A 56,593-nucleotide genomic window follows, 5' to 3' on the forward strand; every position below is an offset into this window, starting at 1 on the left:
TTCGTGCGTCAGCCGCGTCTGCGGCGCCGCGTCAGGAGCAGCGCGCCGATGCCGGCACCGACCAGCGTGGCGGGTCCGTGGATGTCCTTCGTCGCCGTGGTGACGACGGCGACCGCCGCGACCGCCGCCACGCCGACGACGGCGGCGACGGTACGGCGGACCGGGCGCGACAGCTTCACGGGGAGCACCGCGCTGCCCTGTTCGGACAGCAGGTACACGACGAGGGCGCCGAGCAGGCCGCAGTCGGCGACGGAGTTTCCCGCGCCGTGCGGTTGCAGCGCGTAGCCGAAGGCCTCGCCGGCCAGGCCCGAGCCCACGTACACGGCGAGCATCCCGAAACCGCCGTAGAAACGTTCGACGTTGACGCCGAGGATCGCGATGGCCGGCACCGTGGCCACCGCCTGCCACGGCGGGTCCTGCACGAGGAGCGGGGTGAAGGCCCGCCACCACTCCCCCGACGTGACCAGGTCGGGGTCGCGTCGCAGCTGGTCGAGGAGGTGCGGGTCGAGGAACTGCCAGACGGTGAACGCGCCGGTGACGAGCAGCACGGCGAGGGTGGCCGGGGGTATGCGGCCGGTCCTCTCGCGGCCGGGAACGGCAACTTCCGCACGGTGGGGGGTGGTTGAGTCGCGCATGAGCATCACTGTCGCACAGCGTCGGGGCGGCGGCCGATCAACGCACTGAGCGGCAGTCCCGGCCTGCTGTGGTGGTCGGCCTCCGTCAGGCCGGCGCGGGCCAGCATGGCGCGGTAGCCGGCGGTGGAGTGCATCTCGCCGCCGTCCGTCCACGACAGCATCAACAGGCCGAGCAGATGGGCGTGTTCCTGCTCGACGGCGGGGGCGTCGCCCGCGGTGAAGCCGACCACGGCGAGCCTGCCGCCGGGCGCGAGCAGCCCGGCGAGCCGCTCGACGAGCCGGGCGGCGCGCTCCGCGTCGAGGTGGAAGAGGAGGTTGGCGACGACGATGACGTCGTAGGGTCCGCCGAGGTCGACGGTCTCCACGTCACCGGGAAGGTAGTCGACCCGGTCGCGGACGCCCTGCCGCTTCGCGTGGCCCTCGGCCACGGCGAGGACCTCGGGCCAGTCCTGGGAGACGATGTGCGCCGCGGGGTGACGGGCGGCGATCTCGTACCCGAACAGGCCGTGCCCGCAGGCCGCGTCGAGCACGCGGGGGGCCTCGCGGTCCGCCAGGTACGGGTCCAGGGCGTCCGCGAGCATCTGGGCGCCGCGGGTGGTGCCGAACGTGGTGTGGGTCGCGAAGTCCACCCAGTAGTCGAAGCCGGGGCCGAGCGCGTCCTTGTCGGGCAGCGGCCCGCCCTCGCGGACCGTGCGGGCGAGCACGCCGAGCGCGGTCCACTCGCCGGTGCTGCACGCCACGTCCGCGATGCCGCCGCAGTACTTCGGGCTGCTGGTCACGAGCAGTTCGGCTCCGCCGGGCGGCAGTCCGTAGCGGCCCTCGCCGACCTCGGCGAGCAGCCCGGCCCCGGCGAGCGCGCCGGTCAGCGCACGGGCGCCGCGCGGGTCCAGGCCGAGCCGGACGGCGAGTTCGGCAGCCGTCAGCGGCCGGTCGGCGACGGCGTCGAACACGCCGAGTGCGACCCCGGCGCGCAGCACGGCGGTGGCCTTGAACCCGGCCATCATGTGGAACAGCCGTTGTGGGGTCAGGGAGTTGAGCTCTGCTGGGGCGGACTCGGCCATGGGGGCCTCCTCGGAGCGGGCGGTCGGGGTGCGGTGGGCTGTCGCGGAGCCCGGTCGATCCTTCCCGGTACGGCTGGAGGACCGCTCGAGGCTCCAGAGGGGTTCTAGGCCGCGGGGGCACGCTCGACGGGTCCGGCCGACAGGGTCCGGGCCGGTTCGTTCCGGGGTTCGGATTCGGGAGGATTCCTTGAGAGTGCTGTTCACGGTCTCGGCGTGGCCGGGCCACTACTACCCGCTGGTGCCGCTCGGCTGGGGGCTGCAGGCGGCCGGACACGAGGTGCGGTTCGCCTGCGCGCCGTCGCAGCGGGACACCCTGTCCGGGGCCGGGCTGACGCCTGCGCCGGTGCTCGCGGAGATCGACATGGCGTTCCTCGCCCGGCTGCAGAACGTGCGCAAGGCGGCCGAGGGCGACTGGCCCTACCCCGGCCCGCCGCCGCACCCGGTGACCGGGCAGCCGCTGACCGACCCGGCCGACTTCTCCTTCGAGCGCGAGATCGTGCCGCGCTACGTGAAGCCGCTGAAGCAGAGCTACGCCGCGGCCGTCGAACTGGCCGAGGAGTGGCGGCCGCAGCTGGTGGTGCACGAGCCGCTCAGCATGGAAGGACTGCTCGCGGCCCGGGTCACCGGGGTGCCGTCGGCGCTGCATCTGTGGGGGCCGGTCGGCACCGTGGAGGATCCCGGACTCGGCTTGGTTCCGCAGGACTTCACCGGGTCCTTCCGGGAGTACGGGGTCGGGGAGCTGGGCCCGGACCTGATCGACCGGGCCGTCGACCCGTGCCCGGCGCCGCTGCGCGGACTGCTGCCCGACTCCACCGAGCGGCTGCCGATGCGCTACGTCCCCTACAACGGGCCCGGCGCCGTGCCCGACTGGCTGCTCGACGCCCCGGACCGCCCGCGCGTCTGCGTCGTCTGGGGGAACTCGCCGCGCCGCATGGTGGGCGCCGACGCGTTCGCGCTGCCGCGGATCGTGCGGGCCCTCGACGGGCTCGGCGTGGAGGTGGTGCTCGCCGCCGGCCGGGATGACCTGGCGCAGCTGGGCGAAGTCCCCTCATACGTCAGGGTGTTGGAGAACTTTCCGTTGCAGCAGCTGCTGCCGTCCTGCGTCGCCGTCGTGCACCACGGTGGCGCGGGCGCCGTCATGACGGCGGTGGCGCACGGGGTGCCGCAGCTGGTGATCCCGCACGCGATGGACCAGTTCACCAACGCCGACCGGGTCGCGGCGAGCGGCGCGGGCCTGGTGGTGCGCGGCTACGAGATCACGGAGGACGGCGTGCGGGACGCGCTTGCGCGGCTCTTCGACGAGCCGTCGTTCATCGCCACGGCGGCCGAACTCCAGGAGCAGATGAGCGACTTGGCGTCGCCGCTGGAGATGGCGGGCACGCTGGAGGAGCTGGCCGCGGCCGGCTGACGTACCGCATGCGTGGGCCCCGCGCCGGGAGATCCCGGCGCGGGGCCCACGTGCGTGCGGGGCGTCGTACGGCGTCAGACGCGGACCTCGTCGCGGCGGTAGAGCCAGGCCGCGCCCGCCACCGACACCAGCAGGTAGCCGCCGAGCACCGCCAGGTCCGAGCCGGCGGGCCAGTTGCCCTCCTGCGCGAAGTGACCGAGCTGGGCCAGGTGGTACGTGGGTGTCGCCTCGGCCACCAGCTTCATCCAGTGCGGCATTCCGTCCACCGGCCAGAACAGGCCGCCCAGCATGGAGAAGCCCATGTTCACGACCATCAGGCCGACCGTGATCGAGGAGCTGGTGAACAGGTAGCCGAGGACCACGCTGAGCACGCAGAACACCCAGCTGCCGCCCCACACCAGGCCCGCCGACATCAGCCACTCGCCCGGCGACATCCGCACGTCGTTGGCGAAGGCCCCGAGCGCGAGGACGGCGACGATCGAGATCAGCGTGACCACGGCCGCGGCCAGCAGCTTGACCACGACGTACTGCACGCCCGACATGGCGGTCAGCCGCAGCTGACGGGTCCAGCCGATCTCCCGCTCGGTGGCCACCCGCGGGCCGCCGATGGACAGCGCGGCGCCGATCGCGCCGAAGACGGCCATGGAGACCAGCAGATAGCGGGCCACCGGGGTGCCGTCGATCGGCTCGTCGAACTGCGAGGCGGTGGCCATGTAGATCACCAGTGGCATGCCGATGGTGAAGATGATCAGCCGCCAGTCGCCGAAGGCCCGCTTCAGTTCGAGTTCCAGCATGACGTTCATCGGACGGCCGCCTCCTGCTCGTACAGGTTCTCGTGGATCTGCTCCGTGTCGCCCGCCTCGGTGATACTGAGGTAGGCCTCTTCCAGGCCGAGGCCGGTGATCTCCAGATGGCGCGGCCGCAGGCCGCTGCGGAACAGCGCCCCGGCCGTCGCGTCGGAGTCGGTCGAGCGCAGCCGGACCAGGCGGCCGCGCTCCACGACGACGTCCACGGCGCCCGGCAGGGCGCGCAGCACGTCCGGGTCGGGGGCGTCGAGTTCGAAGACCAGGCGGCGGGCGCCGGCCCGGGCCTTCATGCCCTCCGGTGTGGTGTCGGCGAGGAGGGTGCCGCGGTGCATCACCAGGACACGGTCGGCGGCGCTGTCCGCCTCCTCCATGTAGTGGGTGGCGAACAGGACCGTGCGGCCCTCGTCGGTCAGGCCGCGCATGTTCTCCCAGAACCGGGCGCGCGCCTTGACGTCCATACCGGCGGTCGGCTCGTCGAGGACGATCAGCTCGGGGTCCTCGGTGATGGCGAGCGCGAACCGCACCCGCTGCACCTGGCCGCCGGACAGCTTGTCGACGGTCCGCGCGGCGATCTCCTCGATGTCGGCGCGCCGCATGATCTCCGCCACCGGCAGCGGGTGCCGGGCCACCCGGTGGGCGAGGCGCACCAGGTCGCGCACCGACACCCCGGGCATCAGGCCGCCGCGCTGCAGCATGGCTCCGGCGCGGCCGCCGCGGATGGCCGCGGAGGGGCTCTCGCCGAACAGCCGGACCGTCCCCTGGTCGGGCCGCAGCAGGCCGAGCAGCATGTCGAGGGTGGTCGACTTGCCGGCCCCGTTGGGTCCGAGCAGGGCGACGGTCTCGCCCGGACGGATCGCGAAGTCCAGGCCGTCTACCGCGCGTACGTCGCCGTAGGTCTTGTGCACCTTGGTGAAGGCGACGGCTGCTGGTGGGGTCATGAGCTGGTGGTCCTTTCGTCACTGTGGGGGGCGGTGGCCGGCCGGGGCGGCCGCAGGATGTCGACGACGGCGCTGGACCAGCTGAATCCGGCGCCGACACCCATCAGCAGGACCCGGTCCCCGGCCCCCAGGCGTCCGGTCCTGACGAGCCGGTCCAGGCCCGCCAGTTGGTCGCCCGCGCCGAGGTGGCCGACGGTGCGGGCCCAGTCCCAGGTGGTCCGCGCCTCGTCGACGCGGAGCTTGGTCAGGAAGTTGGCGGCGAGCCTGCGGTGCCCGAAGTGGGGCAGCACGAAGTGGTCGATCTCACCGAGTTCGGCCTCCGCGTCGGCCAACGCCTGCTTCAGGGCGCGCTGTTGGCCGGCCTGGCTGCGGGCGATCGTCGACGCCATGCCGGTGCGGGAGAGGAACGCCCGCTGTCCCGCGCGGAGTTCGACGGTGGGGCGCAGTGCGCCCGGCGCGTCGCCGAACGGGTCGTCGCCGCGGTGCATCCCCTCCAGTTCGGGGTCGCTCACCACGCTCACCGGGTGCAGCCTGGCGAAGCCGTCCTGGTTGTCGAGGACCCAGGCGGCGGCCCCGTCGGCGAAGACGGTGCCGGGGTCGCTGTGCCAGCGGTCGAACGCGGGCGCGGCGAACCGGTCCCCGGCCGCGACGACGGCGGCGGCGCGCGAGGACGCCGCCCTGAGCCGGTCGCTCGCCAGGGCCAGGGCCGCCATGCCGCCGTTGGACAACTGGCGTATCTCGACGGCGGGGCAGTCGTTGCCGAGCGCGACGCGCTGCACGTACGAGGCCGGGGCCCACATGTCGTGGCCCTGGTACCAGACGTTCGCGTACAGCAGCAGGTCGATCTCGTGGGGCAGCGCCCCGGAGTGCCGCATCGCCTCGGCCACGGCGCGCGCGGCCATCTCGGGTGCGGGCACGTCGTCGGAGACGGTGGCGGACTCGATCTTCGTCGGGGCCAGTTCGGCGACCCCGCACAGTCCGCGCCGGGCCGCCTCGGCCGTGGTGAGCCTGGGCGGCAGCCAGCTTCCGGTGCCGCTGAGGTAGATGCCGTCGGATCCCATGGGGTCAGCGTGCGGGCGGCCGCTCGAATCCGGCTCGACCGGCGGGCGGCGCTCCCGGCGGTCCACCGGGGCTCCAGTCGGCCGGGGCAGGGTGCCGCGCGACCCGAACTGTCCGTGCGCGTAGACGCGAGTGAAGAGGTACGCCGTGACCAGCACCGTCAACCGAGCCGGGCCCCGCCTGCTGCTGTGGGCCGCCCCCGACGACATCGCCGAGAAGGACCTGCGCGAGGAGCTGGCAGCGCTGCTGCGCGCGGCGCCGGAGGACGGCGGCCTCGCCGCGGTCGCCGACACCTGGCCGCCGGCCGCGGGCGAGGGCCCGGTGCGCGGGGCGCTGGTCGCCGCCGGGCGGGACGAGGCGCTCGCCGCGCTCGGCGGGACAGGGCCGGGGCTGTACGCGCCCCGGCATCCGGACGCGGCGCGGCCGGTGACGCTGCTGCTCGCGGGACAGGGCGCGCAGCAGCCGGGGATGGCGAGCGGCCTGTACGGGGTCGAGCCGGCGTTCACCGAGGCGATGGACGCCTACTTCGAGGTGCACGGCGGGGACGGCGCGTCGCTCCGCGACACGTGGCTGGCCGCGCGGCCGGGACCCGGGCTCGACGACATCGCGCTGGCCCAGCCGCTCCTGTTCGCCGTCGGGCACGCGGTGGGGCGGATGCTGCTCGGCTGGGGTGTGCGGCCGGGGGCGCTGCTCGGGCACAGCGTCGGGGAGGTCGCGGCGGCGACGCTCGCCGGGGTGTTCCGGCTCGACGAGGCGGCGCGGGTGATGGCCGAGCGGATCGAGCAGCTCGGGGCGACACCGCCCGGCGGGATGCTGGCGGTGGCCGCCTCCGCGGACCAGGTGCGGCCGTACGTGTCGGGGCCGCTCGCCATCGGCGCGGTGAACGGGCCGCGGCAGTCGATGCTGGCCGGCCCCGATCCCGAACTGCTGCTGGCGGAGCGGGCGTTGCGGCGGGACGGGTTCACGGTGCGGCGGGCCAGGGCGACCACGGCGTTCCACAGCCCGGCCGTGGCCGACGCGGCGGCGCTGGCCGAGCCGACGCTGCGGCGGATCGGGCCGCGGGCGCCCGCGCTGCGCATCGTCTCCGCGTACACCGCCGGTGAACTCGGGGCCGAGCAGGCCCGGTCGGCGCGGTTCTGGGCGATGCAGCCCGCTGAGCCGGTGCTGTTCGGGCCCGCGCTGGACGCGCTGCTGGGCTCGGGTGACCAGTTGCTGATCGACGGGGGGCCCGCGCAGAGTCTCGCCGCGATCGCCCGTCGGCATCGGGCCGTCACGGAGGGCGGCAGCTCGGTGGGGGCGCTGTTGCCTGCCCGGCGCAAGGGGGGCGGCGACGATGTCCGGGCCGCGCTCTCGGGCGCGGCCCGCCTGTGGTCCGAGGGCCAGGCCCTCGACCCCGCGGCGGTGCATCACCTGGGCTGACGGAGGCGCGTCGTCGTCTGCGGGTGGGTGGTGGCTGGTCGCGCAGTTCCCCGCGCCCCTGAAAGATCCGCATCTGCCCCATTGCTGCTTCGTCGCTATCCGACGGCCGGTGGGGGCTGGTCGCGCAGTTCCCCGCGCCCCTGAGGCATGCGCTGCGCGCAGCCTCCCTGAGCGAGCGGAGCTCGCTTCAGGGGCGCGGGGAACTGCGCGGCCCGCCCCCACCGGGCCCGCGGACGAACACGAAGAAGCCCGGCCCCGTCTCGACAGGGGGCCGGGCTTCAACCGGGCTCAGGCGGCAGCCACGTTGCGGCGAACCTTGTTCAGGTGGTCGAGACCGGCGACCAGCCGGTCACGGTCACCCACGAAATCGACCAGGCACGCGATCTCGTCCGCACCCGCGTCCCGCACCTTCGTGGCCACGTCCGTGCACTCGTCCACCGACCCGATGAGCGACGTCCCGGCGAGATACCGGTTGATGCCGAGTTCGGCGACCCGGCGCCGCCCGTCCTCGCTCGCCATCAGCGGATTCCCGGTGCGGCCACCGCTCATCGAGCCGCCCGCGTCGACCGCGCGGGTCTCCAGGTCGAGGGCGGTGAGGAGGTACCGCTTCAGCCAGGGCACCGCCACCTCACGGGCCTCCTCGGTGGTGGGCGCCACGTACGTGTGCATCATGACGGTGACCTTGCCGGTGCCACCGACGCCGTTCGCCTCGAACTCCTCGCGGTAGGCGCGGATGTTCTCGCGCAGCACCCCGAGGTCCTGGTTCTCCAGGTGGGTCAGGACGTGTGTGCCGAGCCGTCCGGCCTGCCGGAACGTGGCCTCGCTGCGGGACGCGGTCAGCCAGATCGGCAGGTCGTTCTGGACGGGGCGCGGGAACAGGTCGAGGGTGACCTCGGTGCCGCGCGGGTTCTCGCCGGTCCAGGTGCCCTCGCGCCAGGCCCGCCGGATGGCCTGGACGTCGTCGGTGACCCGCTGCCTGCGGGTCTCGTAGGCGTCCTTGGCGAGCACGAAGTCGTTGACGTTCCAGCCGGAGCCGATCGAGATGCCCGCGCGTCCGCCGGACATGCTGTCGACCATCGCGAAGTCCTCGACGACGCGCGCCGGGTGGTGCAGCGGCGTGACGACGCTGCCGGCCCGGATCTGGATGTTCTCGGTGACGGCGGCGACGGCCGCGGAGCTGACCGCCGGGTTGGGGAAGGCGCCGCCGAAGCGGTGGAAGTGCCGCTCGGGCGTGGAGACGAAGGCGAAGCCGAGCTCGTCGGCGCGGCGGGAGGCGTCCAGCATCATCCGGTACGTGTCGGCGGCCTCGTCGCCCACGGCCGCGAAGAAGAAGATCCCGAAGTCGAACGCGCCTGCCGCGTCGCCTGCGTTGTCCGTCATGTCCATCATCTGGTCCTCATTTCTGGGCTGCGAGGCCCGCGTGCGCGGCGGGCAGGACGTAGCGGTCGAGGACCGCGCGGTAGTAGTCGGGGCCGAAGCCGAGCAGGTCCGCCTCGGGGACGAGGCGGCGCAGGCGGCCGGTGTCCACGGTGTGCGCCCCGCGCACCTGGACGTAGGAGCGTTCGGCGGGCAGGCCGAGCCGCGCCTGGAGGTGGTCGACGATGCGCTCGACGGGGACGGCGGCGCCGGAGGCCACGTTCACCGTCGTGCGCGGTCCGCACCGCGGCAGCAGCAGGTCGACCAGGTGCACGAGGTCGTCGATGCCGATGAGGTCGCGGGCGGCGCCCCGGTGCAACGTGACATGTCCCGTGGCGAGTTGGGCGATCAGCGTCGGCAGCAACTGGTGCGCGGGCTGGCCGGGGCCGACGACATGGCTCAGGCGCAGGATCACGTGGTCCGCGCCGGACGCGGCGAGTTCCTCCTCCAGATCCCGCTTGTGCCGGCCGTACGGGGTCTGCGGCACGACGGCCTCGTCCTCGCGTCCCGCGCCGCCGGACCCCGCGTACATCCCGGAGGAGGCGGTGGAGAAGAAGACGAGCCGGCGGCCCGCCTCCCGGCAGCGTGCCGCCGTCTCCCGCAGCAGGTCGGCCTCCCTGCGGAACTGGGCGACCGAGGTGTCGGAGGCGCAGGACACCCCGGCGGCCAGCACCGTCGTACGCGGATGCCGGTCCCGCTCGATCGACCGCAGGTGGGCGGCGAGGAAGCCGCGCCCGATGATCTCCATCGGTCAGTACGTCCCTTCGGGCAGGCGGAGGTCGGCGCCGGTGCCCGCGCGGGCGCGGTCCCGGATGTCGTCGAGCAGCCGGGCCTGGCGCACGATCGCCGGGTCCGGAACCGCCCCGCCCTGACGTACGGCTTCCGCGAACGACCGTACGGACAGGGCGAACTGGACCGCGGGGGCGACGGTGCGCTCGGTCGTCGTGCCGTCGCCGTGCTCGATCAGGACCACGGCGGGCCGGTCCTCGGGCGGGGTGAAGGCGCGGTCCAGGCGGATGCGGCCCCGGCTGCCGACGACCTCGTAGCGGCTGCGGTAGGCGTCGGCCATGCCGAAGGACAGCTGCGCGGTGACCCCTTCGGGGGTGGCGAGGAGCGCGGCGCCGCCGGTGTCGACGTCGTGCTCCGCGTCGTGGCGGAGCACCGAGCCGACGACCCGCAGCGCGTCGCCGAGGTGGAGCTGGGCGGCGCGCAGCGGGTACACGCCGAGGTCGAGCAGGGCGCCGCCGCCGAGGCCCGGCCGGTAGCGGATGTCGTCGGGCGCGAACGGCGGCACGCGGAACTCCGCGGTGAACGAGCGCGGTTCACCGATGACGCCGTCCGCGAGCAGTTCGCTCACCAGGGCGTGCTGCGGATGGTGCAGGAACATGAAGTTCTCGGCGAGGTGCAGCCCGGCCCGCCGTGCCTGCGCGCTGAGCGCGGCCGCCTGTGCGGCGGTGGTGGCCAGCGGCTTCTCGGCGAGGACGTGCTTGCCCGCGGCGAGCGCGCGGCCGATCCACTCGGCGTGCAGTGCGGTGGGCAGCGGTATGTAGACGGCGTCGATGTCGTCGCGGGCGAGGAGACGCTCGTACCCCTCGACGGCCTCGATGCCGAAGCGGCCCGCGAACTCCTCGGCCCGCGCCAGGTCCCGGCTCGCCACCGCGACCGGGACCGCCTCGGCGACCTGCCGCATCGCGGGCAGCATCCGCCGCCCGGCGATGGCGGCGCAGCCGAGGATCCCGAACCGGACCGGCGTCATGACAGGCTCCGCAGGCAGGCGATGAGCGTCCGGGCCTCCACGTCGAGGAAGTTGCCGTAGCCGAGGAGTTCGTGGAGCTGGTGCGCGGCGACCCACTGGAAGCCGTCGGGGACGTCGACGGGGTGGTCGTCGGCGGCGATCAGGGCGTACCGGTTCTCCGCGTGGTGGAAGCGGCCGCCCTCCTCGGAGTGCACGACGTCGTACAGGACCCGGGCGCGGTCCCCCGCGAGGGCCTGCTGCACCTCGCGCAGGTACGGCGGCGGCACCACGTAGTTGACGGGATCGCACTGCACGGTGGGGGCCAGTTCGGCGACGCTGTGCGCGCCCGCCTCGACGCGGGCCCGGGCGAGGACGTGCCGGACGCCCGCGATCTCCTTGACCAGGAAGGCGGCGAGACCGCGGCGGGCGGGGGCGAGCAGGGGCTGCGTCCAGGACGCCACCTCGCGGCCCGTGGCCCGTACGTCGACGGCGACGACACGGAAGTAGCGGCCGTCGTCGTGGGCGATCTCGGTGTCGGTGCGGTGCCAGCCGCCCTCGTACGCCGCCGTCAACGGGACGAGGCGGCGCACCAGTTCGCGTCGGGCGCGGGTCTCGGTGAGGGCGCTGAGCACCTCGGCCGTGGAGTGCAGGGCGAAGGCGCCGCGGGCCGGTTCGGTGGGGACGACCGACAGGACGGTGCGGGAGTCCATGTTGATCAGGTTGTCCTCGGCGAGCAGCCGGTGCAGCTGGCCGAGGGTGAGCCAGACGAAGTCCTCGTGCGGCTCGATGTCGTCGTGGGTCTCGACGACCATGTTGCGGTTGCGCTTGGCCAGGAACCACGATCCCTGCTCGGACTGGAGGCCGTCGGCGAGGACCCGGGTGGTGCGGCCGGGGCCGAAGTGCTCCAGGTAGCGGATCGCCGAACCCTTGTGCACGCCCGTGTAGTTGGAGCGGGTGGCCTGCACGGTGGGCGACAGCTGGAGCGAGTTGATGTTGCCCGGCTCCATCTTGGCCTGCATCAGGAAGTGCAGGACGCCGTCGAACTCCCGGGCCAGCAGGCCGAGCAGGCCGATCTCCGGCTGGTTGATGACGGGCTGGACCCAGCTGCCGCCGTGCTCCGCGTCGGTGCGGACCGCGAGGCCCTCGACGGAGAAGAAGCGGCCGCTGTCGTGCACGAGGTTCCCGGTGTCCCGCGCGAACCCCCAGCCGGCGAGCTCGGCGAACGGGATCTCCGTCACCGAGAAGCGGTGCGCCGCGGAGCGCCCCGCGAACCAGGCGCGGACGTCGTCCACGGAGCCCGCCACCCCTTCGGTGGCCGCGGCGGACACCGCGAACCGCTGTGCGGTGTCCGCGGTCCTGGCGAGCCGGGCGGTGGGGACGTCGAGCATGTTCTCCTCCTGAATCTGGTGCCGGAAGGTGCGGGGAGGTGCGGGGAAGGTGCCGGAGAGCGCGGGACGCGGGGCGGCGCCGGCCTGCTCAGCCGACGAGTTGTTCGAGCAGCGGGACGACCGCGGCGGGTGTCGCCTGCGCGGCGATCCGTTCGGCCAGGGCGGTGGCGCTCTTGGCCCACACCGGCTCGTCGAGCAGGTCCCGGACGGCCCGGACCACGTCGTCCGTGCCGGATTCGCCGGGCAGCAGCCGCTGTCCCGCGTCCTGGGCGACGAGCCACTCCGCGTTGGCGAACTGGTCGGCGGTCTGCGGCAGCACGAGCTGCGGCACCCCGTGGACGGCGGTGGTCAGGGTCGAGCCCATGCCGGCGTGGCTGATCACCACGTCGCAGGCGGGGGCGACGAGTTCGAGCGGCAGCCAGCCGGCCGCGCGCACCCCTGGCGGCAGCGGGTCCCAGCGCCGGGCCACCGCCTCGTCGACGGCGACCACGACCTCCAGGCCCTCGCCGGTGAGCGCGTCCATGAGGCCCGCCAGACGCCCGGGGAAGTCGAGGCGGCCGATGGTGGGCAGCATGCTGCCGAGGGTGAGGCAGACCCGGGGGCGGGTGCGCGGGCCGAGCGCCCAGTCGGGCTGAACGGCGCGGCCGGTGTAGGGGACGTAGCGCAGGGCGGTGGCGTCCTGCGCGGGGTCGGGGCGCAGGGTGAGCGTGCGCGTGGGCCGGGGCAGTTCGCCGCCGAGACCCAACTCGGCGAGTTCCGGTGCGAGTTCGGTTCGGGCGCCGATGCGGTACTCGGGCATCGGGGACAGCCAGTCGACGCGTACGGAGGGCAGCCCGCGGGCGGCCGCGGCCAGCTGTCCCGCGTACTCGGTCGCCTCGCTGACCACCAGGTCGGGGCGCCAGTCGTCGATCAGCGCGAGCGTGCCGGGCAGGGTGGCGGCGGCGAGCCGTCCCCAGCCGTGGCCGCTGTGCACCAGGCGCTCGGTGCGGGTCGCGGTGTCCGGCGGCGGCGGGATCCTCGCGCCCGTCCGGTCGTGGAACATGAAGCGGCCGAAGGGGAGTTCACCGGCGGTGGGGGCCACCGGCAGGCCGGCCGCGGTGACGGTGGGCGCGAAGTCGGCGGGTGCCGCGATCCGCACCTCGTGCCCGGCGGCGCGCAGCGCCCAGGCGAGCGGCACCAGCGGGAAGAAGTGGCCGCACAGCGGCCCGGTCCCGATCAGGACGCGCATCACGCACCGTCCTTGAGCGGCTTCCACCACTGCGGGTTGTCCCGGTACCACTGCACGGTCGCGGCGAGCCCGGTCGCGAAGTCGGTCCGCGGCTCGTAGCCGAGCTCGGCGCGGATCTTGCTGTCGTCGAGCGCGTACCGCAGGTCGTGTCCCTTGCGGTCGGCGACCTTGCGGATCATCGAGCGGTCGGCGCCCAGCAGGTCGAGGAGCCGGTCGGTGATCTCGGTGTTGCTGCGTCCGTCGCCGCCGCCGACGTTGTAGATCTCGCCGCCGCGGCCCTTGGTGAGGGCCAGGTGCAGGGCGTGGCAGTGGTCGTCGACGTGCAGCCACTCGCGGATGTTGGCGCCGTCGCCGTACAGCGGCACCGGCACACCGGTGAGCAGGTTCGTGGTGAACAGCGGGATCAGCTTCTCGACGTGCTGGTAGGGCCCGTAGTTGTTGGAGCAGCGGGTGACGGACACGTCCAGGCCGTGGGTGCGGGCGTAGGAGCGGGCGATCAGGTCGCTGGCCGCCTTGGACGCGGCGTAGGGCGAGTTGGGCAGCAGCGGCCACTCCTCGGTCCACGCGCCCTCGCTGATCGACCCGTACACCTCGTCGGTGGAGACGTGCAGGACGCGGGCGACGCCCGAGCGGTGGGCGGCCTCCAGGACGGCCTGGGTGCCGCCGACGTTGGTGCGCACGAACTCGGCGGCGCCCTCCAGGGAGCGGTCGACGTGCGACTCGGCGGCGAAGTGCACCACCGCGTCGTGGCCGGGCAGCAGGTCGAGCAGGAGCGGCAGGTCGCAGATGTCGCCCTGGACGAAGTCGAGCCGGTCGTGGGCGGCGGGCAGGTTGTCGCGGTTTCCCGCGTACGTGAGCTTGTCGAGGACGGTGACGTGCGCGTCCTCGGCGCCCGCGTACCCGCCGGCCAGGAGCGTGCGGACGTAGTGCGATCCGATGAAGCCGGCCCCGCCGGTGACGAGGATTCTCATGCCGTCCTGCCTTCGTGAGTGCGGACCGGAAGTGCGCGTGACGCCGGCATCAGGCCGCCACCTCCACGCTGGTGTGGTCGCCGATGACCAGCCGGTGCCGGATGCTGTCCACGCCGTCGAAACCGGCGCTGGTGACGTTCGCCGCGCGGCCGATGAGCGAGCCGTGGATGCCGTGCACCCCGCGCACCGACACCCCGTCGAGAGCGATCGAGTACTCCAGGCCCGCCCCGGCCAGCAGGCAGTCCCGGCCGACGGAGGTGTGCGGCCCGATCCGGGAGTCGCTCACCACACTGCCCGCCCCGACGATCAGCGGTCCGGTCAGCTGCGAGCGCACGACCTGGGCGCCGGGTTCGATGACGACGGGGCCCACCAGGACGGAGGCGTCGTCGACCTCGCCCTGCACTCGCGGGGTCAGCCCGTCGAGGTACTCGCGGTTGCACTCGAGTACGTCCTCGAAGCGGCCGGTGTCCTTCCAGTAGCCGTGGTAGCGCTCGGCGTCCACGGTGTGCCCCTGTTCCAGGAGCCACTGGAGCGCGTCGGTGATCTCCAGCTCGCCGCGGGCGCTCGGCTCGATGGCGGCCACGGCCTCGTGCACGGCCGGCGTGAAGAAGTACACGCCGATGAGCGCGAGGTCGCTGCGCGGTTCCTTGGGCTTCTCGACCAGGCGGGAGACCCGCCCGTCGGCGTCCAGCTCCACCACGCCGAACGCGCTGGGGTCGGGCACCTTGACGGTGACGACCTGGGCGGCGGGGCGGCGGGTACGGAACCGGTCGGCCTGATCGCGCAGGCCGCCGAGCAGCATGTTGTCGCCGAGGTACATGAGGAAGTCGTCGTCGCCGAGGAAGCCGGCGGCCACGGTCACGGTGTGGGCGAGGCCGAGCGGCCGTTCCTGCGGGATGTAGGTGATCCGCAGGCCGAGCGCGCTGCCGTCGCCGACGATGGCGCGGATCTCGTCGCTGCGGTCGCCGACGATGATGCCGACCTCCGTGACGCCGGCGTCCTTGATGTTGTCGAGGCAGTGCAGCAGCACCGGCCGGTTGGCGATCGGTATGAGCTGTTTGGGCATCGAATAGCTGAAGGGGCGCAGGCGCGTGCCCGTCCCTCCGGCCAGCACCAGGGCCTTCATGGTCCCTCCTCGGTCCGCGAACGGTTCGGGCCTTGACCCTGGGCCCCGGTGGTGGAACCTGCCTCGATCCGCGCCTGACGAGGACCCGGGCCCGACGAACCGGGCGGGCGTCAGTCGCTCAGCACCAGGGGGACACCCGCGCCGGGCCGCTCCAGGGCCGGGTCGGCGTCGAGGATGGCCTGCTGGACCTGTTGCAGGCGGCGCGACGGCTCCAGGCCGAACTCGTCGATGAGGGTGTCGCGCAGCTTGCGGTACACGTCGAGGGCCTGCCACTGCCGCCCGGTGCGGTACAGGGCGACCATGAAGTGCGCGTGCAGGTTCTCGTGCCAGGGGTGCTGGGTGGCGAGGACCGACAGTTCGCCGAGGACCGAGTAGTGCCGGCCGAGCAGCAGGTCCGCCTCGATGCGGGACTCCAGGACGACGAGCCGGCTCTCTTCGAGGCGGGTCTGCTCGACGGCGAGCCGCGGCCCCGCGGCGACGTCGGCGAGTGCGGGGCCGCGCCACACGTCGAGCGCCTCGCTCAGCAGGGCGGCGGCCTTCTCCGGGGCGCCGCCGTCCAGCGCCTGCCGGCCGCGCGCGGCGAGCCTCTCGTAGGCGTGCACGTCGACGTCCTCGGGCCGGGCGTCGATCAGATAGCCGTTGTAGCGGCTGCGCAGCACGTCCTTGGCGGTGCGGCCGCGGTCCCCGTCGAGGGCGCCCTCCAGCTGCCTGCGCAGCTGCAGGATGTAGGTCTGCAGGGTGGTGGAGGCGCTGCGCGGCGGGGCCTCGCCCCACAGCTCCTCCATCAGTACGGGCACGGACACCACTTGTCCTACGTTCAGCGCCATCATGGCGAACACCTGGCGCGGCTTGCTCGCGGTGGGCACGACGCAGACGTCGCGCACCCGCCCGTCCAGCGGTCCCAGAACCTTGATCTCCACGGTGCGTCTCCCCGTCGTTGAAGCGTGGATCAGGATGCGCCTCAGCGTGGGCCGGTCGACGGCGCCGGACCAGTGACGTCGACCCGGGCCGCGTATGAACTCCACCGGGCCCGGGATGTGTTCCTTTCATGTGCGACCCGTGAAGCCAGCACTGGTGGCCAGGCCGGGAACGGAAAGAGACTGTGACCACAGCGACACCAGCACAGCCGGCACCGCCAGCAGGACCCAGCCGAATCACGGCGACTCAAGACTTCTCATGACAGCGGAGTGAACCGATGAATCTCGACAGCACCGCCGTTGCCCCTGCCGCCCTGGCCACCCAGCCCCAGGACCTGATCCTCATCGACGAGCTGGACCAGTGGACGGTGCCCGCGTCCGCTCAGCAGGCACAGACCTGGATCTGCCTCCGGGAGGACCGCAGCGCATGACCGTCGCAGGGGGGACGACATCTTCGACGGAACCGACGGAGCGTCATGTGCTCGGTTTCGTACGGCACATGAGACCTGAGGTGGTCCCGGGAGTGGCCACCTTCCTGTTCTCGGAACGAGGGGTGACGGCGCTGCAGGCGCCGGCCCTGGAGCGGCTCGCGCCGCTGCTCGCCGACGGCGCCGACCTGGCGACGCTGCACCGGCACAGCGCGGCGGGCGACGCCCCGGCCGACCAGGTCGTGGGGCAGCTGGCGCGGCGCGGCCTGGTGCGGCACCGCGACGCCGGCCCCGCCGGGGACCGGCCGGAGCTCGCGTACTGGGAGTCGGCGGGCCTGGACGCCGCGCAGGTGGTGGACCGGATCGCGCACGCCCAGGTCAGGCTGGTGAGCGCGGGGGCCGCCGACGGGACGGCGGTCCGCGCGGCCCTGCTCGGCGCGGGTCTGAGCGTGGCCGGCGCGGGCAGCGACCCGGCGTCCGCCGATCTGACGGTCGTGGTCTGCGACGACTACCTGGCCGACGACCTGGCCCGGATCGACGCGGCGCAACGCGCCGCGGGCGCCCCGTGGTTGCTCGCCAAGCCGGGCGGCTCGATGCTCTGGATCGGCCCGGTGCTGCAGCCCGGCACGGGGGGCTGCTGGCACTGTCTCGCGCACCGTCTGTGGGGGCACCGCGGCGCGGAGGCGTATGTGCAGGAGCGGCTCGGCCGGCGCGGCCCGGTACCGCGCCCCGCGGCGTCGCTGCCCGGACTCGGGGGTGCGGGTGCCCAGTTGGTGGCGCATGCGGCGGCCCGCTGGATCGGCGGCCACCGGGCGCCCGACCAGTCGGCGGTGTGGACGCTCGACACGCTCACCATGGCGGGCCGCCACCACGAACTGCGCGCCCGGCCGCAGTGCCCGCACTGCGGCGACCCGGGACTGATGGCCCGACAGGCCGACAGGCCCGTCGAGTTCACCTCCCGGCGCAAGGCCATGGACGGCGGCAGCGGGCACCGCTCGCGGACCCCGCAGGAGGTGCTCACCGCGTACGGGCATCTGGTCAGCCCGGTGACCGGGGTGGTCAAGGAGATACGCCGGGTCCGCCAGGGCCCCGCCTCCCTCAACTCCTTTGTCGCGGGCTCGAACTCGGCGGCGGGCAGCAACAGTCTGCAGTCCCTGCGGGCCGGGCTGCGCTGCGCCAACGGCGGCAAGGGCACCACCCCGCTGCACGCCGAGGTGAGCGCGCTGTGCGAGGCCCTGGAGCGGCACTCAGGCCACTTCCACGGTGACGAGCGCGTCGTGCGGGCCACCCTGCGCGCGCTCGGTGACGCGGCCGTGCACCCGGACACGTGCCAGCTCTACGACCCGCGGCAGTTCGCGGGGCGCGCGGACTGGAACGCCGGGCACTCCCTCTTCCAGCAGGTGCCCGAGGTGTTCGACGAGGGCGCCGAGGTCGACTGGACGCCGGTGTGGTCGGTGACCGGGAACCGGCACCGCTATGTGCCGACGTCGATGCTCTACTACAACACCCCTGATTCCACCGCCGGTTCGGCGTTCTTCCGCGCCGACTCCAACGGGGCCGCGGCCGGAACCAGCCTGGAGGACGCCGTGCTGCAGGGCTTCCTCGAGCTGGTCGAGCGGGACGCCGTGGCGCTGTGGTGGTACAACCGCAGCCGGCTGCCGGGCATCGACCTGGAGTCCTGCGAGGACCCGTTCACCGCCGAGTTCCGCTCGGTGCACGCCTCCCTGAACCGGGAGACATGGGCCCTCGACCTCACCTCCGACCTGGGCATCCCGGTCGTGGCGGCCTTCTCCCGGCGCACCGACAAGGCGGCCGAGGACATCACGTTCGGCTTCGGCGCGCACTTCGACCCGCGGATCGCGCTGCGCCGCGCGCTGACCGAGGTGAACCAGCTGCTCCCCGCGGTCGTCGAGGCCCGCCCCGACGGCACCGGCTACACCTGCGACGACCCGGAGGCGATGCGCTGGTGGACGACGGCCACGACCGCCGACCAGCCCTATCTGCTGCCGGATCCGGACGTACCCGCCCGTCGTGGCGCCGACGTGCCCTACACGCCGTACGACGATCTCGCCCAGGACCTGGACGCCGTACGGCAGTTGTGCGACCGGCACGGCCTGGAGCTTCTGGTCCTCGACCAGACGCGGCCGGACATCGGGCTGCCCGTGGTCAAGGTGATCGTCCCCGGGCTGCGGCACTTCTGGGCCCGGTTCGCGCCGGGGCGGCTGTACGACGTCCCGGTCGCGCTGGGCCGCAGGGCTGAGCCGGTCCCCTATGAACTGCTGAACCCGGTACCGCTGTTCGTCTGAGATCACCTACGGTCATCGCAGCTTCACGACTACCCCATTCCTCACACAAGTTGGCTAGTATCGCTCGCCGGGGCGGCTTGACCTTCGCCCGGAATCACTGAGTTGAGCGTGTCGGCGAGGGGGGCCTGTGACCGCACAGACGGTGGATGCTTCAGGGGATCCGGCGGTACGACACTTCGGCCCGGGGAACGACGCGAGTCAGCTCGCGCCGCGGCTGGCGAAGACCGTCGTCAGCGTCGTGATCTGCGGCCTGTGCCTGATCGCCTTCCTGAACACGATCGCGGCCCGGCCGGGAATCGGCTGGGCCGCACTGAGCCTGCTGTGCATGGCGGTGCTGCTCTCTCTGCACCTGGCGCACTTCACCCGGTACGCGCCGCTGCTCAACTCCCGCTGGCGGATACCGATCTTCCTGCTCAAGGCGGTCAGCGCGTTCGCGCCACTGCTGGCCTTCCGGCAGACCTGGGTCGGCATGCCGGGCTTCATCGCGGGGGACGCGCTCCTGATCATCGGTGACACCTGGTGCTGGGTCGTGTTCGGCGGCGTGGTCGCCACCATGGGCGGCATCCAGTGGATGTTCACCCCGGACCTGGCCGACACCGCGTACACGGCGGTCTCCACCGGCCTGACCGGGCTCATCGTCTACGGCCTGTTCCGGCTCACCGACATGGTCGCGGAGGTGCACCGGGCCCGCATGGTCATGGCCGAGATGGCCGTCGCCGAGGAGCGGCTGCGCTTCGCCCGCGACCTGCACGACCTGCTCGGGTACAGCCTGTCCGCCATCTCCCTCAAGAGCGAGCTGACCCGGCGGCTGATCGGCCACGACGCCGAGCGGGCCGCGGCCGAGCTCACCGACATCGTCGACATCTCCCGGCAGGCCCTGACCGACGTACGCGAAGTGGCCAGCCAGTACCGGGACCTGTCGCTCGACGCCGAGACCCGCTCGGCCCGCTCGGTGCTGGCCGCGGCCGGTATCGAGGTCACCATGGCGGTGGTGCACGGCTCGCTGCCCGACCGGGTGGGCACGGTCCTCGCGACGGTGCTGCGCGAGGGCGTGACGAACGTGCTCGGGCACAGCAAGGCCGAGCACTGCTCGATCACCATCCGGCAGGAGGCCGGTGCCGTGTCGATCACCATCGTCAACGACGGCATCCAGCCCGAGCCCGCCGGAGTGCCCACCCGGCACGGTCTGGGCCTGGCGAGCCTGACCTCGCGCGTCGAGGCCCAGGGCGGCCTGCTGACCTCCGGCACCCTGGACCCCACGCACTTCCGCATCCACGCGGAGATCCCGCTCGGGAAGGCGGCGCTCACCCCGCGCGAGGCGGAGGCCCCCGCCCTGACCGACGATCAAGCCCTTGAGGCGCGCTGACCGCCCCCTCCGTACGCCGTCGTTCGCGCCGCCTCACTCGTAGCCGAACATCCGGCACACCGCCTCGTCCAGGACCGCCCGCCGGGGCTCCATCACACCTCCCGTCCCCGAGTCGTACAGCGCGACCGCCGCGATGTGCCGGCCCCGCACCCAGTGCGTGGCGAAGCTCCACTCCTCCCCCGCGCCCGCAGCCCGGGGCACGCCGTCCGCGCTCAGCAGCCGGGGCAGTCCGTCCTCGGCGCCGAAGCAGAACCCGTTGAAGGCGAACCGGAGGCCCTGCCCGATCGCCTTGGTGTACGCCTCCTTCAGCGTCCAGAACCGCACCAGCGCCTCGCCCCGCTCCGCCTCCGGCAGCGACAGCAGGTACTCCTGCTCCCACGGGGTGCAGATGTGCGGCGGCGCCTGACCGCTGACCAGGGTCCGGTCGGCCTGTTCCACGTCGACCCCCATCACGCCCCGGGTGGTGATCCCGACCAGCAGGATCTCCTCGGTGTGGCTGAGGGTGATGTCGACCTGCCCGTACCCGCGCAGATAGGGCCGCCCGCTGGGGGTGACGCTCAGCTCCAGGAGTTCGGCGGGGGTGCCGAGGACCGCGCCGGCCGCCTCCTTCAGCAGGATCCGCGACGCCACGAACCGGCGGCGGATCGCCTCGTTCGTCAGCGCCGCGTACCGGGGCCACTCGCCGCCGAGCAGCCGCCGCAGCCGCGGGCCGTTGCGGCCCGTGTCCGTGCTCCACCCGTCGTCGTCGGCCCGGCCGTCGATGCCGGGCCGGCCGCCGCCGCCCGGCCATTCGTCGAGCATGGCGACCAGCAGCGCGCTTCCACTGCGGACCACCTCGTCGCGCACCTGGGTCCACGGCCCCCGCGGCCCCTCGATGTACAGCGGCCGCCGCAGCGCCGCCGACGCGGACCTGGACTCCATCGAACCTCCTGGTGATGCGGGGAATGCGGGAAACGCGAGGGACGCGGGGAGCCCGGCGGGCTCGCTCACCCCGCGAGCTCCATGCCGTACAGGTCGTAGCTGCGCGCCTGTTCGCCGCGGTCGAGGGCCTGGGTCTCGACGGGCTCCCGGTGGTCCCGGCCCACGGCGGGCACTTTGATCCCGAGCCGTCGGCAGATCCGCGCGAGCGTGACCACCAGCCATCCCGGTCCCGACAGGAACGGGTCGTCGCCGCGTCCGTGCCGCCACGCCCCGACCACGGCGCCCGCCGCGAGCACCAGCATGTAGCGGTCGGCCAGCGCGAAGGCCCGCGGATCGGCGGAGTCGGCCCGCCCGTCCAGGCACGCGGCCCGCAGGTCCCGCAGCTCCTGGGCCAGCACCCCGACGAGCGGCCGCGCCTCGTCCGGTACGTCGTCGGCGGCGGCCGTGAGTTCGGCGGTGAGGCGGTCGCCGGCCCGCCCGGTGACCGGCAGCGGGGCGAGCGGCGGCAGGTCGTCGTCCGGCCGGAACAGGGCGGCCGGGGCCGGGTCCTCCCGCAGCCAGACCCGTGCGGCGAGCGCGGGCAGGCGCGGCACGACGATGGAGTGGAACACCGAGGCTCCGGCGTGCCCGCCGGACAGGGCGGGCAGATCGCGCAGGTGCTTCTCGAACAGGCCGTGCCCCGAGTCCCGTTCGAAGAGCCGGCCGCCGAACACCACCGACAGGTCGTTCAGCGTCTCGCCGAGGATGCGGGGCACGAGCGTGGCCGCGGCGGCGGTGTACAGCGCGGCCTCCTCGGGGAGCAGATGGACCGCCCGGGTCGCGGCGAGCGCCAGGCAGTCGCAGAGCAGCAGGTCGGCGAAGGCGTCGGCGAACCGGCCGCGGACCCGCCGGGTGCCCGCCCCGCTGTACGCCACCTGCCCCTCGGCGAAGGCGTACCGGACCGCCATGCGCAGCGCCGCGTCCGCCGTGCCGAGCGCCATCGACGCCCGTACGCCGTGGATGAGCGGGATCACCGAGAGCGCCTGGGTCAGTCCGCTGCCCGCCGCGCCGATCAGGGCCGTCGCGGGTGCCCGCAGCCCCTCGAACACGGCGCCGTCGACGGTCAACGCCCTCAGTCCGGCGGCGGGTTGGCGTCCCACGAGCAGCAGTTCGCCGCGCTTGCGGGCGGTCCCGGCGTCCAGGAGGGCCGCGGACCAGTCGGGGCGCGCCTCGCCCGAGTCGGCGCAGACCACGAGGGCGTCGGCGAGGGCCACGCAGGGGATGACCGCCTTCCGCCCGGACACCGCGAGGCCGCCGCCGGCCGGGTCCCTGCGGATCCGGATCCGGTTCTGGGTGAGGCCGTTGGCCTGGGCGAACTCCGGCGGCGCCATCGCGATGCGACCGCCGCGCAGCAGCAGCGCGGCGAGTTCGTCCCGCTGCCGCCGCTCCCCCGCGAACCAGATGTGCGCCGCCGCCGCGAACTGGCCGATGCCCAGGCCGAGTCCGAGGGCGGCGTCCCTGCGGGCGACGGAGCGCAGGATGCGCGCGAGGACGTCCGTACGCGCGAAGCGTCCGCCGTGCTCGACCGGCACCAGTTCGGCGCCGAGTCCCGCGGCGTCGAGCAGTTCCGCCGCTCCCGGCGGCAGTCGGGCCTCGCGGTCGGCGGCCACGACCGCGGGCCGGGCGAGCGGGCCCGCCGGGTCCGCGGGATCGCCGAGCGCCGCCTCGAACGCGGCGACCCTCCGCCCGGTCTCCGCCCTCGGGCCGGCCGCGACCGTCGGCGCCGCGCCCATCAGCGCTCCACCCGGCCGACATCGGCCAACTGCCGGTTCAGCGCCAACTCGACCTCGGACAGCGGGACTTCGGGGCAGAGCCGCTCGGGGTGCCCGGCCGGCGGGCTGGACGGGGCGCGCGGCGCGTCCTCCCGTCCGAAGGGGGCCATCCACAGGGCGCCCATCGCCATGAAGCTGCGTCCGGTGCCGCGCGCCGCCGCCCAGGCGGCGCGCCGGACCATCTCCCACAAAGTGACCTGCATACCAGCCTCCAGTCGGCACCACGGTTGCTCGGGTCCCGACAGGCTGGGCAGGGGTACTCGATCCCCGCTCCAGCCGCGCTAAGACGGCAGGGCGGAGCCCCGGAGAAAGCCCTGGTCCCCCGGTTTTCCATTTCGCACACGCGTGTGGACTTTGCGGCTACTCTTCGGACAACGGATTCCGGACATCACGGGGGGACATGGTGATACGGATTCTCCTGGCCGAAGACATGCACATGGTGCGGGGCGCCCTGGTGGCGCTGCTCGGTATGGAGGACGACATCGAGGTCGTGGCCGAGGTCGACAACGGCTCGGCGGTGCTGCCCGAGGCGCTCGAGCACAAACCCGATGTGGCGGTTCTGGACATCGACCTGCCCGGTCTCGACGGGCTGTCCGCCGCGCAGTCGCTCCACGAGCGGCTGCCCGGCTGTCGCACTCTGATCCTGACCAGTCTCGGCAAGCCCGGCATGCTGCGCCGGGCGCTGAAGGCCAAGGTCAGCGGCTTCATCCTGAAGGACGCGCCGCCCACGCAGCTGGCCCAGGCCATCCGCCGCGTCGCCGCGGGCGAGCGGGTCGTGGACCCGGATCTCGCCGTCGCCGCCTGGGAGGAGGCCGAATCGCCGCTCACCGAGCGCGAGTTGGACGTCCTGCGGATGGCTGCCAAGGGGGCCGAGGCGCCGGAGATCGCCCGCGAGCTGTTCCTGTCCGTCGGCACGGTGCGCAACTACCTGACGACGATCGCCACCAAGCTGAACGCCCGCAATCGGGTGGACGCCATCCGCATAGCGGACGACCGCGGTCTGCTCCTGTGAGCACGAACCAGCCATGAGGTGACGTACGTTCACGCGGACTCGGCCTCCTCGTCCGCGGCGACGCCGACGACGGTGGCCGCGACCGTGGACTCGATCCGCCAGTCCAGGCCGAGCAGCCGCGCGTCGGCGTCGATGTCCAGCATCGTGAGCGGCGCGATCGCGAGCCCCAGCGTCGCCGCGACCAGGCCCATGGTCTGCACGGCGGCGCCGGCGGACCGCAGCACGAGCGCGTAGCCCGGCCCGGCCAGCTTGGTGTCGACCTGGTCGAAGCGGGCGGTGAGGGTGACGAGGACCGCGGGCGTGCGGGTCAGCCGCGCGCCGACGGCGGCGTGCTCCAGGACCTCGTGCAGGGCGTCGTCGTCGCTGGTGACGAGGACGAGGCTGTGGTCGTCCCGGTCGTAGCGGTAGATGCCGGGCGTCAGGTCCGCGCACTGGGTCACGCTCAGGTACAGCTCCAGCGGGCAGCAGCTGCCGGAGTCGGCGCGGGCCGCGTGGAAGAGCAGCTCGGCGAGCTGGCTCCTGCTGGGTCCGCGGGCCCCGAACTCCCTTCGCTCCCTGGCCCGTTCGAGGAGATCCGCGAGGGCGGGCCCTGCGCCGGTGCGCTGGGGCGGGCGGGGCAGCGCGACCCGGTGCTGTCCGGTCTCGTCGGGGCGGGCGCGGGCGTGGTCACGGCCGGTGCGGTGCCGTACCGCCCCGAAGTCGTGGTCGTGCCGACCGAGGGTGCTGCGGGTGTGGAACAGCAGGTCCACGGGGACCCAGGCGGTCAGCGCGTCGTCCAGCTCCTCGCCGAACGGCTCGTGCGCGGAGCGCGCCACGTCGATGAGCCCGGCGGCGACGAGCAGTCCGAGGACGCGCCGTACCGCGTCGAGGCCGAGGCCGGTGGCGCCGGCCGCCGCCTCCGCGGTCGTGGCCCGGCCCACGGCGCCGATCAGGGCCACCGCCCGTCCGTCGTCGAGGCGCGCGCGGTACAGGGACAGCGGCGACTCCATGACGAATCCGTCGTCGGTGGAGCGCAGTGAGGTGAACCGCGAGAGCCGCACCGGGGTCTGCGGGCCGAGCATCCCGGCCGCGCCTTCCACGGGCAGCGATTCGGCGCGCGGGGACATCGCCACCAGGCCGAGCAGCGGCGTCGTGCCGTCCTCGAACTGCAGGCCGCACTCCAGGAGCGGCCGGATCCGGTCGACCAGGACGGTCAGTTCGTCCGTGTCCGCGGCCCCGGGCACGTTGGCCAGCTGCACCGGTCCGAAGCTCATCCGGCGCAGCGCCTCGCGCACCACCCGGCCGGGCCGCTCGATCCGCTCCACGCCCCACCGGTGGTGCAGCAGCACGTCGTCGCCGCTGTCCCCGGACTCCAGGTGGGTGCCCGGCCGCAGCGACCACAGCGTCAGCAGGCGACCGTGGTCACTTGTGCGGCTGGCTGGCGTCGTCATGAGGTCTCCACGGGCAGGGGTGCTGACCTGTCGAGTCTGTGGTCGGCGGACGCCGCGTGACAGTGCCCCGGTCACCGGCCCGGAGTGAAGAACTCATATGCGGGACGGGAGAAATCAACACCCGCCCCGGACATCACAGCCTGCCGATGAGGACCCCGCGCCACGTCCATCCGGCGTCGAGAACGGCCTGCCGCACGGGGTCCTTCATGTCGGCGCTGTCGAAGCGGAAGGTCTCCGTCGCCGCGAGGCGGCCCTCCTCGTTCCGGCCGAGCGTCCACTGCCTGGAGACGGTCCTGCCCGGGCCGCGGCCGACCTCGGCCGAGACGGACAGGGTGGGCACGCCCCGTACCCAGGTGACCTCCAACTGCTCCTCCACGGCCCGCACTTCGTGCTTCTCGGGGACCAGGCGCAGCCGGATCCGCAGGACGCGGCTGACGTCGGTGCGGGCGAAGAAGCCGTGCCAGGTCGGCTCGGCCACCCGCCATTCGGCGACCAGCTCGGCGTTCTCGTCGCCCCGCCCCGTGCGCACGACGTACGGCACGTCGGGCCCGCCCACGCCGAGCAGCGCCGCGCGGACCTCGCCGGCGGGGCGGGCGGAGAGGCCGGCGTCGGGGTGCCTGGTGCCGGTCAGCCTGTCGAGGAGTCCCATGGGGCCAACCTAGGGGCTCGACCCGATGGGCTCACGGCTGGATGGTGGAGATCTGGGCCACCCCTCACAGCGCCCATCGAGGAGGCCGTCATGGCCGATCAGGCAAACCCGTATCTGCGGGGGCTGTTCGCACCCGTCCGCGAGGAGGTCACCGCCCACGACCTGCCGGTGAGCGGCAGGATCCCGGCGGATCTGGAGGGGAGGTTCCTGCGCAACGGGCCCAATCCGCTGAACCTCGACGACCCGGCCGCCCACCACTGGTTCAGCGGGCCCGGCATGGTGCACGGGGTGCGGCTGCGCGGCGGGCGGGCCGAGTGGTACCGGAACCGGTGGGTGCGCAACGACGCGATGGCGGCGGCGCTCGGCGACAAGCCGGTGCACGGGCCGCGCCACCTCGACATGGACCTGGCGCCGAACACGCACATCCTGAACTTCGCGGGGCGCTACCTCGCCACGGTCGAGGGCGGCGCGCTGCCGTACGAGCTGGACGGCGATCTCGACACCCTCGGCCCGTACGACTTCCAGGGCACGCTGCCGGGCGGCTTCGCGGCGCACACCACGCTCGACCCGGTCAGCGGGGAGCTGCACGCGGTGGCGTACTGCTGGGCGTACCCGTATGTGCAGTACGTGGTGGTGGGCACCGACGGGCGGGTGCGGCGCACCGTGGACATCCCCGTCGACGGGCGGCCGATGATGCACGACTTCTCGCTGACCTCGTCGTACGTGCTGCTGTACGACCTGCCCGTGGTCTTCAACCCGGACGTCGCGACGTCCCCCTCGTCCCTGCCGTACATCTGGGACCCGGAGCACAGGCCCCGGCTCGGGGTGCTGCCGCGCGAGGGGCGGGCCGAGGACGTGCGGTGGCTGGAGGTCGAGCCGTGCTTCGTCTTCCATCCGATGAACGCGTACGAGGACGGGGCCGGGCTCATCACGGTCCATCTGGTGCGCTACGACCGGCTGTTCGCGGGCCGGGACAGCCGCGGGCCCGACGAGACGCCGCCGCGGCTCGTGCGCTGGACCGTGGACCTGGAGGCGGGGACCGTGCGGGAGGACGGGATCGACGAGCGGGCCGTGGAGTTCCCGCGGATCGATCCGCGCCGGGAGACGGGCGCGCACCGGTACGGGTACGGGATCCTCGAACCCGACGACGGGTACGCCGCCGACCTGACCCGCCGCCACCTCCTCTCCCCACCGATCCGGCACCCGAACTCGCCCAGGTGGGCGTCGGCATCGTCAAGTTCGACCTGGAGCGGGGCGGCAGCGAGGTGCACCGCTTCCCTCCGCACGGGGATGTGGGCGAGGGAGTGTTCGTGCCGTCGTCCGCGGGGTCGGCGGAGGACGACGGCTGGGTCCTCTCGTACGTGTTCGACGCCGAGCGGGGCGCCACCGATCTCGTGGTGCTGGCCGCGCAGGACCTGGCGGGCGGACCGGTCGCGCGGGTGCATCTGCCGGCCCGGGTACCGGTGGGATTCCACGGCAACTGGATTGCTGATTAGGGCAGTTGGGCGTCGCTCTTCGCGCGGCGGCGCCGCACCAGCCGGGGCAGGAGCAGCCCGGCCAGGACCAGCAGCACGCCCAGGACACGGACCGGGGTGGGCCAGGTGCCGTGCGCGACGCAGTCGAGGGCGACGGCCGACAGGACCTGCCCGCCGATCACCAGGAGGGAGGCGCGCCGAAGACGCCGCCGAGATACGCGGCGGGCGGGGCGTCGCCCGGTCCCGGCCAGGTGCCGGGCAGCAGCAGGGCGGCGAGCAGGAAGAGGGTCAGGAGCCCGAAGCCGACGACGTGGTTCCACACGGAGGCGCGGAACGCGCCGACCCTGGTGGCGAGTTGACCGTTGACGGCGCGGCTGACGCCGATCAGGACGCCGTTGAGCAGGGCGAGCAGGACGTAGGGCAGCACGCTCACGCACCGCCCGTCACGATCAGGACGCTGCCGCCGAGGACACAGAGGGCGGAGACGACGTCGGCGGCCGTGATGCGGCGGCGCGGGACGCGCGGCAGCCCCCAGGCGTCGGAGGCGATGCCGAAGAGGATCTGGCCGGTGAGCATCAGGGCGGTGGTGCCGGCGAGCGCGAGGTCGCTGTTGACGGCGATCGCGGAGAGGGTCACGACGAGCGCGCCGGGGATGCCGCCCAGCCGGAACCAGAGCGGGGTCCGGCCGGGCAACGGGTCCGGCGGGGTCAGGGTGCGGCGGGCGGCGAGGCCGACCAGGGCGAGCGCGACGACGGCGCCGAGCGCGTGGGCGATCCAGGAGGCGTAGGCGGCGGTGGAGTGTGCGGCCAGCTCCGCGTTGAACCGGGTCATGAGGGTCAGCAGCACCCCGCCCGCGAGCGCGAGCCGCACGACCTCGTGGTGCCATGTGGCACCGCGCGGTGTCACATGGCACCACGAGGTGCCACGAGATGCCATTCCAGAGCTACAGGCAGGCCGATGCCACCCTGACGCCACTGAATTTCAGACCGACGCCGCGACATTTCCCCAGCTCAGAGGCGTCACACCCACATCCGCACCGGATGACGGGACCAGAGAGCTTGCACATGGCGCCAAAGTGGTGCCACTATGACGTCATGGACCTCACGCCGTACGTCGACACTCTCCACCGGGAACTCGCGGTGGCCGCCGAGGCAGGCGGGGACGATGCCCGCGAGCTGGCCGAGCGGCTCACCGCCCCCCTGGAGTCGGCAACCCGTCTGACCCTGCTCAACGTGCTCTCCGCCGCGATGGACGAGATCACCCGTGAACTCGCCCCCGGCTCGGTCGACGTACGACTGCGTGGGCTCGACCCCGACTTCGTGGTGACGCTGCCGCCCGGCGACGCCGGCTACGAGGACCGGGCCCCGCAGCCCGCCGAACCGCTGAGGGCCCCGGCCCCGGCCGACACCACGGACGAGGGCGGCACCGCACGCGTCAACCTGCGCCTGCCCGCCCATCTCAAGGCCCGCGCCGAGGAGGCGGCGAGCCGCGAGGGACTGTCGGTCAACGCGTGGCTGGTGCGCGCCGTGTCGGCCGCCGTCGACCCGGTCGCCGCGCAGCCCCGCACACCGGAGAAGAGCCGCTCCGTCGGCCAGAGCTTCACGGGCTGGGTGCGCTAGCCGCCCCCGCGCCTTCCCGCACCACATCACTCTCCATCCACTTCGCGTCCCCGGTCGGGGACGGACCCAAGAGTCAAGAGGACGGGACAGCCATGCCTACTTTCGACACTCCGCAGCCCATCTCGGTCACCGCGCACATGGACGCGGGATCCCTCCACTTCGTGGCCGGCGACCGGGCCGACACCGTCGTCGACGTGCGGCCGCGCGACGCGAAGCGGGACCTCGACGTCAAGGCCGCCGAGCAGACCGAGGCCACCTTCTCGAACGGCACGCTGCACGTCAGGACGCCCAAGGGCAACTTCTTCGGCCTCGGCCGCACCGGAACCGTCGACGTGACGGTCGAACTGCCCGCGGGCTCCCGGCTCGACGTGACCGGCGCCTGGGCCGAGGTGCGCGGCGCGGGCTCGTTCGGCGAGGTCCGGGTGAAGACCTCCGCGGGCGACGTCCGCTTCGACGAGACCGGCCCGCTGCACCTCACCGCCTCGCACGGCTCCATCGCCGTGGACCACGTCGAGGGCCCCGCCGAGATCACCACCAGCTCCGGCAGCGTGCGCGTCGGCGCCGTGGACGGCACGGCCGTCCTGAAGAACTCGCACGGCGCGACGACCGTCGGCCTCGTCACGGGCGATCTGCGGGTCCGCGCCGCCAACGGCGACATCACCGTCGAGCGGGCCGAGGGCTCGGTCACCGCGACCAACGCCAACGGCGGCCTGCGCGTCCTCGAAGTCGCCCGCGGCACCGTGCAGTTGGAGACCTCCAACGGCTCCATCGAGGTCGGCGTCCGCACGGGCACGGCGACCTGGCTGGACGTCCAGTCGTCCAACGGGCACGTGCGCAACTCGCTCGCCGAGTCCGAGGGCCCGGAGCAGACCGAGGACACCGTCGAGGTGAAGGCCCGTACCCGCTACGGCAACATCGAGATCCGCCGCGCCCGCGCCTGAGCCCACCGCGCCGCGCCGGCTCCCCTTCCTCCGTCCACCACCCCTCGAACGGGAGGGCTCCATGCCTTCTTCTGTCATGCCCACGTCCAGTCAGTCGGGCCGTCGGCCGTCCGCCGCCGCCGTCTCCGCCCTCGGCCTGCGCAAGTCGTACGGCGACAAGACCGTCCTCGACGGCATCGACCTGCGCATCCCGGCCGGTTCGGTCTTCGCGCTGCTCGGCCCGAACGGCGCCGGCAAGACCACCACCGTCCAGATCCTGTCCACCCTCGTCTCCGCCGACGGCGGGCAGGCCCAGGTCGCGGGCCACGACGTGGCGACGTCACCGGACGGGGTGCGCGCCGCGATCGGTGTCACCGGCCAGTTCTCCGCGGTGGACGGGCTGATCACCGGCGAGGAGAACATGCTCCTCATGGCCGACCTGCACCACCTCGCCAAGCGGGAGGGGCGCCGGGTCGCCGCCGAACTCCTCGAACGCTTCGACCTCGCCGACGCCGCGAAGAAGCCGGCCTCGACCTACTCCGGCGGCATGAAGCGCCGCCTCGACATCGCCATGACCCTCGTCGGCAGCCCGCGGATCATCTTCCTCGACGAGCCGACGACCGGCCTCGACCCGCGCTCCCGGCACACCATGTGGGGCATCATCCGCGGACTCGTCGCCGACGGCGTCACCGTCTTCCTCACCACGCAGTACCTGGAGGAGGCCGACGAACTCGCCGACCGCATCGCCGTGTTGAACGACGGCAGGATCGCCGCCGAGGGCAGCGCCGAGGAGCTGAAGCGGATCGTCCCCGGCGGCCACGTCCGGCTCCGCTTCACCGACCCGGACGCCTACCGGAGCGCCTCCGCCGCACTCCAGGTCGCCGCCCGCGACGACGAGGCCCTGTCGCTCCAGATCCCCAGCGACGGCAGCCAGCGCGAACTGCGCTCGATCCTCGACCGGCTGGACTCCCTGTCCATCGAGGCCGACGAACTCACGGTGCACACGCCCGATCTCGACGACGTCTTCTTCGCCCTCACCGGCCCGGCCGACGTCCCCGCCCCGACCAAGGAGAACGTCCGATGAGCACCCTCGCCCTCGCCGTCCGCGACTCCTCGACGATGCTGCGCCGCAACCTGCTGCACGCCCGCCGCTATCCGTCGATGACGCTGAACCTGCTGCTCACCCCGGTCGTCCTGCTCCTGCTCTTCGTCTACATCTTCGGCGACGTGATGAGCGGCGGCGCGGGCCGCGACGCCTACCTCGCCTATCTCCTGCCCGGCATCGCGCTGATGACCATCGGCTCCACCACCATCGGCACCGCGGTCTCGGTCGCCATGGACATGAGCGAAGGCATCATGGCCCGCTTCCGCACCATGGCCATCCACCGCCCCTCGGTGCTCGTCGGCCATGTCATCGGCAGCGTCCTGCAGTCCGTCGCCAGCGTGGTCCTGGTGGGCGCGGTCGGGGTGGCCATCGGCTTCCGCTCCACCGACGCGAGCGCCCTGGAGTGGCTCGCCGCCTTCGGCCTGATCGCGCTGTTCTCCCTGGCCCTGACCTGGATCGCCGTCGGCATGGGCCTGATCAGCCCGAACCCCGAGGCCGCCAGCAACAACGCCATGCCGCTGATCTTCCTCCCCTTCATCTCCAGCGCGTTCGTGCCGGTCGACGCGATGCCGGGCTGGTTCCAGCCGATCGCCGAGTACCAGCCCTTCACCCCCGCCATCGAGACGCTGCGCGGCCTGCTCCTCGGCACGGAGATCGGCCACAACGGCTGGCTCGCCCTCGTCTGGTCCGTCGGCCTCGCGGTCCTCGGCTACTTCTGGGCCGCGGCGAAGTTCAACAGCTCCGCGGAGCGCTGAGACACCGTCACAGCCGCAACTCCCCGTAGGCACCGGCCGGCACGGCCGGTGCCGCGGGCGCGACCGGCGCGAGGCCGTCCCGGTACGGATCCCCCTGATCCGGCCGAGGATCGGCCTCGCCCTTGTTCGGCCAGTACGCCATCGCGCGCTCGGCCTGCGCCGTGATCGTCAGGGACGGGTTCACACCGAGGTTCGCGGAGACCGCGGAGCCGTCCACCACCGAGAGGCCGGGGTGCCCGTACACCCGGTGGTACGGGTCGATGACCCCGCTCTCGGCGGACTCCCCGATGGCGCAGCCCCCGAGGAAGTGCGCGGTGAGCGGCTTGCCCATCAGCTCGCCGAGGTTGGTGCCGGCGAACCCGTTGATGGACTCGGCGATCAGCCCGGCCGCCTCCCAACCCTCCGCGATGTGCACGGGGTTGGGCCGCCCGTGCCCCTGCTCGGCGGTGAGCGCGCCGCGGCGCGTGAGCCCGGTGGTGAGCGAGTTGTCGTGGGTCTGCATGACGAGCCCGATGATGGTCCGCTCCGACCAGTGCCGCAGCGCGACGGTGCGCGCCACGAGCACCGGGTGGGAGAGGAAGGCGAGCGCGGCGGCCAGCGGCTTCGGCAGGTTCTGCCTGTACTGCGGTACGCAGATCAGGGCCATCAAATTGGAGCCCTTGCCGTAGCGGACGTTCTCGATGTGGGTGGTGGGGTTCGGGTGCACGGACGAGGTGATGGCGACCCCGCGCGTGAAGTCCACGTCCTTGCGCCCGAGGCGCCGCGGCCAGGTCAACGCCCCTACCAGCGCTTCGGAGTTGGTGCGCGTCAGCACCCCGAGCCGCTCCGAGAGCCGGGGCAGGACACCGTCCGCCTTCATCCGGTGCAGCAGGGTCTGGGTGCCGTACGTTCCCGCGGCGAGGACCACGCGCCGGGCGCGCAGCACGGTCTTCCTCCCTCGCCGGCGCTTGTTCGTGGGCACGGTCGTGACCTCGTACGTGCCGTCGTCGAGCTCGCGCACGGAGGTGACCGTCGTCATGGGCCGGACCTCGGCGCCGATCCGTTCGGCGAGGTGGAGGTAGTTCTCGGTGAGGGTGTTCTTGGCGCCGACGCGGCAGCCGGTCATGCAGGACCCGCACTCGGTGCAGGCGGCGCGGGCCGGCCCGGCGCCACCGAAGTACGGGTCGGCGACTTCCGTGCCCGGCGCGGCGGTTGTCCCGCCCTCCGCGTCCTTGCCGTCGCCGAAGAACACCCCCACGGGCGTGAGCCGGAAGGTGTCGCCCGCGCCCATTGTCCGCGCGGCGTCCCGCAGCAGTTCGTCGGCCTCGGTGGTGGTCGGGTTGGTGCGCACACCGAGCATGCGGCGCGCCTGGTCGTAGTACGGGGCGAGCGCGGCCTGCCAGTCGGTGATGCCCGCCCACTGCTTGTCCTCGAAGAAGGCGGGCGGCGGGACGTAGAGGGTGTTGGCGTAGTTGAGCGATCCGCCGCCGACCCCGGCCCCCGCGAGCACCATGACGTTCTTCATCAGGTGGATGCGCTGGATCCCGTACATGCCGAGGCGGGGCGCCCACAGATAGTCCCGCACCTTCAGGGACGTACGGGGCAGGGTGTCGCGCGTGTAGCGCCGGCCCGCCTCCAACACGCCCACCCGGTAACCCTTCTCGGAGAGCCGGAGCGCGGAGACGGAGCCTCCGAACCCGGATCCGACGACGATCACGTCGTAGTCGTACGCGCCCGGCGAACCGTCGGCCTCAGGCACCGTACAGCTCCTCGATCTCGCGCTCGTACGCTGCCGTGACCGCCTGCCGCTTGATCTTCAGGGACGGGGTGAGCAGACCGTTGTCCTCGGTGAACTCGCCCTCGACCAGCTTGAATTTGCGGATCGACTCGGCGCGCGAGACCGCTTCGTTGGCGTAGTCGACGGCCTTCTGGACGTCCGCCACGATCCGCGGGTCGGCGATGATCTCGCTCATCGGGGTGTCGGCGGGCATCTTGCGTACGTTCAGCCAGTGGGCCACGGACTCGGGTTCGAGGGTGATGAGGGCGCCGACGTAGGAGCGGTTGTCGCCGACGACGATGCACTGGCCGACGGGCGAGCGGCTGCGCAGCCGGTCCTCCAGGACGGCCGGGGAGACGTTCTTGCCGCCGCTGGTGACGAGGATGTCCTTCTTGCGGCCGGTGATGGCGAGATAGCCGTCGTCGTCGAGCGCGCCGAGGTCACCGGTCGCGAACCAGCCGTCGTCGAGGACTTCGGCGGTCGCCGCCGCGTCGTTCCAGTACGCGCCGAAGACGATGCCGCCCTTGACGAGCACCTCGCCGTCGTCGGCGATCCTGATGGTGGTGCCGGGCACGGGCAGGCCCACGGTGCCGGGCCGGGGCCGCAGCGGCGGGGTGATGGTGGCGGCGGCGGTCGTCTCGGTGAGGCCGTAGCCCTCGTAGATGACGATTCCGGCGGCGTAGAAGAAGAGGTTGAGATTGCGGTCGAGGGGCGAGCCGCCGCTGATCGCGTAGCGCAGCCGGCCGCCCAGCTCCTTGCGGACGCGGCGGTAGACGAGGAGGTCGTAGAGACCGGCGCCGAGCCGCAGGCCGAGGCCCGGCCCCCGCCCCGCCTCCAGGAACTTCGCCAGGTGCTGCTCGGCGAAGCGGACCGCGATCCGGTCGGCCCGGTCGAAGGACGAGCCGCGCCCGATCTTCTCGGCGGTGGCCCGCCCGGTGTCGTGGATCTTCTCGAAGAGGTACGGCACGCCGACCACGAACGTCGGCCGGAACGAACGGAGTTCGGGCCGCAGCTCGTCCGGCTTGATGCTCGGGCAGTGGCCCAGCTCGATCCGGGCGAGCAGGCACGCCACCTGGATCGTCCGCCCCAGGATGTGCGCGAGCGGGAGGAAGAGCAGCGTCGAGGCGGTCTGGCCCGTGATGGCCTTGAAGATGGGGTGCAGCAGCTCGACGGTGTTCGCGGCCTCCGCGTACAGGTTGCCGTGCGTGAGGACGCAGCCCTTGGGGCGGCCGGTGGTGCCGGAGGTGTAGCAGACGGTCGCGACGGAGTCGGCGGTCAGCGCGGCGCGCCGCTTGGTGACCTCCTCGTCGGATATCTCCCGTCCCTGCGTGGCGAGTTCGAGGACGGCGCCCGCCTCCAGCTGCCAGATGCGGGGGCGGTCCGGCTCCGGCAGGGCGGCCTCGGCGGCGGCCTCGTTCTCCGGGGTCTCCACGATCAGCAGCCGGGCGCCCGAGTCCCGTACGATCCACTCGATCTGCTCGGGCGACGAGGTGGCGTAGATGGGCACGGTCTGCCCGCCCGCCGCCCAGATCGCGAAGTCGAGGACCTCCCACTCGTAGCGGGTGCGCGACATCAGGGCGACGCGGCCGCCCGGTTCGAGCCCGGCGGCGATCAGCCCCTTCGCGGCGGCGGTCACCTCGCGGGCGAACGCGGCGGCCGTGACCGGCTTCCATTCTTCGGGGGCGCCGGCCTCCTTACGCCGAAGCACCACCGTCTCCGGCGCCTCGGCGGCGTTCACGAACGGGATGTCGGCGGACGTCCTGAGCGCCGAGCCGTCCGGCGGTGGCGCGGCGAGCGGCGCGGTGCGCGCCTCGCGGACGACCCCCTGGTCGTCCCTGACGAGTTCGACCTGCACGCGGTCGGCCAGGTCGCTGCGCTTCCTGGCCCGCTTCAGATCCTTGCGTACGCCCATGACGGCTCCCGGTCGCGCGGCTGCTGAACTGCTGTACTCCGGTGCTTCCCCGTACCCACTCGAACTTACTCGGGGGTCAACTTACCGACGCGTAAGGAAATATCAATGGGTCGCGCGCGAATCCGCGTACGGGAGCGATCTCGCCGTACGGATGTCGCGCGGGAGCGGTCCCGTCACCCCTCGGGCAGCCACGCCTCGCCGTCGAGCACGTCGCGCATGCCCACCCACACCATGTTCATCAGGCGCAGGGTGACGGCCTCGGGCGACTGGTCGGGGTTGTGCTCCATCCAGTCGGTGAGCGAGTCCGCCGCGCCGACCAGCGCGTGGGCGACGAAGTCGGCGTCCTGCGCCCCGAGCCGGGTGCCGCGCCCGCTCTCCGTGATGCCGTCCCTGATCAGTCCGGCCACCTCGGCCATGACCGCGCGCCGGGCCTCGGCCACGGCGGCGGCGATCGCCTCACTGAGCTCGGAGGCCTGCCGGTGCAGCACGACCCAGCTGTCGCGGTGGGCGGCGACGAACGCGAAGAACGCGGAGAGCCCGGCGTGCAGCCGCAGTTCGGGCGCGGCGCCCGCACCTCGCGCGGCCTCCTGGAAGGCGGCGACGAGCCGCTCGGCCTCCCGCCGCAGGCACGCCAGGAACAGCCCCTCCTTGGAGTCCAGGTAGAGGTACACCATCGGCTTGGAGATCCCGGCGAGTTCGGCGATCTCGTCGACGGAGGCTGCGTGATAGCCGCGCTTGGCGAAGATCCCGACGGCCACGTCGATGATCTGCTGCTCGCGCACCTGGCGCGGCACGCGCTTCCTGCGCGCTGCCGGCTGCCCCGCCGTGCGCCCTTGAGCTGCTCCCGATGTCCCCGTCACTCTTGTCAGCCTACCTACCTCACCGTAACCTTACCAATTAGTAAGTTTACTCAACAGTAAGGAGTGTGGCCCCATGAGCGGTGCCGACGACATCGCGGCGCTCGACTTCGCGACCGTCACGCCCGAGGAGTTCGCGCGGATCGTGAAGGGCCTGTCCGCGAAGGAGATCAACGAGATCGCGCAGGACGGCGCGCTGCGTGCCCGTGTCCTCAAGGAGGTGTTCGGGCGCATGGAGCGGCAGTTCAAGCCGGATGTCGCGGGGTCGCTCGAAGCGCTGATCCGCTGGAAGGTGACCGGTCAGGGCGAGACCGAGGACGCGGTCTACGAGACGAAGATCTCCGGCGGCACGTGCACGGCGACCGAGGGCCGCTCGGACGCCGACCCGCGCGTGACGCTGGTGATGGGCGACGCGGACTTCCTGAAGCTGGTCTCGGGCAACTCCTCGCCCGTGACGATGTTCATGATGCGCAAGGTGAAGATCGCGGGCGATGTCGCGCTCGCGGCGGGCCTGACGCGCTACTTCGACATTCCCAAGGCGTAGGGCGGGGCTGGATCGGATCATGGCTTTCTCTCTCGAACTGGACGAGGAACAGCGGGACCTGCGCGACTGGGTGCACGGCTTCGCGGCGGACGTGGTCCGCCCGGCCGCCGCCGAGTGGGACGAGCGCGAGGAGACCCCCTGGCCGGTGATCCAGGAGGCCGCGAAGATCGGCCTGTACGGGTTCGAGTCGCTCGCGGAACTCTTCGGCGACCCGACCGGCATCTCGCTGCAGATCGCCAACGAGGAGCTCTTCTGGGGCGACGCGGGGATCGGCATGGCCCTGTTCGGCACGTCGCTCGCGGTCGCCGGGATCTTCTCGTCCGGCACCCCCGACCAGCTGGCCGAGTGGGTGCCGCAGTGCTTCGGCGACGAGGACGACCCGAAGGTGGCCGCCTTCTGCGTGTCCGAACCGCAGGCGGGTTCGGACGTGGCGGCGATGCGGACGCGGGCGCGCTACGACGAGGCCAGGGACGAGTGGGTGATCAGCGGCCAGAAGGCCTGGATCACCAACGGCGGCATCGCCAACGTGCATGTCGTGATCGCCTCCGTGGACCCGGAGCTCGGCTCGCGCGGCCAGGCGGCGTTCATCGTGCCGCCGGGGACGCCCGGCCTCGAAGGCGCCAAGAAGATAAAGAAGTTGGGCCTGCGGGCCTCGCACACGGCCGACGTGTTCCTCGACGACGTACGGGTTCCCGGGCACTGCCTGCTCGGCGGCAAGGAGAAGCTCGACGCGCGTCTCGCGCGGGCCCGTGAGGGGACGCGCTCTGCCGGTGGCCGCAGCCAGGCGGCGATGTCCACCTTCGAGGTCAGCCGCCCGACCGTGGGCGCGCAGGCCCTCGGCATCGCGCGCGCCGCGTACGAGTACGCCCTGGAGTACGCGGGCGACCGGGAGGCGTTCGGCCGCCCCATCATCGAGAACCAGGCGATCGCGTTCGCCCTCGCGGACCTCCGCACGGAGATCGAGGCGTGCCGGCTGCTGATCTGGCAGGCCTCGTGGATGGCGCGCAACGACAAGGTCTTCGACGCGGGCCAGGGCTCGATGTCGAAGCTGCGCGCGGGCGAGCTGGCGGTGGCCTCGACCGAGAAGGCGATCCAGGTGCTCGGCGGGGCCGGGTACAGCAGGGAGCACCCGGTGGAGCGGATGTACCGGGACGCGAAGATCTACACGATCTTCGAGGGAACGAGCGAGATCCAGCGCCTTGTCATCGCACGGGCGATCTCGGGGCGGCAGATCAGGTAGATCCGGCGGATCGGGCAGATCGGGCGGATCAGGTGGTTCCCCGCGTTCTTCAAGGGGCGCGGGGAACTGCGCGCGCCCCTGAAGGTTCCGCGACCGACCCCGTCGGTCAGACGTCCGCGGGGGCGCCGAGCAGGGCGGACGCCTGCTGCATCGGGTCGAGGGACGGCGTGGGGGTGGCGGCCTGGGGACCGCGGCAGGTGAAGCCGAGCTTGGTCATGGCCCGGACGACTTCGCCGGCGCTGAAATCACGGCGGTCCTGACGGGTCACGACCTCGCCCACCTGCTTCACGGGGTAGACACGGCGGCCGATGATCACGGAATCGCCGGACACCTCCTCGGGCTTGATGCCCTTCATCGCTTCCAGGACGCCGCTCTTGGTGAGGTCGAACGGGAAACGGGCGATGACGCAACGCATGATGCCTCACAGGGGGAAGAACGAATGAGGATGGATTCCACTGTGCTTCCTTCATGCGCGCCGCATCAAGGAATTCCTGCAACAGAAGATCAGCGCGGGGAACGACAAGGACGAACGAACCGAATTAAATGCGAAAGGGACCGGCACCCCACATAGTGCGGACCCTTACTGCGATATGCGCGAATTCCAGGTCGCCGCGATGATGCCCCGCTCGGAGAGGCATGTGGATTTCGGGAACCACAACCGCAACCGAGATCGACAGTAGCACGCCGCCAAGACCCTCTTGTGATCATGAAATTCACTCTGCCGAGAACAGAACTGACGTACGGGGAGGCTTCGTGAAGCACCCGATGAAGCGGACCGTTCCGGCAGAACTGGAGCTCGCGGCAAGGACCTTGGAGCAGGGCGGGGGACGGGCGTGCCGCGGCATCCTCGACACGCCGCCTGCCCCCGCACGGCCGGCTCAGCCGGAGGTGTCCCGCAGCCGCGCCGCCGCCCGCACCGAGTCCGCCAGCGCGGCGACGTCCGAGTCCTCGGTGGCTTCGGACAGATCCTGGACCTGGCGGGTGAGTTCGTGCAGGGACGGTTCGCCCGGGTACGGCGTCCCCGAGCCGTTCTCCAGCCGGTGCGCGAAGTACGCCGCCGTCGCGGACACCCGCAGCCGGGGCGGGGTCCGGTCGGACCAGAGGTCCCGGGCCAGCGCGGACACCGTGACCTCGCCGGAGGTCTCACGGGGGGCCCGGGACTTCGGGTCGAGCCAGCGGACCGTGGCCCTCGCGACCCGGCCGGACTCCGCGCCCTCGCGGAGCTTCACCGCGTACAGGGCCGTCACCGTGTGGCCGGGGCCGACCTCGCCGCCGTCGACGCTGTCGTCGCGGAAGTCGTCGTCGGCGACGGCGCGGTCCTCGTAGCCGAGGAGGCGGAAGTCCGACACCGTACGACGGTCGAAGGCGACCTGCGCCTTGGCGTCCCGCGCCTTCAACTCCACGTTGGCGGGCAGCTGTTGGACGAAGACCTTGCGGGCGTCCGCCGGGGACGACACGTACGTGGTGTGGCCGTCGCCCTTGTCGGCGAGACGCTCCATCAGCGCGTCGCCGTAGTCGCTGCCGACCCCCACGCCGAAGAGCGTGATGCCGTGGTCGCGGCGGGCCCCGGCGATGCGCTCCAGGATCGCGTCGGCCTCGGTCTCGCCGGTGTTGGCGAGCGCGTCGGACAGGAGGACGACGCGGTTCGTCGCCCCGGACCTGACGCCCTTCACGGCGGTGGCGTAGCCGGTGGTGATGCCCGCGTCGAGATTGGTGGAGTCGGTGGGTTCGAGGGTGTCGATGGCGTCCTGGACCTTCTCGCGGACCGCGCCGCCCTTGCCGCCGAGGCGGGTCATCGGGAGGACCGTCTCCGCCTCGCTGCTGAAGGTGACCAGGGCGATCGAGTCGTCGGGGCGGAGCTGGTCGGTGAGTGTGGCGAGGGATTCCCGGACCAGGTCGAGGCGGCCGGGCTCCCCCATGGAGCCGGAGATGTCGACGACGAACGTCAGCGCCGCCGGCGCCCGTTCACCGTCCGCCGGGGCCTGCGCCGTCGCGAGCCCCACCCGCATCAGGCGCCAGCCGTCGTCGCCGGTGCGGGCGCCGTCGACGGTCACCGAGAAGCCGTTGCCCTCGGGGCGCGGGTAGTCCTGCCGGAAACTGTTGACGAACTCCTCGGGCCGCACCGAACCCGCGTCGGGCAGGCGACCCTCGGCGAGCGTGCGCCGCGCGTAGCCGTAGGAGGCGGTGTCGACGTCGAGGGCGAACGTGGAGCGGTAGTCGGCCCCGCTCTCCTTGCCGCCGTCCGGCGCGACGGAGGCGGCCCGGCCGTCCGCTCCCCTGGCCTTGCTGTCCGCCGAGGTGTCCGACGTCCCCGCCGCGCCGCATCCCGCCAGCAGCAGCCCGCCCGCCAGGGCCGCGGCGAGCAGTGCCCCGCCGCGGCGCCGTGTGCCGCGTACCCCGTCGCGTATGCCGTCCGGTCCGGTCACCATTGCCGACCCCTCCCGCTCCGTCACGCACCGGCGGTACCGGCGCTCTGTGACTGTGACGTGCGGGGCGGCCGCGGTGTTCGTCCCGAGCGATTGCGCCTTGGCCTCAAAGCGGTCACGGGAGGCGGCAGTCGTGACCGGTGGGTGATCCTCCGGAGACCCACCGGTCATGCGCAGCGCGGACCGATGGCCCGCGGGGGGGGGCTAGGACACCACGTCCTTGCGCGCGAATCCGCGGAACGCCAGGGCGAACAGCACCACCGCGTACGCCACCGACACCGACGCCCCCTGGATCATGCCGCTCCACTCCGGCTGCGGCTGGATCACGTCCGCCCAGGCGAACTGCCAGTGCGCGGGCAGGAAGTCGCGCCAGTGGCCCAGGGCCGTCACCGCGTCCAGCACATTGCCGACGATGGTCAGGAAGACCGCGCCGCCGACCGCGCCCAGCGGGTTGTCCGTCTTCGTCGACAGCCAGAACGCGAGGCCCGCCGTGACCAGTTGGGACACGAAGATGTACGCGATGACGACGAACAGCCGCTGCGCCGCCGTGCCCGCGGGCAGCGCGCCGCCGGTCGGGATCTCCAGCGGCCCCCAGCCGTACGCGACCGTGCCGACGCCGAGCGCGACGATGGGGAGCAGCACCATCGCGGCGAGGCTGAGCCCGAGCGCGACGATGAGCTTGGACCACAGGAGGCGGGCCCGTGGCACGGGTGCGGCGAGCAGATAGCGCAGGCTCGACCAGTTCGCCTCGGAGGCGATGGTGTCGCCGCAGAACAGGGCGACGGGGATGACGAGCAGGAACCCCGCGGAGACGAACAGGGCCGTCGCCGCGAAGTTCGCGCCCGATGCCGTGGCCGTGTCCATCAGGGTCACCCGGCCGCTCCGGCCGCCCGGTTCGCCGCCGATGGCGAAGGCGACGACCAGGACGAAGGGCAGCAGCGCGAGGACGGCCCCCATGACGAGGGTGCGGCGGCGCTTCACCTGCCGGACCAGCTCCACGCGCAGCGGCAGGGTGCGGCCGGGGCGGTAGCCGTCGGCCGTCTCGACCACGGGGGCCGGGGATGTTCCGGTGGCGCTCATGCGGGTCCTCCGGTCGTGGTCGGGCGGCGGGACGCGGCCCGGGTGATCGGGAGCGCGGCCGTCGTGGCGGCCGTGGTCGTGGCCGTCATGACGGAGTCCCTCCGATCAGGGTCAGGAACGCGTCCTCGAGGCGCCGGTGCGGGCCGAGGGACTTCACGGGTACGTCGAGACGGACCAGGTCGACCAGGAGCCGCGCGGCCGGGTCGCCGGTGGTCCCGGCCGCGGCGGCCGGAACCGGGGCGAGCCGCACCAGGAGGCCCTCCTCCACGCGGACCGCCGACTCCACGCCGGCCAGCGCGCCCACCTTCTCGACCACCGGTTCGGAGACGTCCCCGGCCAGGCCGACCAGGAGCGTGTCGCCGGAGCCGATGATCCGGTCGACCGGCCCCGCCTGCACCAGGCGCCCGCGGTCCATGACCACGAGGTGCGTGCAGGACTGCTCGACCTCGGCGAGGAGGTGGCTGGAGACGATGACGGTCCGGCCACCGCGCGCGTACCGGATCATCACCTCGCGCATCTCGCGGATCTGCGGCGGGTCCAGGCCGTTCGTCGGCTCGTCCAGGATCAGCAGGTCCGGCAGGCCGAGCATGGCCTGGGCGATGGCGAGGCGCTGGCGCATGCCCTGCGAGTACGTGCGTACGGCGCGGGCCAGGGCGTCGCCGAGACCGGCGATCTCCAGGGCCTCCTCCATGTGCGCGTCCTCGGGCGGGCGGCCCGTGGCCCGCCAGTACAGCTCCAGGTTCTCCCGTCCTGACAGGTGCGGCAGGAAGCCGGCGCCCTCGACGAACGCGCCGACGCGGGACAGGACGGGCGCGCCAGGACGGATGGCGTGGCCGAAGACGCGGATCTCGCCCTCGTCGGGGCGGATGAGGCCCATGAGCATGCGCAGCGTCGTCGTCTTGCCCGCGCCGTTCGGCCCGAGGAGGCCGAGGACCTGGCCCTTCTCGACGCGGAAGGAGAGGTCGCGGACCGCGTACCGGTCGCTGGACTTCGCGTACCGCTTGCTCAAGTCCGTGATCTGCAGCGGGACGTCGGCGAGCGCCGGGTCGGGCGCGGGCGCCGTCGTGCGCCTGCGGGCGGTGAGCAGCAGGCCCGCCGCGACGGCGACCGCGCCGAGCGGCAGCCACCACACCCACGCGGGCAGCGGTGTCGCGGCGGTCTTCACGTCGGGCGCGGTGGGCAGGCTCAGGCCGCCGTCGCGCAGGGACACCTGGTACGTGGCGGGCTGGTCCGGTGACGCGTACCCGAGGTCCGTCGAGGACAGGACGAGGCGCAGCTTGTGGCCCTTCTGCACCTGGTGGTCGACGGCCGGGAGCGTGAGCGTCACGTCCTTGCCGGCGCCGCCCGCGCCCGTCACCCGGACCGGCGTGACGAGCTGGGAGGGGAGCACCTCGCGGGTGCCGCCGGGCCCCGCATCGTAGACCTTCGCGAACAGGACGGCCGTGCCGCTGGAGGACTTCACGTGGACGGTGGCGGTCGGTGAGCCGGTGATGCGCACCGACTTGGTGAGCGGCGCCGTGTCGAAGCGGGCGAACTGGCCGGGGAAGTCCAGCGAGGCGCCCAGGCCGAGTGACGACAGGGAGGCGAGCGAGCCGAGTCCCGGCACCGAGGAGATCGACGGCGGGCCGCCGCCCGGCGGGTTCTGGAACGTCTCCGTGCCGGACTTCAGCGGCACCCGCACCCGCTGCTCGCCGCGCAGCCCGGGATACGCGTCGCCGCTCGCGCCGCGCAGGGTGGCGGCGCCGTCGGTGGAGTCCACGCCGCCGGTGCGGGTCACGCGGAACGCCGGGCCGGTGTCGACGCCCTTCTCGTCCTTCAGGTAGCGGTCGAACCACTTCGCCACGCGCCCGGAGACGCGGTCGACCTCCATGTCGCCGCCGTCGTGCCCGCCGTTGAGCCAGTCCACGTCGACCGGGGCGTGGTTCGCCTTGATCTGCTTGGCCATGGCGTCGGCCTGCCCGAGGGGGAACAGCGAGTCCGTCTGGCCCTGCGCGATCAGCGTCGGCACCTTGATGCGGTCACCGACGGTGGACGGGCTGCGCTCCTCCAGGAGCTTCCTGGCCGCCGCGTCCGGCTGCCCGGCGACCGCCACCCGCTGGTACATGTCGCACAGCTGCTCCTGGAAGCGGCCGCACTCCAGGCCCGCCCTGCTGGTGCGCGAGCCGATGTCGGCGGAGCCGGAGGTGAAGAAGATCCCGGCCCACAGCTTCTTGAACACGCCGTCGGGGAACAGTGCGTCCGCCAGGTTCCAGTACGTGATCTGGGGCGCGATGGCGTCGACGCGCTTGTCGTAAGCGGCGGCGAGCAGCGACACCGCGCCGCCGTACGAGGCGCCGGTCATCCCGACCCGCGGGTCACCGGCCTTGTCGAGCTGGACCTCGGGCCGCTTCGCCAGCCAGTCGATCAGCCGCGACACATCGGCGACCTCGCCCTTCGGGTCGTTCAACCCGATCTTGCCGGTGGACTTGCCGAAGCCGCGGGCCGACCACGTCAGCACCGCGAACCCGTGCCGGGCCAGCTTCTCGGCCTCGCCGCGCACGTCCTCCTTGCTGCCGCCGAAGCCGTGGGTGAGCAGCACGGCGGGCCGCCGCTCGGTCCCGGACCCCGCCGTGAAGTACGACGTGTCGATCCGGACGCCTGCGCCCATCGGCATCACCCGGTCCTGCCGGTGCACGGCGGGCGCCTTGCCGGAGGAGGCCGTCGCGGACCAGGTCCCGGCTCCGGCGAGCACCACAAGGGCGGCCGCGACGGCGATCCACCGCCGCGGCCATCCGCGTACTCGCTCACGCCATGCGCGCACTCGTAGATCCATCCTTCAACGGTAGGGGTCACCACTGACAGTTACCGCCGCCTCCGGTCGGAGCCTCTCGACCTCCCCGGGGAGTACGGCGCGCCCTCCGCCTACCGCAGGTGCTGTACACCGAAACGGCCGGGACGCCGTGAAGCAGCCCACAGGACACGGGCCGCGCTCCTGCCTCGCCGGAGCGGGCCCGGCCGGCGCGGACCTGCTACGACATCCCCATGGACATCACCCGAGCCGTCACCGTCCCCCAACTCGTCGCCGCGGGCTCCCTGTTCGACTCCCCGCCCCGCCCGGAGCGGGCCGCGTACTTCCTCGCCGCCCCGGGCCACCACCTCTACCTCGCCCACGTGGACGACGAGCCGGCCGGTTTCGTCAGCGGCGTCGAGACCGTCCACCCCGACAAGGGGCGCGAGATGTTCCTCTACGAACTCGCGGTCGCCGAGCCGTACCGGCGCCGCGGCATCGCCCGCGCCCTGGTCCGCACGCTCGCGGACCTGGCCGCCGAGCTCGGCTGCTACGACATGTGGGTCGGCCTGGACCTGGACAACGACGCGGCGCTCGCGACGTACCTGAGCGCGGGCGGCACGCAGGAGAGCCCGTGCCGGGTCATCACCTGGGACTTCACGCGGCCGGCCGACTAGCCCCGCCCACTCTGCAAGCGCTCGCAGGAACCGTCAAGAGGGCGGTCAAGTGGGCTTTCGGTGAAGGAATTTCAAGGGGGAAAGCGCTTGCGGGAACCGTTGACGCGGCTGCGAGCGCATGCGAAAGTCCCACCCCAACGCACCCCACCTCGTCCCCTCACCGTCCCCCACCGTCGAGCCGCACGTGGAGGCCCTCATGGGCAATGACGCCCCCTCCCGCCGCCCACTCCTCCCCCGCCGCACCGCCCTGACCACCCTGCTCACCGCCGGCCTCGGTACCGCCCTCGGCGGCGGCCTCACCGGCTGCAGCGATTCGTCCCGCTCCGTCGCCTCCGGCGGCACCGTCACCCTGCGCTACTTCTTCTGGGGCGACAGCGGCCGCGCCGACCTGATCAACCAGTGCATCGCCGCCTTCGAGCGCGCCCACCCGAAGATCAAGGTCAAGTCCAGCTTCGCCGCGTTCGACTCCTTCTGGCCGAAGCTGAGCACGGCGGCGGCCGGCGGCAGCCCGCCCGACGTCATGCACATCGACTACGCGTGGATCCGCACGCTCGGCGAACACGGCGTCCTCGCCGACCTGAACGAGCACACGGGCCCCGGCAAGGAGATCGACGCCACCACCCTCGTACCGTCGCTGCGCACGGCGGGCATGGTGGAGGACCGGCGCGTGGCGCTGCCGCTGTCCCACAACAGCGTGTGCCTGATGTACGACGCCGAGGTGTGGGCCGACGCCGGGGCGCGGGCGCCGACCTCACCCATGTCCTGGGACACGTTCATGAAGCAGTCCCGCGCGGTCACCCGGCACACCGGGCGCGCGCAGTTCGGCATGGACAACCCCGGCCAGAACTACATGGGCGTAGAGCTGTGGATGCGCCAGCAGGGCAGGCAGATGTGGACGGACAAGGGCGAACTCGGCTTCGGCGAGGACGACTTGGTCCGCTACTTCACCACGGTCGACGCCTACCGCGAGGACGGCGCCCTCGCCGGACCCGACGTGGTCCTGGAATCGCTGCCCGGCTACCCCATCACCACCCAGCGCGCCGCGTCGTACCTGGAGTGGGACAACCAGGTCGGCGGCCGCAGCGCCCTGCGCGGCACCAAACTGACGCTGGGCAGCGTCCCCAGCGACACCCACCGCTCGGGCCTCTACGCCAAGCCCGGCATGCTGATGAGCGCCGCCGCGAAGAGCCCGTACATCAGTGAGGCCGCGCAGTTCATCAACTTCATGATCAATGACCGGCGGGTGGCGAAGATCCTCGGCACCAACATCGGCATGCCGCCCACCACCAGCCAGGAGGGCGCCGCCGAGGTCACCGATCCCGCGGTGCGCCAGGTCCAGACGTACGAGCGGCAGATCGCGAAGACGCTCGCGCCGACCCCGCCGCCGCCCGCGGACGGCGGCGCCTCCCTCAACGAGTACCTGCGCCGCGTCGCCGAGAAGCTCTTCTACGGCCGTATCTCCGCGGACCGTGCCGCCGGTCTCTTCTTCGACCAGGCGAAGGTCGTCCTCGCCTGACGCCCGAGAGCTGACGCCCGAGCGCCAGAAGGCAGGCTGCCCGCCCCCTCTCTCTCAACTCCCCCCTCTTCGTACGGAGTTCCCCATGGCCGGTACGACGACGACCGACGCGGCGATCCCCCGCGCGCGCCGCGCGGACACCCCTTCCGACCCCCGCGCGAAACGGCGCCGCACGCGCGCGAACGACCGCTCCGCGTACGTCTTCCTCACCCCGTGGATGCTCGGCGCGGTGGTCCTGACGATCGCTCCGATGCTGTTCTCGCTCTACATGTCGTTCACGGACTACAACCTGTTCGACGCGCCCCACTGGATCGGCTTCGACAACTACCGGCGGCTGCTCCTCGACGACCCGGAGGTCCGGGACACGGTCGGCGTGACCCTGCTCTACGTGGTGGTCGCGACGCCCCTGAAACTGATCGCGGCGCTCGGGGTGGCCCTGCTCCTCCACACCCGCCGCAAGGGCCGCAACTTCTACCGGGCCGCCTTCTACATGCCGTCCCTGATCGGCGCGAGCGTCGGAGCGGCGATCGTCTGGCGCCTCCTCTTCTCCACCGGCAGCGTCGTCGACCGGTTCCTCGGCGCCTTCGGCATCCACACGGGCGGCTGGATCTCCAACCCCGACTGGTCGCTGATGTCCCTGGTGGCCCTGTCCGTCTGGCAGTTCGGCGCCCCGATGGTCATCTTCCTCGCCGCGCTGCAGCAGATCCCCCACGACCTGTACGAGGCGGCGGAACTGGACGGCGCGGGCCCGGTCCGCCGGTTCACCGCGGTGACCGTCCCCATGCTGTCCCCGGTGATCTTCTTCAACCTGGTCCTGGAGATGGTGCACGCGTTCCAGATGTTCAACTCGGCGTTCGTGCTCTCCAACGGCACGGGCGGGCCCGCGGGTTCCACCCACGTCTACTCGATGTACCTGTACGAACTCGGCTTCAACGACTTCCGGATGGGCTACGCGGCGGCCCTGACCTGGGTGCTGCTGCTCGTCGTCGGTGTGGTGACGGCGGTGCTCTTCAAGACGTCGGGCCGCTGGGTCCACTACGCGGGCGAGGAGAACTGACGATGACGACGATCCGCTCCGGTGTCCGCTCCCGCTCACTGGCCTGGCACGCGGGCGCCCTCGCCCTGCTGCTCGTGCTGCTCTATCCGGTGGTGTGGGTGTTCACGTCCGCGGTGAAACCCGCCGAGGAGATCATCTCCAGCTTCGACATCCTTCCCTCACGGGTCACATGGGGCGGATTCGGCGCGGCCCTCGACGGCATCGCCGAGGTCCCGGCCTGGCGTTTCTTCTCCAACTCCCTGGTGCTGGCGCTGGGTTCGGTCCTCGGCAACGTACTGTCCTGCTCGATCGCCGCGTACGCCTTCGCGCGGCTGCGCTTCCGCGGCCGGGGCCCGATGTTCGCGGTGATGATCGGCACGATCCTGCTGCCGACGCATCTGCTGCTGATCCCGCAGTACACGATGTTCCAGAAGGCGGGCCTGATCGACACCTACGTACCGCTGCTGCTCGGCAAGTTCCTCGCGACGGACGCCTTCTTCGTGTTCCTCATGGTCCAGTTCGTACGGAACCTGCCGCGCAGCCTGGACGAGGCGGCGCTGATCGACGGCTGCGGCCACTTCCGGATCTTCGCCCACATCGTCCTGCCCCTCCTGCGCCCGGCCCTCATCACGACGGCGATCTTCACCTTCATCTGGTCGTGGAACGACTTCTTCGCGCCGCTCATCTACCTCCAGTCGCCGGAGAAGTACCCGCTGCCGCTCGCGCTGCGCCTGTTCGTCGACTCCACCAGCAGCCAGGACTACGGCGCGATGCTCGGCATGTCCGTCCTCTCCCTCCTCCCCGTGATCATCTTCTTCGTGGCGTTCCAGCGACTGCTGATCGAGGGCGCGGCGACGTCGGGAATGAAGGGGTGACGCCCGTGCCGGACACGACCCGCGCGACGGCCCGGCGGGACACTCCGTACGGCGAACGCTTCACGCTCTTCGCCGAGGTGATGTGGATCGGCCTGCTGGTGACGGCGGGCTCCCTGCTCCTGGTCACCTGGCCGGCGGCCATGGCGGCGGGCTGCGCGGAGATCCGCCGCTGCGTCCCCGACGGCCCGTCCCCCGGCACGGCCCGCCGCTTCCTCTCGACCTGGCGCGCGGCGCTGCGCGGCGGCACGGCGACGGGCACGCTCGGCCTCCTGGCCCTGACCTTCCTGGCCGCGGACCTGCGCCTCGCGTCGACGGCCGGGGTCCCGGGGTTCGGCTTCCTGGCGCTGGTGGTCGCGGGCGCGGCGGGCGCGGTGGTGGTCCTCCAGATCCGCATGGCGGCGACCTGGTCCGCCACGACCCACTGGCCGCGCCCCACGCTCCGGGACCCGTCCGGTACGTGGATGCTGGCGGGAGCGGTGTTCGTATCGGCGGCCTGCGTATGGCAGTTGACCCTGCTGGCCCCTTTGGTGGCGGGAGTCCTGACCTTGGCGGCGGTGGCGGTGGACCGTCGCCTCCAGGCGCCCCGAAGGGGCGCGGGGCTGCATCCATCAGCGGCTCCACCACGGGACACGAGCAACGACGAACAGGCGCCCCGAAGGAGCGCGGGGCTGCATCCATCAGCGGCTCCACCACGGGACACGAGCAACGACGAACAGGCGCCCCGAAGGGGCGCGGGGCTGCATCCATCAGCGGCTCCGCCGCGGGACGCGAGCAACGACGAGCAGGCGCCCCGAAGGGGCGCGGGGAACTGCGCGACCAGCCACGACGTCGTCGCATACGCCGACGAAAGGCGCGCCACTCACGGCGAGAAGGCGGCACTCAGGGGCGCGGGGCTGTATCCATCAGCGGCTCCGCCACGGGGCGCGACCGGCCACGACGGCTCCGCACCCGCCCACATCCCGGCACCTCGCGCGAGCGAAAGCGCACCTAAACCCAGGGGGACCCCATGAACGAACCCGGAAAACCGCGGAGCGGAACCGTGGGCGCCGAAGACGTGGCGGCCCGAGCCGGAGTCTCCCCCTCCACGGTGAGCCGCTGCTTCGCGACCCCGCACCAGGTCCGCCCGGAGACCCGGGCCCGCGTCCTCGCGGTGGCCGAACAGCTCGGCTACCGCCCCAACCGCATAGCCCGCTCCCTGGCCCAGGGCCGCACCCACACCCTGGGCCTGATCGTCCCCGACATAGCGAACCCCTTCTTCGCGGTGATCACGAAGGCGGTCCAGTCCCGGGCCCGCCGCAAGGACTACGCCGTCTTCCTCGCCGACACCGACGAACACCCGGACGACGAGTACGAGTTGGCGCACACCCTGGCGGGGCAGGTCGACGGCCTGCTCCTGGTGTCCCCGCGGATGACCGGTGACCACCTCGCCGAGATCGTCCACCGGGTCCCCAGCGTCCTGGTCAACCGCGACGCGGCCGGCATCCCCTCCGTCACGGCCCCCAGCGACGACGGCCTGCGCCAGGCGGTGGCCCACCTGCACGCGCTGGGCCACCGCCACCTGGCCCTGATCCTGGGTGCCCGCAACTCCTGGTCGAGCGAGCAGCGCGGCCACGCGGTCCGGTTCGCCGCGGAGCAACTGAGCCTGAAGGTGACCGAGTTCGGCCCGCACGAGCCGAAGTTCCACACCGGCACCCAGGTCGCCGACCTCGCCCTCGCGGCGGGCGCGACGGCCGTGATCGCCCACAACGACCTGATGGCCCTCGGTGTCCTCTCCCGCCTCGCCGACCGGGGCGTACGCGTCCCCGACGACGTGAGCGTGGTCGGCGCCGACGACACGCTGCTCGCCACGACCTCGACCCCGGCACTGACCTCGGTCCGCATCCCCCTGAACGCGCTCGGCGAACGAGCCGTCGACCTGATGCTGCACCGCCTGGCGAACCCGGACACGAAGACCCCCCACCGAACGGTCCTGGAGAGCGAGTTGATCGTCCGCCGCTCGACGGGCCCCGCCCCCCGAAAGGACGCCTGACCATGACCGCACGACGCCGCGCCGCGATCATCGGCACCGGCCACCGCGCCCAGATGTACACGAAGGCCCTCGCCGCCCGAGCCCACTACGACGTAAGCCTCCTCTCGGACACCAGCCCGACCCGCATGGCCCACCACAGCGCGCTGCTCACCTCCCTCGGCTCCCCCGAGGCCGCGACCTGCGCCCCCGCCGGCTTCGCCGAGGCCCTGCGCGCGCACCGGATCGACGAGGTCGTGGTCACCACGGTCGACGCGACGCACCACACGTACATCACGACGGCCCTGGAGGCGGGCTGCCGCGTGGTGACGGAGAAGCCCATGACGACGGACGCGGCGAAGTGCGCCTCGATCCTCGGCACGCTCGACCGCACCGGCGGCGATCTGTCCGTCACGTTCAACTACCGCTACAACCCGGCCCACGAGAAGGTCTGGCAGCTCCTGCACGACGGCGCGATCGGCGAGATCCGCTCGGTCCACTTCGAATGGCTCCTGGACGTCCGGCACGGCGCGGACTACTTCCGCCGCTGGCACCGCGAGAAGCGGCACAGCGGCGGCCTCCTCGTCCACAAGTCCGGCCACCACTTCGACCTGGTCAACTGGTGGCTGGGCGCGTCCCCCTCGCGGGTCCACGCGGAGGGCGGCCTGGTCTTCTACGGCCGCGACAACGGCGAACGCACGGGCCTGCGCCGCGACTACGTCCGCGCCCACGGCTCGCCGGAGGCGGCGACGGACCCCTACGCGATCGACCTCACCGCCGACCCGAACCTCGACTCCCTCTACGTGCGGGCGGAGGCGGCCGGGGACTCCGACTACGTCCGCGACCGCAACGTGTTCGGCGACGCCATCGACATCGAGGACGACCTCGCGCTGCTGGTCCGTTACGACACCGGCGCCACGATGACGTACCACCTGACGGCGTACTCCCCCTGGGAGGGCTACCGCGTCATGTTCAACGGGACGGGCGGCCGCCTGGAGCTGGAGGTGGAGGAGAACACCTGGCAGCCGCCGCGCACCCCGTCCGGCGCGGGCGCCGAGCACGGCGGCGTGGTGATGGCCAACCCGGGCCGTACGACGATCCTGCACCGCCCCCTCTGGGAGGCCCCGCGCGAGGTCACGTACGAGAAGGCGGCGGGCTCCCACGGCGGCGGCGACCTGCGCATGCTGAAGGAGCTCTTCGGCCCGCTCGGTGACGGCTCGGACGCGGGCGCGGCCCCGGCGGCGGGGAAGGGCGCGACGGCCCGGGACGGGGCGCTGGCGCTGGCCGTCGGCGTCGCGGGGAACGAGTCGCTCGCGACGGGGCGGCCGGTGGAGACGGCGGGGCTGTGGTGACCGGGCCGTTCAGCGGGGCCCCATCACGCAGAACGGGTGCCCCGCCGGGTCGGTGAGCACCACGAACCCGCCGGACGCGTCGCCCGGCTGGAACTCCGGCCGTCCCGCGCCGAGTTCGAGGAGCCGGGCCGTCATCCCCTCCAGGTCGTCGGTCCTGAAGCACGCGTGCAGCTGCTGCGGCACGTCCTGGCCCGGCCAGGAGGGGGCGCGGTAGTCGTCGACGCGCTGGAAGCCGATGAAGAAGCCGTCCGGCCGCGTGACCCCGGCGAACTCGGCGCAGGAGCGCTCGTGCAGCGCGTATCCGGTGGCCTGCCGGTAGAACGCGGCGAGGGCGAGCGGATCGGCGCAGTCCAGGGTGATCGCGTCGACGGTCATCGTGGGCGCGGCGTCGGTCGTCGTCATGCCGCCACGCTAGGACGGCCGCCCGGTCACCCACGATCGAGTATCTCGCTCCCCGGACACGCCTCGTCCGCCGCTACTCCTGCTCGTCCTCCGGCAACGACACCAGCCAGCGGGTGTCCTGGCGCGGGCGCAGGTAGAACACCCAGTACAGGGTCGCGACGGCCGTGATGCCACCGGTCCAGAGCAGGTACGTGACGTCCTGCTCGACCAGGATGTACGCCATCACCGCGATCAGCAGCACCGGCACGGCGGGCCACAGCGGCATCCGCCAGGCGGCCTTGTCGCGGTGGCCGCCCCGGCGGGCCAGCAGCGTGGCGACGGCGACGAGCAGGTACATGCCGGTGACGGAGACGCCCGTCACGCCGTACAGGGTGTCCAGGTTGACGAAGCAGAGCGCCGCGCCCGGGATGCCCACGACCAGCGTCGCGACCCACGGCGAGCCGAAGCGGCCGAGCTTCGCGAGGCCCCGGTTGACCGGCTCGGGCCACGCCTTGTCACGGGCCGAGGCGAACAGGACCCGGGAGTTCTGGATGACCATGACGATGCCCGCGTTGATGATGGCGAGCGCCACGCACAGGGACACGAACGTGCCGACGGCCGAGTTCGACCATGCCTCGACCATGCCGCTGATGTCGCCGGAGGTGAGCGCGGAGAGGTCCTTGGCGCCCATCGTGATGGCGACGACGGGCACGATGATGATCACGGTGGAGATGGCGAGCGTGGCGAGGACCGTGCGGGCCACGGACGTGCGCGGGTTCTCCAGCTCCTCGGAGAGGTAGACGGCCGTGGAGAAGCCCTGGGTGACGAAGAGGGCGATGGCGAGGCCGGACACGACCAGCATCGCCGTCACCGTGTCGGTGTGGCCGCCGTCGCCCGCCACCTGCATCGAGACGAGGGAGCCCGCGCCGCGCTCGGAGTGCGCGAAGCCGAGGACCGCGACGACGGCCGCCGCGATGACCTCCAGGACCAGGAAGACGCCGGTGATCCACGCGTTGGCGCGCAGGTCGAGCAGGCCCGCGAGGGTGGCCAGGAGCATGACGCCCGCGCCCGCCACCGACGGGTCCAGGTGGACGAGCGGCGCCAGGTAGTCGGCCGTGCCCATCGCGATCACCGGGGGCACGATCATCACGACCAGCAGCGACAGGACGAAGACCAGCCAGCCGGCCAGGCGGCCCGCGAGCGTCGTCACCATCGCGTACTCGCCGCCCGCGCTGGGGATCAGGGTGCCGAGCTCCGAGTAGCAGAACGCCACGCCTATGCACAGGAGCGAGCCGATGGCGATGGTGAGGGCCGTCGCCGTGCCGAGGTCGCCGAAGAGATCGGGGACGACGACGAAGAGGGTGGAGGCGGGTGTCACGCACGACAGCGTGAGCAGGGTGCCGCCGACGACACCGATGGAGCGCTTGAGCTTCTGCGGGGACGCCCCCGGTTCCGTCACGTCCTGGGGGACGGCGGTCGGGCGAAGCGTGTCGGTCATGGAGCGGATCCGATCGACTGGTGCGGCGAGGGTGCGGGCGGGAGCGCTATCGCCTCCGAAGGCTGAACAGGCTGGTGAAGTGGGGTGGTGCATCGCTCCCGGCGCGTCATCGAACATCGCCGGTATCCGGAACGTCAACGGCCGTTTCCCTACGGAATCCGCACACCGGGAACCGTCCAACTGGCCGCCGATCTTTAGCTGTTCGCAAAGTCAGCCATTTTCAGTGCCTCGATACGGCGAATTGACCTTGCTATCCAAGGTTCATCGACGCTTCCACTTGCCGTACCCGTTTCGTCCACTACGTACGGGAACCGCAGGCGCGTCGCCGAACTCCGCCGGAAATTGTCCGCAGTCCGGACAGTCGGCCCGCCCAGGCTGCCCGTTTTGTCCCCCGACTGGCGTCCACCGCCTCCTCTCCCGTTAAAGTCGCTCCCTCTTCATGCACACAGCAAAGTCACAACAAGGGGCGGGGACCATCACATGAAGCACCTACGGACCGTGGCATGGGCGGGCATAACCGTCGCCGCGCTGACCGCGACGACCGCGTGCAGCGCGGACAACGTCAAGCGGGCCGCCGGCGCCGTCGACAAGGCGGACGCGATCATGGCCGCGTTCGGCCGCGCCACGGACAAGACGGAAGAGCTCGGTTCGGCGCGGGTGAAGATGACGACCACGCTGCCGAGCACCGGGCCGATCGTCATGGACGGCACGTACAGCTGGAGCGACGGTCTCGCGTTCGACGTCGAGATGGACACCGCTCAGGTCAAGATGCAGACCCTCACGGCTTCGAAGAAGATGCACGCGCTGTTCGTCGACGGCGCGTACTACTACGACATCGATCCGCAGCCCTCCGGCCCGCTCAAGGGCAAGGAGTGGATGAAGATCGACGCCTCCGCCATGTTCGGCAAGGACGGCTCGGCCGCGATGCAGGGCGGCGCCGACCAGAGCCCGACGCAGTCGCTCAAGCAGCTCAAGTTCGCGAGCGACGTCAAGGATCTGGGCGAGGGCAAGGTCAACGGGCAGACCGCCACGCACTACCGCGCGACGCTCGACAAGAAGGCGATGGGCAAGCTGAACGACGCCTACAACGGCGACACCACCGCGCACAAGATGCTCGGCGACGTCGACCGGATCACGATGGACGTCTGGCTGGACGGCAAGGACCTCCCGGTCCGCATGACGCAGGAGATGGGCACCATGACCGTCTCCATGGACTTCGCGAAGTTCGGCGGGGCGAAGCACATCACCCCGCCGCCCGCGACGCAGACCGGTGACCTCACCCAGGCGTTCAAGGACATGCAGGCGCAGCAGCAGGGCTGACGGGTACACAGGAGACGCAGGAATCACCGAAGGGGCCCCGGCCGTCACACGGACGGCCGGGGCCCCTTCGGTCACGTACAGGCGACTCAGTGGTTGCGCGGGAAGCCCAGGTCGACGCCCTCCGGAGCCTCGGACGGGTCCGGCCAGCGGGTCGTGACGACCTTGCCGCGGGTGTAGAAGTGCGTGCCGTCGTTGCCGTAGATGTGGTGGTCGCCGAAGAGGCTGTCCTTCCAGCCACCGAAGGAGTGGTAGCCGACGGGGACCGGGATCGGCACGTTGACGCCGACCATGCCGGCCTCGATCTCCAGCTGGAAGCGGCGGGCGGCGCCGCCGTCCCGGGTGAAGATCGCGGTGCCGTTGCCGAAGGGGGAGGCGTTCATCAGCGCCACGCCGTCCTCGTACGTGTCGACGCGCAGGACGCACAGCACCGGGCCGAAGATCTCGTCCTGGTAGGCCTTGGCCGACGTCGGCACGTTGTCGAGGAGCGAGAGGCCGATCCAGTGGCCCTTCTCGTGGCCCTCGACCGTGTAGCCGGTGCCGTCGAGGACGACCTCGCAGCCCTCGGCCGCGGCGCCCGTCACGTACGAGGCGACCTTGTCGCGGTGGGCGGCCGTGATGAGCGGGCCCATCTCGGACGTCGGGTCGTTGCCGGGACCGATCTTGATCTTCTCGGCGCGCTCCTTGATCTTGGCGACCAGTTCGTCACCGATGGAGCCGACCGCGACGACGGCCGAGATCGCCATGCAGCGCTCGCCCGCCGAGCCGTAGGCGGCCGAGACCGCGGCGTCGGCGGCGGCGTCCAGGTCGGCGTCGGGCAGCACCAGCATGTGGTTCTTGGCACCGCCGAGCGCCTGGACGCGCTTGCCGTTGGCCGAGGCGGTGGTGTGGATGTGGCGGGCGATCGGGGTCGAGCCCACGAAGGAGACCGCGGAGACGTCCGGGTGCTCCAGGAGGCGGTCGACGGCCACCTTGTCGCCGTGCAGGACGTTGAAGACGCCGTCGGGCAGACCGGCCTCGCTCAGCAGCTCGGCGATCTTCATCGACGCCGACGGGTCCTTCTCGGACGGCTTCAGGATGAACGTGTTGCCGCACGCGATGGCGAGCGGGAACATCCACATCGGCACCATGGCCGGGAAGTTGAACGGCGTGATGCCGGCCACGACACCCAGCGGCTGGCGGATCGAGGAGACGTCCACGCGGCTGGCGACCTGCGTCGACAGCTCGCCCTTCAGCTGGACGTTGATGCCGCAGGCCAGGTCCACGATCTCCAGACCGCGGGCCACCTCGCCGAGCGCGTCGGAGTGCACCTTGCCGTGCTCGGCGGTGATCAGCTCGGCGATCGCGTCGCGGTTGGCGTCGAGCAGCGCGCGGAAGCGGAACAGGATCTCCGTGCGCTTGGCGAGCGAGGACTGGCCCCAGCTCGCGTACGCCTCCTTGGCGGCGGCGA

General features: G+C 72.4%; 51 protein-coding genes and 2 pseudogenes (1 of these 53 only partly in view). 22 read left to right on the forward strand and 31 right to left on the reverse strand.

The window, feature by feature from the left end; translation table 11 throughout:
• Window positions 1–8: 8 nt before the first annotated feature.
• Complete coding sequence (locus tag B072_RS0119215) at window positions 9–635, reverse strand: rhomboid family intramembrane serine protease (RefSeq protein WP_078506502.1); 627 nt, start codon at window positions 633–635, stop codon at window positions 9–11.
• 5 nt (window positions 636–640) lie between these two features.
• Window positions 641–1,696: a class I SAM-dependent methyltransferase gene (locus B072_RS0119220; protein ID WP_018531595.1), complete on the reverse strand. Its 1,056-nt coding sequence runs from the start codon at window positions 1,694–1,696 to the stop codon at window positions 641–643.
• 193 nt (window positions 1,697–1,889) lie between these two features.
• Between B072_RS0119220 and B072_RS43500 the strand changes: the two genes are divergently transcribed.
• Complete coding sequence (locus B072_RS43500) at window positions 1,890–3,104, forward strand: nucleotide disphospho-sugar-binding domain-containing protein (protein WP_018531596.1); 1,215 nt, start codon at window positions 1,890–1,892, stop codon at window positions 3,102–3,104.
• 74 nt (window positions 3,105–3,178) lie between these two features.
• On the opposite strand, the gene B072_RS0119230 is transcribed toward B072_RS43500, so the two are convergent.
• The 3 genes and pseudogenes from B072_RS0119230 to B072_RS0119240 form a co-directional block, all read right to left on the reverse strand.
• Entirely contained in the window at window positions 3,179–3,907 is a 729-nt protein-coding gene (locus B072_RS0119230; protein ID WP_018531597.1) for an ABC transporter permease, read from the reverse strand.
• Window positions 3,904–4,788, reverse strand: a pseudogene (locus tag B072_RS0119235) (ABC transporter ATP-binding protein); the annotation flags it as partial. The gene B072_RS0119230 and the pseudogene B072_RS0119235, both read right to left, overlap by 4 nt.
• A gap of 56 nt (window positions 4,789–4,844) precedes the next feature.
• Entirely contained in the window at window positions 4,845–5,909 is a 1,065-nt protein-coding gene (locus B072_RS0119240) for a ketoacyl-ACP synthase III family protein (protein WP_043244306.1), read from the reverse strand.
• A gap of 145 nt (window positions 5,910–6,054) precedes the next feature.
• Here B072_RS0119240 and B072_RS43505 point away from each other — a divergent pair, with 145 nt between their 5' ends.
• Window positions 6,055–7,326 carry an acyltransferase domain-containing protein gene (locus tag B072_RS43505; RefSeq protein WP_018531600.1) on the forward strand — a complete coding sequence of 424 codons (1,272 nt, stop codon included), beginning with the start codon at window positions 6,055–6,057 and terminating at the stop codon, window positions 7,324–7,326.
• Between the two features lie 288 nt (window positions 7,327–7,614).
• Here the strand turns inward: B072_RS43505 and B072_RS0119250 are convergent, their stop codons facing one another.
• The 8 genes from B072_RS0119250 to B072_RS0119285 form a co-directional block, all read right to left on the reverse strand.
• A complete protein-coding gene (locus tag B072_RS0119250) occupies window positions 7,615–8,706 on the reverse strand; it encodes a MupA/Atu3671 family FMN-dependent luciferase-like monooxygenase (RefSeq protein WP_234018881.1) in 1,092 nt (363 codons plus the stop codon).
• 16 nt (window positions 8,707–8,722) lie between these two features.
• Window positions 8,723–9,490, reverse strand: coding sequence for an NAD-dependent epimerase/dehydratase family protein (locus B072_RS0119255; protein WP_018531602.1), 768 nt, complete (start codon window positions 9,488–9,490; stop codon window positions 8,723–8,725).
• Window positions 9,491–9,493: 3 nt separating this feature from the next.
• Window positions 9,494–10,498 carry a Gfo/Idh/MocA family protein gene (locus tag B072_RS0119260; RefSeq protein WP_018531603.1) on the reverse strand — a complete coding sequence of 335 codons (1,005 nt, stop codon included), beginning with the start codon at window positions 10,496–10,498 and terminating at the stop codon, window positions 9,494–9,496.
• Window positions 10,495–11,865 (reverse strand): NDP-hexose 2,3-dehydratase family protein, encoded by a 1,371-nt coding sequence (locus tag B072_RS0119265; protein WP_018531604.1) that lies wholly within the window; start codon window positions 11,863–11,865, stop codon window positions 10,495–10,497. The genes B072_RS0119260 and B072_RS0119265 overlap by 4 nt, the downstream gene beginning before the upstream one ends.
• 88 nt (window positions 11,866–11,953) lie before the next feature.
• Entirely contained in the window at window positions 11,954–13,093 is a 1,140-nt protein-coding gene (locus B072_RS0119270) for a nucleotide disphospho-sugar-binding domain-containing protein (RefSeq protein ID WP_018531605.1), read from the reverse strand.
• On the reverse strand, window positions 13,093–14,064 hold the full coding sequence (gene rfbB / locus B072_RS0119275; protein WP_018531606.1) for a dTDP-glucose 4,6-dehydratase: 972 nt from the start codon (window positions 14,062–14,064) through the stop codon (window positions 13,093–13,095). The genes B072_RS0119270 and rfbB overlap by 1 nt, the downstream gene beginning before the upstream one ends.
• Before the next feature lie 49 nt (window positions 14,065–14,113).
• On the reverse strand, window positions 14,114–15,190 hold the full coding sequence (locus B072_RS0119280; protein WP_018531607.1) for a glucose-1-phosphate thymidylyltransferase: 1,077 nt from the start codon (window positions 15,188–15,190) through the stop codon (window positions 14,114–14,116).
• 110 nt (window positions 15,191–15,300) lie between these two features.
• On the reverse strand, window positions 15,301–16,110 hold the full coding sequence (locus tag B072_RS0119285) for an AfsR/SARP family transcriptional regulator (protein WP_018531608.1): 810 nt from the start codon (window positions 16,108–16,110) through the stop codon (window positions 15,301–15,303).
• Window positions 16,111–16,385: 275 nt separating this feature from the next.
• Here B072_RS0119285 and B072_RS48235 point away from each other — a divergent pair, with 275 nt between their 5' ends.
• The 3 genes from B072_RS48235 to B072_RS43510 all read left to right on the forward strand — a co-directional run bounded on the left by B072_RS48235 (window position 16,386) and on the right by B072_RS43510 (window position 20,207).
• On the forward strand, window positions 16,386–16,538 hold the full coding sequence (locus B072_RS48235) for a hypothetical protein (protein WP_018531609.1): 153 nt from the start codon (window positions 16,386–16,388) through the stop codon (window positions 16,536–16,538).
• Complete coding sequence (locus B072_RS0119295) at window positions 16,535–18,841, forward strand: TOMM precursor leader peptide-binding protein (RefSeq protein WP_026246031.1); 2,307 nt, start codon at window positions 16,535–16,537, stop codon at window positions 18,839–18,841. The genes B072_RS48235 and B072_RS0119295 overlap by 4 nt, the downstream gene beginning before the upstream one ends.
• Before the next feature lie 127 nt (window positions 18,842–18,968).
• Entirely contained in the window at window positions 18,969–20,207 is a 1,239-nt protein-coding gene (locus B072_RS43510; RefSeq protein WP_018531611.1) for a sensor histidine kinase, read from the forward strand.
• Between the two features lie 33 nt (window positions 20,208–20,240).
• Here B072_RS43510 and B072_RS0119305 read toward each other — a convergent pair whose 3' ends face one another.
• From B072_RS0119305 to B072_RS43515, 3 genes are all read right to left on the reverse strand, one after another.
• Window positions 20,241–21,128, reverse strand: a complete 888-nt coding sequence (locus B072_RS0119305; RefSeq protein ID WP_018531612.1) for a 4'-phosphopantetheinyl transferase family protein — start codon at window positions 21,126–21,128, stop codon at window positions 20,241–20,243.
• 65 nt (window positions 21,129–21,193) lie between these two features.
• A complete protein-coding gene (locus B072_RS48240; RefSeq protein ID WP_018531613.1) occupies window positions 21,194–22,900 on the reverse strand; it encodes an acyl-CoA dehydrogenase family protein in 1,707 nt (568 codons plus the stop codon).
• Complete coding sequence (locus B072_RS43515; protein ID WP_018531614.1) at window positions 22,900–23,142, reverse strand: DUF6059 family protein; 243 nt, start codon at window positions 23,140–23,142, stop codon at window positions 22,900–22,902. Before B072_RS43515 ends, B072_RS48240 begins: the two co-directional genes overlap by 1 nt.
• A 197-nt stretch (window positions 23,143–23,339) precedes the next feature.
• Between B072_RS43515 and B072_RS0119320 the strand changes: the two genes are divergently transcribed.
• Window positions 23,340–23,951, forward strand: coding sequence for a response regulator transcription factor (locus B072_RS0119320; protein WP_018531615.1), 612 nt, complete (start codon window positions 23,340–23,342; stop codon window positions 23,949–23,951).
• Window positions 23,952–23,980: 29 nt separating this feature from the next.
• Here B072_RS0119320 and B072_RS0119325 read toward each other — a convergent pair whose 3' ends face one another.
• Together B072_RS0119325 and B072_RS0119330 are read right to left on the reverse strand one after the other, a co-directional pair.
• Window positions 23,981–25,381: a SagB family peptide dehydrogenase gene (locus tag B072_RS0119325; protein ID WP_018531616.1), complete on the reverse strand. Its 1,401-nt coding sequence runs from the start codon at window positions 25,379–25,381 to the stop codon at window positions 23,981–23,983.
• Window positions 25,382–25,514: 133 nt separating this feature from the next.
• Window positions 25,515–26,030 (reverse strand): hypothetical protein, encoded by a 516-nt coding sequence (locus tag B072_RS0119330; protein WP_018531617.1) that lies wholly within the window; start codon window positions 26,028–26,030, stop codon window positions 25,515–25,517.
• Window positions 26,031–26,120: 90 nt separating this feature from the next.
• On the opposite strand from B072_RS0119330, the pseudogene B072_RS43520 reads away from it, so the two are divergent.
• Both B072_RS43520 and B072_RS49795 read left to right on the forward strand, forming a co-directional pair.
• Window positions 26,121–27,110, forward strand: a pseudogene (locus B072_RS43520) (carotenoid oxygenase family protein); the annotation flags it as partial.
• 137 nt (window positions 27,111–27,247) lie between these two features.
• Complete coding sequence (locus tag B072_RS49795) at window positions 27,248–27,526, forward strand: carotenoid oxygenase family protein (protein WP_018531620.1); 279 nt, start codon at window positions 27,248–27,250, stop codon at window positions 27,524–27,526.
• On the opposite strand, the gene B072_RS48715 is transcribed toward B072_RS49795, so the two are convergent.
• Genes B072_RS48715 through B072_RS0119355 form a run of 3 tightly spaced genes read right to left on the reverse strand, consistent with a single transcriptional unit; the run spans window position 27,523 to window position 28,441 of the window.
• Complete coding sequence (locus B072_RS48715) at window positions 27,523–27,687, reverse strand: hypothetical protein (protein WP_018531621.1); 165 nt, start codon at window positions 27,685–27,687, stop codon at window positions 27,523–27,525. The genes B072_RS49795 and B072_RS48715 overlap by 4 nt on opposite strands.
• Window positions 27,684–27,938 carry a DMT family transporter gene (locus tag B072_RS48720; RefSeq protein ID WP_018531622.1) on the reverse strand — a complete coding sequence of 85 codons (255 nt, stop codon included), beginning with the start codon at window positions 27,936–27,938 and terminating at the stop codon, window positions 27,684–27,686. The genes B072_RS48715 and B072_RS48720 overlap by 4 nt, the downstream gene beginning before the upstream one ends.
• Window positions 27,935–28,441 (reverse strand): DMT family transporter, encoded by a 507-nt coding sequence (locus B072_RS0119355; protein WP_063746451.1) that lies wholly within the window; start codon window positions 28,439–28,441, stop codon window positions 27,935–27,937. The genes B072_RS48720 and B072_RS0119355 overlap by 4 nt, the downstream gene beginning before the upstream one ends.
• 158 nt (window positions 28,442–28,599) lie before the next feature.
• On the opposite strand from B072_RS0119355, the gene B072_RS0119360 reads away from it, so the two are divergent.
• The 4 genes from B072_RS0119360 (at window position 28,600) to B072_RS0119375 (ending at window position 31,904) form a co-directional block, all read left to right on the forward strand.
• Window positions 28,600–29,124: a toxin-antitoxin system HicB family antitoxin gene (locus B072_RS0119360; protein ID WP_018531624.1), complete on the forward strand. Its 525-nt coding sequence runs from the start codon at window positions 28,600–28,602 to the stop codon at window positions 29,122–29,124.
• A gap of 92 nt (window positions 29,125–29,216) precedes the next feature.
• Entirely contained in the window at window positions 29,217–30,065 is an 849-nt protein-coding gene (locus B072_RS0119365; protein WP_018531625.1) for a DUF4097 family beta strand repeat-containing protein, read from the forward strand.
• A 76-nt stretch (window positions 30,066–30,141) separates the two neighbouring features.
• Entirely contained in the window at window positions 30,142–31,128 is a 987-nt protein-coding gene (locus tag B072_RS0119370; protein WP_018531626.1) for a daunorubicin resistance protein DrrA family ABC transporter ATP-binding protein, read from the forward strand.
• A complete protein-coding gene (locus B072_RS0119375) occupies window positions 31,125–31,904 on the forward strand; it encodes an ABC transporter permease (RefSeq protein WP_018531627.1) in 780 nt (259 codons plus the stop codon). The genes B072_RS0119370 and B072_RS0119375 overlap by 4 nt, the downstream gene beginning before the upstream one ends.
• A gap of 7 nt (window positions 31,905–31,911) precedes the next feature.
• Here the strand turns inward: B072_RS0119375 and B072_RS0119380 are convergent, their stop codons facing one another.
• The 3 genes from B072_RS0119380 to B072_RS0119390 all read right to left on the reverse strand — a co-directional run bounded on the left by B072_RS0119380 (window position 31,912) and on the right by B072_RS0119390 (window position 36,366).
• Complete coding sequence (locus B072_RS0119380) at window positions 31,912–33,642, reverse strand: GMC oxidoreductase (RefSeq protein ID WP_018531628.1); 1,731 nt, start codon at window positions 33,640–33,642, stop codon at window positions 31,912–31,914.
• Window positions 33,635–35,572, reverse strand: coding sequence for an AMP-dependent synthetase/ligase (locus B072_RS0119385; RefSeq protein ID WP_018531629.1), 1,938 nt, complete (start codon window positions 35,570–35,572; stop codon window positions 33,635–33,637). The genes B072_RS0119380 and B072_RS0119385 overlap by 8 nt, the downstream gene beginning before the upstream one ends.
• Before the next feature lie 173 nt (window positions 35,573–35,745).
• Window positions 35,746–36,366 (reverse strand): TetR/AcrR family transcriptional regulator, encoded by a 621-nt coding sequence (locus B072_RS0119390; RefSeq protein ID WP_018531630.1) that lies wholly within the window; start codon window positions 36,364–36,366, stop codon window positions 35,746–35,748.
• Between the two features lie 139 nt (window positions 36,367–36,505).
• On the opposite strand from B072_RS0119390, the gene B072_RS0119395 reads away from it, so the two are divergent.
• Together B072_RS0119395 and B072_RS0119400 are read left to right on the forward strand one after the other, a co-directional pair.
• Window positions 36,506–36,973: an SCP2 sterol-binding domain-containing protein gene (locus B072_RS0119395; protein ID WP_018531631.1), complete on the forward strand. Its 468-nt coding sequence runs from the start codon at window positions 36,506–36,508 to the stop codon at window positions 36,971–36,973.
• A 16-nt stretch (window positions 36,974–36,989) separates the two neighbouring features.
• Window positions 36,990–38,213 carry an acyl-CoA dehydrogenase family protein gene (locus B072_RS0119400; RefSeq protein ID WP_086020368.1) on the forward strand — a complete coding sequence of 408 codons (1,224 nt, stop codon included), beginning with the start codon at window positions 36,990–36,992 and terminating at the stop codon, window positions 38,211–38,213.
• Window positions 38,214–38,319: 106 nt separating this feature from the next.
• On the opposite strand, the gene B072_RS0119405 is transcribed toward B072_RS0119400, so the two are convergent.
• The 4 genes from B072_RS0119405 to B072_RS0119420 all read right to left on the reverse strand — a co-directional run bounded on the left by B072_RS0119405 (window position 38,320) and on the right by B072_RS0119420 (window position 44,531).
• Entirely contained in the window at window positions 38,320–38,628 is a 309-nt protein-coding gene (locus B072_RS0119405) for an SCO5918 family protein (RefSeq protein WP_018531633.1), read from the reverse strand.
• A gap of 463 nt (window positions 38,629–39,091) precedes the next feature.
• Entirely contained in the window at window positions 39,092–40,642 is a 1,551-nt protein-coding gene (locus B072_RS0119410) for a vWA domain-containing protein (RefSeq protein ID WP_018531634.1), read from the reverse strand.
• Window positions 40,643–40,843: 201 nt separating this feature from the next.
• Window positions 40,844–41,719: an ABC transporter permease gene (locus B072_RS0119415; protein WP_026246035.1), complete on the reverse strand. Its 876-nt coding sequence runs from the start codon at window positions 41,717–41,719 to the stop codon at window positions 40,844–40,846.
• A gap of 85 nt (window positions 41,720–41,804) precedes the next feature.
• Window positions 41,805–44,531, reverse strand: coding sequence for an alpha/beta fold hydrolase (locus tag B072_RS0119420; protein ID WP_026246036.1), 2,727 nt, complete (start codon window positions 44,529–44,531; stop codon window positions 41,805–41,807).
• A gap of 209 nt (window positions 44,532–44,740) precedes the next feature.
• On the opposite strand from B072_RS0119420, the gene B072_RS0119425 reads away from it, so the two are divergent.
• From B072_RS0119425 to B072_RS0119455, 7 genes are all read left to right on the forward strand, one after another.
• The gene (locus B072_RS0119425) at window positions 44,741–45,163 is read left to right on the forward strand and encodes a GNAT family N-acetyltransferase (RefSeq protein WP_018531638.1); all 423 of its coding nucleotides are present in this window, start codon (window positions 44,741–44,743) and stop codon (window positions 45,161–45,163) included.
• Window positions 45,164–45,359: 196 nt separating this feature from the next.
• On the forward strand, window positions 45,360–46,679 hold the full coding sequence (locus tag B072_RS0119430; protein WP_018531639.1) for an ABC transporter substrate-binding protein: 1,320 nt from the start codon (window positions 45,360–45,362) through the stop codon (window positions 46,677–46,679).
• 85 nt (window positions 46,680–46,764) lie between these two features.
• Complete coding sequence (locus B072_RS0119435) at window positions 46,765–47,736, forward strand: carbohydrate ABC transporter permease (RefSeq protein ID WP_018531640.1); 972 nt, start codon at window positions 46,765–46,767, stop codon at window positions 47,734–47,736.
• Between the two features lie 2 nt (window positions 47,737–47,738).
• The gene (locus B072_RS0119440; protein WP_018531641.1) at window positions 47,739–48,590 is read left to right on the forward strand and encodes a carbohydrate ABC transporter permease; all 852 of its coding nucleotides are present in this window, start codon (window positions 47,739–47,741) and stop codon (window positions 48,588–48,590) included.
• A gap of 5 nt (window positions 48,591–48,595) precedes the next feature.
• A complete protein-coding gene (locus tag B072_RS45605; protein ID WP_158689208.1) occupies window positions 48,596–49,600 on the forward strand; it encodes a hypothetical protein in 1,005 nt (334 codons plus the stop codon).
• A gap of 29 nt (window positions 49,601–49,629) precedes the next feature.
• Entirely contained in the window at window positions 49,630–50,619 is a 990-nt protein-coding gene (locus tag B072_RS0119450) for a LacI family DNA-binding transcriptional regulator (protein WP_018531643.1), read from the forward strand.
• Window positions 50,620–50,621: 2 nt separating this feature from the next.
• Window positions 50,622–51,947, forward strand: a complete 1,326-nt coding sequence (locus tag B072_RS0119455; RefSeq protein ID WP_018531644.1) for a Gfo/Idh/MocA family protein — start codon at window positions 50,622–50,624, stop codon at window positions 51,945–51,947.
• Between the two features lie 9 nt (window positions 51,948–51,956).
• Here B072_RS0119455 and B072_RS0119460 read toward each other — a convergent pair whose 3' ends face one another.
• Complete coding sequence (locus tag B072_RS0119460) at window positions 51,957–52,349, reverse strand: VOC family protein (RefSeq protein ID WP_018531645.1); 393 nt, start codon at window positions 52,347–52,349, stop codon at window positions 51,957–51,959.
• A gap of 73 nt (window positions 52,350–52,422) precedes the next feature.
• Window positions 52,423–53,826 (reverse strand): APC family permease, encoded by a 1,404-nt coding sequence (locus tag B072_RS0119465; RefSeq protein WP_018531646.1) that lies wholly within the window; start codon window positions 53,824–53,826, stop codon window positions 52,423–52,425.
• 480 nt (window positions 53,827–54,306) lie between these two features.
• Here B072_RS0119465 and B072_RS0119470 point away from each other — a divergent pair, with 480 nt between their 5' ends.
• A complete protein-coding gene (locus B072_RS0119470; RefSeq protein ID WP_018531647.1) occupies window positions 54,307–55,146 on the forward strand; it encodes a hypothetical protein in 840 nt (279 codons plus the stop codon).
• 86 nt (window positions 55,147–55,232) lie between these two features.
• On the opposite strand, the gene mmsA is transcribed toward B072_RS0119470, so the two are convergent.
• Window positions 55,233–56,593, reverse strand: the 3' portion of a protein-coding gene (gene mmsA, locus B072_RS0119475) for a CoA-acylating methylmalonate-semialdehyde dehydrogenase (protein ID WP_018531648.1). 148 nt of this gene lie beyond the right edge of the window; only the last 1,361 of its 1,509 coding nucleotides appear in the window; the start codon falls outside the window, past its right edge; its stop codon occupies window positions 55,233–55,235.

The sequence above is a fragment of the Streptomyces sp. HmicA12 genome, from assembly GCF_000373565.1.
In the GTDB taxonomy this organism is placed as follows: domain Bacteria; phylum Actinomycetota; class Actinomycetes; order Streptomycetales; family Streptomycetaceae; genus Streptomyces.

Bases quoted from the DNA above. Each gene is read 5' to 3' on its own strand.
- B072_RS0119215 (WP_078506502.1), bottom strand. From the start codon at position 635: ATGCGCGACTCAACCACCCCCCACCGTGCGGAAGTTGCCGTTCCCGGC.
- B072_RS0119220 (WP_018531595.1), bottom strand. From the start codon at position 1,696: ATGGCCGAGTCCGCCCCAGCAGAGCTCAACTCCCTGACCCCACAACGG.
- B072_RS0119230 (WP_018531597.1), bottom strand. From the start codon at position 3,907: ATGAACGTCATGCTGGAACTCGAACTGAAGCGGGCCTTCGGCGACTGG.
- B072_RS0119240 (WP_043244306.1), bottom strand. From the start codon at position 5,909: ATGGGATCCGACGGCATCTACCTCAGCGGCACCGGAAGCTGGCTGCCG.
- B072_RS0119250 (WP_234018881.1), bottom strand. From the start codon at position 8,706: ATGACGGACAACGCAGGCGACGCGGCAGGCGCGTTCGACTTCGGGATC.
- B072_RS0119255 (WP_018531602.1), bottom strand. From the start codon at position 9,490: ATGGAGATCATCGGGCGCGGCTTCCTCGCCGCCCACCTGCGGTCGATC.
- B072_RS0119260 (WP_018531603.1), bottom strand. From the start codon at position 10,498: ATGACGCCGGTCCGGTTCGGGATCCTCGGCTGCGCCGCCATCGCCGGG.
- B072_RS0119265 (WP_018531604.1), bottom strand. From the start codon at position 11,865: ATGCTCGACGTCCCCACCGCCCGGCTCGCCAGGACCGCGGACACCGCA.
- B072_RS0119270 (WP_018531605.1), bottom strand. From the start codon at position 13,093: ATGCGCGTCCTGATCGGGACCGGGCCGCTGTGCGGCCACTTCTTCCCG.
- rfbB (WP_018531606.1), bottom strand. From the start codon at position 14,064: ATGAGAATCCTCGTCACCGGCGGGGCCGGCTTCATCGGATCGCACTAC.
- B072_RS0119280 (WP_018531607.1), bottom strand. From the start codon at position 15,190: ATGAAGGCCCTGGTGCTGGCCGGAGGGACGGGCACGCGCCTGCGCCCC.
- B072_RS48235 (WP_018531609.1), top strand. From the start codon at position 16,386: ATGAATCTCGACAGCACCGCCGTTGCCCCTGCCGCCCTGGCCACCCAG.
- B072_RS0119295 (WP_026246031.1), top strand. From the start codon at position 16,535: ATGACCGTCGCAGGGGGGACGACATCTTCGACGGAACCGACGGAGCGT.
- B072_RS0119305 (WP_018531612.1), bottom strand. From the start codon at position 21,128: ATGGAGTCCAGGTCCGCGTCGGCGGCGCTGCGGCGGCCGCTGTACATC.
- B072_RS48240 (WP_018531613.1), bottom strand. From the start codon at position 22,900: ATGGGCGCGGCGCCGACGGTCGCGGCCGGCCCGAGGGCGGAGACCGGG.
- B072_RS43515 (WP_018531614.1), bottom strand. From the start codon at position 23,142: ATGCAGGTCACTTTGTGGGAGATGGTCCGGCGCGCCGCCTGGGCGGCG.
- B072_RS0119320 (WP_018531615.1), top strand. From the start codon at position 23,340: ATGGTGATACGGATTCTCCTGGCCGAAGACATGCACATGGTGCGGGGC.
- B072_RS0119325 (WP_018531616.1), bottom strand. From the start codon at position 25,381: ATGACGACGCCAGCCAGCCGCACAAGTGACCACGGTCGCCTGCTGACG.
- B072_RS0119330 (WP_018531617.1), bottom strand. From the start codon at position 26,030: ATGGGACTCCTCGACAGGCTGACCGGCACCAGGCACCCCGACGCCGGC.
- B072_RS0119355 (WP_063746451.1), bottom strand. From the start codon at position 28,441: ATGGCATCTCGTGGCACCTCGTGGTGCCATGTGACACCGCGCGGTGCC.
- B072_RS0119360 (WP_018531624.1), top strand. From the start codon at position 28,600: ATGGACCTCACGCCGTACGTCGACACTCTCCACCGGGAACTCGCGGTG.
- B072_RS0119365 (WP_018531625.1), top strand. From the start codon at position 29,217: ATGCCTACTTTCGACACTCCGCAGCCCATCTCGGTCACCGCGCACATG.
- B072_RS0119370 (WP_018531626.1), top strand. From the start codon at position 30,142: ATGCCCACGTCCAGTCAGTCGGGCCGTCGGCCGTCCGCCGCCGCCGTC.
- B072_RS0119375 (WP_018531627.1), top strand. From the start codon at position 31,125: ATGAGCACCCTCGCCCTCGCCGTCCGCGACTCCTCGACGATGCTGCGC.
- B072_RS0119385 (WP_018531629.1), bottom strand. From the start codon at position 35,572: ATGGGCGTACGCAAGGATCTGAAGCGGGCCAGGAAGCGCAGCGACCTG.
- B072_RS0119395 (WP_018531631.1), top strand. From the start codon at position 36,506: ATGAGCGGTGCCGACGACATCGCGGCGCTCGACTTCGCGACCGTCACG.
- B072_RS0119405 (WP_018531633.1), bottom strand. From the start codon at position 38,628: ATGCGTTGCGTCATCGCCCGTTTCCCGTTCGACCTCACCAAGAGCGGC.
- B072_RS0119410 (WP_018531634.1), bottom strand. From the start codon at position 40,642: ATGGTGACCGGACCGGACGGCATACGCGACGGGGTACGCGGCACACGG.
- B072_RS0119415 (WP_026246035.1), bottom strand. From the start codon at position 41,719: ATGAGCGCCACCGGAACATCCCCGGCCCCCGTGGTCGAGACGGCCGAC.
- B072_RS0119420 (WP_026246036.1), bottom strand. From the start codon at position 44,531: ATGGATCTACGAGTGCGCGCATGGCGTGAGCGAGTACGCGGATGGCCG.
- B072_RS0119425 (WP_018531638.1), top strand. From the start codon at position 44,741: ATGGACATCACCCGAGCCGTCACCGTCCCCCAACTCGTCGCCGCGGGC.
- B072_RS0119430 (WP_018531639.1), top strand. From the start codon at position 45,360: ATGGGCAATGACGCCCCCTCCCGCCGCCCACTCCTCCCCCGCCGCACC.
- B072_RS0119435 (WP_018531640.1), top strand. From the start codon at position 46,765: ATGGCCGGTACGACGACGACCGACGCGGCGATCCCCCGCGCGCGCCGC.
- B072_RS0119440 (WP_018531641.1), top strand. From the start codon at position 47,739: ATGACGACGATCCGCTCCGGTGTCCGCTCCCGCTCACTGGCCTGGCAC.
- B072_RS0119455 (WP_018531644.1), top strand. From the start codon at position 50,622: ATGACCGCACGACGCCGCGCCGCGATCATCGGCACCGGCCACCGCGCC.
- B072_RS0119460 (WP_018531645.1), bottom strand. From the start codon at position 52,349: ATGACGACGACCGACGCCGCGCCCACGATGACCGTCGACGCGATCACC.
- B072_RS0119465 (WP_018531646.1), bottom strand. From the start codon at position 53,826: ATGACCGACACGCTTCGCCCGACCGCCGTCCCCCAGGACGTGACGGAA.
- B072_RS0119470 (WP_018531647.1), top strand. From the start codon at position 54,307: ATGAAGCACCTACGGACCGTGGCATGGGCGGGCATAACCGTCGCCGCG.